This window comes from Actinomadura fibrosa (assembly GCF_900659615.1).
GTDB classification, from domain to species: Bacteria; Actinomycetota; Actinomycetes; order Streptosporangiales; family Streptosporangiaceae; genus Spirillospora; species Spirillospora fibrosa.
The window spans coordinates 1-56,905 of record NZ_CAACUY010000008.1; the positions used below are offsets into that span (position 1 = coordinate 1).

At 72.0% G+C, this 56,905-nt stretch carries 49 protein-coding genes and 1 pseudogene (1 of these 50 cut by a window edge); 27 read left to right on the plus strand and 23 right to left on the minus strand.

Going from position 1 to position 56,905, the window contains the following annotated elements; all coding sequences use genetic code 11:
* From E1300_RS49830 to E1300_RS05125, 6 genes are all read left to right on the plus strand, one after another.
* Positions 1-246 (plus strand): SbtR family transcriptional regulator (locus E1300_RS49830; RefSeq protein ID WP_442316418.1); only part of this gene is annotated, 246 nt, incomplete at its 5' end.
* A gap of 46 nt (positions 247-292) precedes the next feature.
* Positions 293-694, plus strand: a complete 402-nt coding sequence (locus E1300_RS05105; protein ID WP_131755705.1) for a Zn-ribbon domain-containing OB-fold protein — start codon at positions 293-295, stop codon at positions 692-694.
* The gene (locus E1300_RS05110; RefSeq protein WP_131755706.1) at positions 691-1,035 is read left to right on the plus strand and encodes a VOC family protein; all 345 of its coding nucleotides are present in this window, start codon (positions 691-693) and stop codon (positions 1,033-1,035) included. The genes E1300_RS05105 and E1300_RS05110 overlap by 4 nt, the downstream gene beginning before the upstream one ends.
* A gap of 83 nt (positions 1,036-1,118) precedes the next feature.
* Positions 1,119-2,690, plus strand: coding sequence for a class I adenylate-forming enzyme family protein (locus tag E1300_RS05115; RefSeq protein ID WP_131755707.1), 1,572 nt, complete (start codon positions 1,119-1,121; stop codon positions 2,688-2,690).
* Positions 2,691-2,766: 76 nt separating this feature from the next.
* Positions 2,767-4,869, plus strand: coding sequence for an acetate--CoA ligase family protein (locus tag E1300_RS05120; protein ID WP_131755708.1), 2,103 nt, complete (start codon positions 2,767-2,769; stop codon positions 4,867-4,869).
* The gene (locus E1300_RS05125; protein WP_131755709.1) at positions 4,856-5,617 is read left to right on the plus strand and encodes a glucose 1-dehydrogenase; all 762 of its coding nucleotides are present in this window, start codon (positions 4,856-4,858) and stop codon (positions 5,615-5,617) included. Before E1300_RS05120 ends, E1300_RS05125 begins: the two co-directional genes overlap by 14 nt.
* 58 nt (positions 5,618-5,675) lie before the next feature.
* Here E1300_RS05125 and E1300_RS05130 read toward each other — a convergent pair whose 3' ends face one another.
* Positions 5,676-7,100 carry an amidase gene (locus E1300_RS05130; RefSeq protein WP_242618950.1) on the minus strand — a complete coding sequence of 475 codons (1,425 nt, stop codon included), beginning with the start codon at positions 7,098-7,100 and terminating at the stop codon, positions 5,676-5,678.
* A gap of 20 nt (positions 7,101-7,120) precedes the next feature.
* On the opposite strand from E1300_RS05130, the gene E1300_RS05135 reads away from it, so the two are divergent.
* From E1300_RS05135 to E1300_RS05155, 5 genes are all read left to right on the plus strand, one after another.
* Positions 7,121-7,498 carry a TetR/AcrR family transcriptional regulator gene (locus E1300_RS05135; protein WP_131755710.1) on the plus strand — a complete coding sequence of 126 codons (378 nt, stop codon included), beginning with the start codon at positions 7,121-7,123 and terminating at the stop codon, positions 7,496-7,498.
* A 21-nt stretch (positions 7,499-7,519) separates the two neighbouring features.
* Positions 7,520-9,973: a DNA translocase FtsK gene (locus E1300_RS05140; RefSeq protein ID WP_131755711.1), complete on the plus strand. Its 2,454-nt coding sequence runs from the start codon at positions 7,520-7,522 to the stop codon at positions 9,971-9,973.
* Positions 9,974-10,233: 260 nt separating this feature from the next.
* Positions 10,234-10,989, plus strand: coding sequence for a helix-turn-helix domain-containing protein (locus tag E1300_RS05145; protein ID WP_131755712.1), 756 nt, complete (start codon positions 10,234-10,236; stop codon positions 10,987-10,989).
* A gap of 62 nt (positions 10,990-11,051) precedes the next feature.
* The gene (gene rimO, locus E1300_RS05150) at positions 11,052-12,461 is read left to right on the plus strand and encodes a 30S ribosomal protein S12 methylthiotransferase RimO (RefSeq protein WP_131755713.1); all 1,410 of its coding nucleotides are present in this window, start codon (positions 11,052-11,054) and stop codon (positions 12,459-12,461) included.
* Positions 12,458-13,057: a CDP-alcohol phosphatidyltransferase family protein gene (locus E1300_RS05155; RefSeq protein ID WP_131755714.1), complete on the plus strand. Its 600-nt coding sequence runs from the start codon at positions 12,458-12,460 to the stop codon at positions 13,055-13,057. The genes rimO and E1300_RS05155 overlap by 4 nt, the downstream gene beginning before the upstream one ends.
* Here E1300_RS05155 and E1300_RS05160 read toward each other — a convergent pair.
* Complete coding sequence (locus tag E1300_RS05160; RefSeq protein ID WP_131755715.1) at positions 13,054-13,476, minus strand: acyl-CoA thioesterase; 423 nt, start codon at positions 13,474-13,476, stop codon at positions 13,054-13,056. The two genes, E1300_RS05155 and E1300_RS05160, sit on opposite strands and share 4 nt — an antisense overlap.
* On the minus strand, positions 13,473-13,775 hold the full coding sequence (locus tag E1300_RS05165; protein WP_131755716.1) for a hypothetical protein: 303 nt from the start codon (positions 13,773-13,775) through the stop codon (positions 13,473-13,475). Before E1300_RS05165 ends, E1300_RS05160 begins: the two co-directional genes overlap by 4 nt.
* A gap of 117 nt (positions 13,776-13,892) precedes the next feature.
* Here E1300_RS05165 and E1300_RS05170 point away from each other — a divergent pair, with 117 nt between their 5' ends.
* The 5 genes from E1300_RS05170 (at position 13,893) to E1300_RS05190 (ending at position 18,226) form a co-directional block, all read left to right on the plus strand.
* The gene (locus E1300_RS05170; RefSeq protein WP_131755717.1) at positions 13,893-14,405 is read left to right on the plus strand and encodes a DUF1990 domain-containing protein; all 513 of its coding nucleotides are present in this window, start codon (positions 13,893-13,895) and stop codon (positions 14,403-14,405) included.
* 815 nt (positions 14,406-15,220) lie between these two features.
* Positions 15,221-16,516, plus strand: coding sequence for a CinA family nicotinamide mononucleotide deamidase-related protein (locus E1300_RS05175; RefSeq protein WP_131755718.1), 1,296 nt, complete (start codon positions 15,221-15,223; stop codon positions 16,514-16,516).
* Between the two features lie 111 nt (positions 16,517-16,627).
* Positions 16,628-16,984, plus strand: a complete 357-nt coding sequence (locus E1300_RS05180; RefSeq protein ID WP_131755719.1) for a helix-turn-helix domain-containing protein — start codon at positions 16,628-16,630, stop codon at positions 16,982-16,984.
* A gap of 127 nt (positions 16,985-17,111) precedes the next feature.
* A complete protein-coding gene (locus tag E1300_RS05185; protein WP_131755720.1) occupies positions 17,112-17,579 on the plus strand; it encodes a Dps family protein in 468 nt (155 codons plus the stop codon).
* A gap of 140 nt (positions 17,580-17,719) precedes the next feature.
* Positions 17,720-18,226: a hypothetical protein gene (locus E1300_RS05190; protein ID WP_131755721.1), complete on the plus strand. Its 507-nt coding sequence runs from the start codon at positions 17,720-17,722 to the stop codon at positions 18,224-18,226.
* Here the strand turns inward: E1300_RS05190 and E1300_RS05195 are convergent.
* The 7 genes from E1300_RS05195 to E1300_RS05225 form a co-directional block, all read right to left on the minus strand.
* The gene (locus E1300_RS05195; protein WP_131755722.1) at positions 18,192-19,073 is read right to left on the minus strand and encodes an endonuclease/exonuclease/phosphatase family protein; all 882 of its coding nucleotides are present in this window, start codon (positions 19,071-19,073) and stop codon (positions 18,192-18,194) included. The genes E1300_RS05190 and E1300_RS05195 overlap by 35 nt on opposite strands.
* Positions 19,074-19,133: 60 nt before the next feature.
* Positions 19,134-19,937: a DNA-formamidopyrimidine glycosylase family protein gene (locus E1300_RS05200; RefSeq protein ID WP_131755723.1), complete on the minus strand. Its 804-nt coding sequence runs from the start codon at positions 19,935-19,937 to the stop codon at positions 19,134-19,136.
* A 50-nt stretch (positions 19,938-19,987) separates the two neighbouring features.
* Entirely contained in the window at positions 19,988-20,452 is a 465-nt protein-coding gene (locus tag E1300_RS05205; protein ID WP_131755724.1) for an RrF2 family transcriptional regulator, read from the minus strand.
* Between the two features lie 318 nt (positions 20,453-20,770).
* Entirely contained in the window at positions 20,771-22,222 is a 1,452-nt protein-coding gene (locus E1300_RS05210; RefSeq protein WP_131755725.1) for a glycoside hydrolase family 3 protein, read from the minus strand.
* Entirely contained in the window at positions 22,219-23,070 is an 852-nt protein-coding gene (locus E1300_RS05215) for a carbohydrate ABC transporter permease (RefSeq protein ID WP_131755726.1), read from the minus strand. The genes E1300_RS05210 and E1300_RS05215 overlap by 4 nt, the downstream gene beginning before the upstream one ends.
* Positions 23,067-24,038 carry a carbohydrate ABC transporter permease gene (locus tag E1300_RS05220; protein ID WP_131755727.1) on the minus strand — a complete coding sequence of 324 codons (972 nt, stop codon included), beginning with the start codon at positions 24,036-24,038 and terminating at the stop codon, positions 23,067-23,069. The genes E1300_RS05215 and E1300_RS05220 overlap by 4 nt, the downstream gene beginning before the upstream one ends.
* Positions 24,039-24,122: 84 nt before the next feature.
* Positions 24,123-25,391 (minus strand): extracellular solute-binding protein, encoded by a 1,269-nt coding sequence (locus E1300_RS05225; RefSeq protein WP_131755728.1) that lies wholly within the window; start codon positions 25,389-25,391, stop codon positions 24,123-24,125.
* A 252-nt stretch (positions 25,392-25,643) separates the two neighbouring features.
* Between E1300_RS05225 and E1300_RS05230 the strand changes: the two genes are divergently transcribed.
* Complete coding sequence (locus E1300_RS05230) at positions 25,644-26,855, plus strand: ROK family transcriptional regulator (RefSeq protein WP_131755729.1); 1,212 nt, start codon at positions 25,644-25,646, stop codon at positions 26,853-26,855.
* Between the two features lie 177 nt (positions 26,856-27,032).
* Here E1300_RS05230 and E1300_RS53320 read toward each other — a convergent pair whose 3' ends face one another.
* Positions 27,033-27,167 (minus strand): hypothetical protein, encoded by a 135-nt coding sequence (locus E1300_RS53320; RefSeq protein ID WP_278045342.1) that lies wholly within the window; start codon positions 27,165-27,167, stop codon positions 27,033-27,035.
* Positions 27,168-27,419: 252 nt separating this feature from the next.
* On the opposite strand from E1300_RS53320, the gene secA2 reads away from it, so the two are divergent.
* The gene (gene secA2 / locus E1300_RS05235) at positions 27,420-29,750 is read left to right on the plus strand and encodes an accessory Sec system translocase SecA2 (RefSeq protein ID WP_131755730.1); all 2,331 of its coding nucleotides are present in this window, start codon (positions 27,420-27,422) and stop codon (positions 29,748-29,750) included.
* A 21-nt stretch (positions 29,751-29,771) separates the two neighbouring features.
* On the opposite strand, the gene E1300_RS05240 is transcribed toward secA2, so the two are convergent.
* On the minus strand, positions 29,772-30,398 hold the full coding sequence (locus E1300_RS05240) for a TetR/AcrR family transcriptional regulator (protein WP_131755731.1): 627 nt from the start codon (positions 30,396-30,398) through the stop codon (positions 29,772-29,774).
* Between the two features lie 89 nt (positions 30,399-30,487).
* Between E1300_RS05240 and E1300_RS05245 the strand changes: the two are divergent.
* Positions 30,488-31,276, plus strand: a pseudogene (locus E1300_RS05245) (DMT family transporter); the annotation flags it as partial.
* Positions 31,277-31,350: 74 nt separating this feature from the next.
* Here E1300_RS05245 and E1300_RS52170 read toward each other — a convergent pair.
* Entirely contained in the window at positions 31,351-36,486 is a 5,136-nt protein-coding gene (locus E1300_RS52170) for an Lhr family helicase (RefSeq protein WP_165502682.1), read from the minus strand.
* 128 nt (positions 36,487-36,614) lie between these two features.
* Between E1300_RS52170 and E1300_RS05260 the strand changes: the two genes are divergently transcribed.
* Both E1300_RS05260 and E1300_RS05265 read left to right on the plus strand, forming a co-directional pair.
* Positions 36,615-37,910: an alpha/beta hydrolase gene (locus tag E1300_RS05260; protein WP_131755732.1), complete on the plus strand. Its 1,296-nt coding sequence runs from the start codon at positions 36,615-36,617 to the stop codon at positions 37,908-37,910.
* Positions 37,911-37,919: 9 nt separating this feature from the next.
* Positions 37,920-38,114, plus strand: coding sequence for a DUF3046 domain-containing protein (locus E1300_RS05265; protein WP_131755733.1), 195 nt, complete (start codon positions 37,920-37,922; stop codon positions 38,112-38,114).
* A 79-nt stretch (positions 38,115-38,193) separates the two neighbouring features.
* Here the strand turns inward: E1300_RS05265 and E1300_RS05270 are convergent, their stop codons facing one another.
* The 4 genes from E1300_RS05270 to E1300_RS05285 all read right to left on the minus strand — a co-directional run bounded on the left by E1300_RS05270 (position 38,194) and on the right by E1300_RS05285 (position 41,285).
* Positions 38,194-38,655: a DUF350 domain-containing protein gene (locus E1300_RS05270; RefSeq protein WP_131755734.1), complete on the minus strand. Its 462-nt coding sequence runs from the start codon at positions 38,653-38,655 to the stop codon at positions 38,194-38,196.
* Between the two features lie 38 nt (positions 38,656-38,693).
* A complete protein-coding gene (locus E1300_RS05275) occupies positions 38,694-39,857 on the minus strand; it encodes a glutathionylspermidine synthase family protein (RefSeq protein WP_131755735.1) in 1,164 nt (387 codons plus the stop codon).
* A gap of 3 nt (positions 39,858-39,860) precedes the next feature.
* Complete coding sequence (locus E1300_RS05280) at positions 39,861-40,187, minus strand: hypothetical protein (protein WP_207399492.1); 327 nt, start codon at positions 40,185-40,187, stop codon at positions 39,861-39,863.
* Between the two features lie 228 nt (positions 40,188-40,415).
* Positions 40,416-41,285, minus strand: coding sequence for an ATP-grasp domain-containing protein (locus tag E1300_RS05285; RefSeq protein WP_131755737.1), 870 nt, complete (start codon positions 41,283-41,285; stop codon positions 40,416-40,418).
* 244 nt (positions 41,286-41,529) lie between these two features.
* Here E1300_RS05285 and recA point away from each other — a divergent pair, with 244 nt between their 5' ends.
* From recA to rny, 3 genes are all read left to right on the plus strand, one after another.
* Positions 41,530-42,651 (plus strand): recombinase RecA, encoded by a 1,122-nt coding sequence (gene recA, locus E1300_RS05290; RefSeq protein WP_131755738.1) that lies wholly within the window; start codon positions 41,530-41,532, stop codon positions 42,649-42,651.
* Between the two features lie 1,657 nt (positions 42,652-44,308).
* The gene (locus E1300_RS05295) at positions 44,309-44,788 is read left to right on the plus strand and encodes a regulatory protein RecX (protein WP_370784424.1); all 480 of its coding nucleotides are present in this window, start codon (positions 44,309-44,311) and stop codon (positions 44,786-44,788) included.
* 942 nt (positions 44,789-45,730) lie between these two features.
* The gene (gene rny / locus E1300_RS05300) at positions 45,731-47,305 is read left to right on the plus strand and encodes a ribonuclease Y (RefSeq protein ID WP_131755740.1); all 1,575 of its coding nucleotides are present in this window, start codon (positions 45,731-45,733) and stop codon (positions 47,303-47,305) included.
* Between the two features lie 216 nt (positions 47,306-47,521).
* On the opposite strand, the gene E1300_RS05305 is transcribed toward rny, so the two are convergent.
* The 5 genes from E1300_RS05305 to E1300_RS05325 all read right to left on the minus strand — a co-directional run bounded on the left by E1300_RS05305 (position 47,522) and on the right by E1300_RS05325 (position 53,277).
* A complete protein-coding gene (locus E1300_RS05305) occupies positions 47,522-49,513 on the minus strand; it encodes a S9 family peptidase (protein ID WP_131755741.1) in 1,992 nt (663 codons plus the stop codon).
* A 350-nt stretch (positions 49,514-49,863) separates the two neighbouring features.
* Positions 49,864-50,865 carry an amino acid ABC transporter permease gene (locus E1300_RS05310; protein ID WP_131755742.1) on the minus strand — a complete coding sequence of 334 codons (1,002 nt, stop codon included), beginning with the start codon at positions 50,863-50,865 and terminating at the stop codon, positions 49,864-49,866.
* Positions 50,862-51,545, minus strand: a complete 684-nt coding sequence (locus E1300_RS05315; protein WP_131755743.1) for an amino acid ABC transporter permease — start codon at positions 51,543-51,545, stop codon at positions 50,862-50,864. The genes E1300_RS05310 and E1300_RS05315 overlap by 4 nt, the downstream gene beginning before the upstream one ends.
* A 98-nt stretch (positions 51,546-51,643) precedes the next feature.
* Positions 51,644-52,513: a glutamate ABC transporter substrate-binding protein gene (locus E1300_RS05320; RefSeq protein ID WP_131755744.1), complete on the minus strand. Its 870-nt coding sequence runs from the start codon at positions 52,511-52,513 to the stop codon at positions 51,644-51,646.
* Positions 52,514-52,554: 41 nt separating this feature from the next.
* On the minus strand, positions 52,555-53,277 hold the full coding sequence (locus E1300_RS05325) for an amino acid ABC transporter ATP-binding protein (protein WP_242618956.1): 723 nt from the start codon (positions 53,275-53,277) through the stop codon (positions 52,555-52,557).
* A 362-nt stretch (positions 53,278-53,639) separates the two neighbouring features.
* On the opposite strand from E1300_RS05325, the gene miaB reads away from it, so the two are divergent.
* Both miaB and E1300_RS05335 read left to right on the plus strand, forming a co-directional pair.
* The gene (gene miaB, locus E1300_RS05330; protein WP_131755746.1) at positions 53,640-55,184 is read left to right on the plus strand and encodes a tRNA (N6-isopentenyl adenosine(37)-C2)-methylthiotransferase MiaB; all 1,545 of its coding nucleotides are present in this window, start codon (positions 53,640-53,642) and stop codon (positions 55,182-55,184) included.
* Positions 55,185-55,233: 49 nt separating this feature from the next.
* Positions 55,234-56,016 (plus strand): class III extradiol dioxygenase subunit B-like domain-containing protein, encoded by a 783-nt coding sequence (locus tag E1300_RS05335; protein WP_207399493.1) that lies wholly within the window; start codon positions 55,234-55,236, stop codon positions 56,014-56,016.
* 40 nt (positions 56,017-56,056) lie between these two features.
* On the opposite strand, the gene E1300_RS05340 is transcribed toward E1300_RS05335, so the two are convergent.
* On the minus strand, positions 56,057-56,284 hold the full coding sequence (locus tag E1300_RS05340) for an antitoxin (RefSeq protein WP_242618951.1): 228 nt from the start codon (positions 56,282-56,284) through the stop codon (positions 56,057-56,059).
* 104 nt (positions 56,285-56,388) lie between these two features.
* Here E1300_RS05340 and miaA point away from each other — a divergent pair, with 104 nt between their 5' ends.
* Positions 56,389-56,905 carry the 5' portion of a tRNA (adenosine(37)-N6)-dimethylallyltransferase MiaA gene (gene miaA, locus E1300_RS05345; protein ID WP_131755791.1) on the plus strand. 374 nt of this gene lie beyond the right edge of the window, so the window shows 517 of its 891 coding nt (coding positions 1-517); it begins with the start codon at positions 56,389-56,391; the stop codon falls past the right edge of the window.

Consider the following 56,905-nt stretch of genomic DNA (forward strand, 5'->3'; position numbering starts at 1 on the left):
ACCGCGCTCGGCGGCCCGGCCCGGGCGATCTGCGACGCGACCGCCCGGCTGCTCGCCCGCGCCCAGGACGCGGGGACCGTCCGCGCCGACGTCGACGCCCGCGACCTGCTGCGGCTCGCCAACGCGATCGGCATCGCCGCCGAGCGCGCCCCCGAGCCCGCCGCGTACGCGGGGCGGATGCTCGCCCTGCTCTTCGACGGCCTCCGGACCGGTGGACGGCCCCCCGACGGCGGTGGCGGACCGTGATCCGGACCCTTGTCCACTAACCAAGCGTGCGCTAGGTTGGCTGGCGATGGACCAGCCGCGCCCCGCCCCGACGCCGAGCCCGCTGACGGCCCCCTACTGGGACGCCTGCCGGCGCGGTGAGCTGGCGCTCCAGCGCTGCTCGGGCTGCGGGCGGTTCGTCCACTTCCCCGAGCCGAGCTGCCCCTACTGCGGCGGCGCCGAGCTCCGCTACGAGACGGTCGGCGGACGCGGCGCCGTGCACACCTTCAGCGTCGTCCACCGCACGTTCCTGCCCGGATTCGCCACCCCGTACGCCGTCGCCTGGATCGACCTGCCCGAGGGCGCCCGGGTGTTCGGCGACGTCACCGGCTGCCCGCCCGAGGACGTCCGGGTGGGCATGCCCGTCGAGGTCCACTTCGCCGACCTCGAAGGTTTCGGTCCTATGCCCCACTGGAGGCCCGCAGCATGACCCGCATAGGCAACGTCCTCTACAGCGCCAAGGACGTGGACGAGGCGGTCCGCTTCTACCGCGACGCCCTCGGCCTCCAGGTGAAGTTCCAGGACGACGACAGGTTCGCGGCCCTGGACGGCGGCGGGACGACGTTCGCGATCGCCGGGCCGGAGGAGGACGTCACCGGCGGCGTGCCCGCGGCGTCGTTCAAGGTCGAGGACGTCCGCGCGACGACCGAGTCGCTCACCGCGGCGGGGGCGACGCTCGTCCGCGGCCCGGAGGAGGGGCCGCACGAGATCCGCGCCGTGCTGCGCGACCCGTCCGGCAACCCGTTCGTGCTCTACGCGAGCCTCCCGTGAGGCCGCGCTGACGCTCCCGTTCACAACGCGTTCCGTCCCCCGCCGCCCGTCCCCACCCCAGCCGGAGTCGAAGGAGCCGAGCCGTGGCGCGAGAGAACTCCCCCTTCAGCAACTACGCCTACGCGATCCTCACCGCGAACGCGCTGCGCACGCCGGACAAGACGGCGCTGACCTACTGCGGCGACCAGAGCTTCACCTACGACCAGCTCAACCGCAAGGTCAACCGCGTCGCGCACGCGCTGCTCGCCGCCGGGGTCGCGCCCGGCACCCGCGTCGCGTCGCTGATGAACGAGACCCTGCACGTCGCCGAGGTCTACCTCGCGCAGATGAAGATCGGCTCGACCGTCGCCGCGCTCAACCCCTACTGGCCCGCCGACACGCTGCGGCAGGTCGTCGAGCGGTCCGAGTGCACCGCGTTCGTGTACGACGCGACCGTGGACGGGCTGGTCGACGCGATCCGCGCGGACCTGCCGAACGTGAAACTGTGGCTGCGCGTCGGCGGCCCCGCCGACGGGACCGTGGACCTCGACGCGCTCGCCGACGGCGCGAGCGAGGCCGAGCCGCCGCTCGGCGGGTTCGGCAACGACCTGCTGGCGCTGTTCTACACGTCCGGCACGACGGGGCTGCCGAAGGCCGTCATGCACACCCACTTCAGCTCGCTCGCGTCCGCGCAGATCTGGCTGGACGTGGACCGCGACCAGGACTCCGTCATGGGCACCGGCGCGATCATCTGGGGCATCGGCTTCCCCGCCCTCGTCGGCCCCGCGTTCTACGCGGGCATGACGCTCGTCCTGGAGCAGGACTGGGGCCCGGCCAACTTCCTCAAGGTCGTCCCGCGCGAGAAGGTCACGCACGTCAGCCTGATCCCGAGCTTCTTCTCCGCGCTGCTCGGCTCCGACGACCACGAGGACGCCGACCTGTCGTCGCTCAGGGCGATCGTGCTGGGCGGCGAGCCGCTGCTGCCGGGGCTGCGCGAGCGCATCATGAAGCGGATGCCGGACGCCGCGATCTACAGCTACTACGGGCAGACCGAGGCGCCCTACACCTGCTTCGGGCGCCAGGACGACGGCAGCCAGGACATCTCCTCCTCCGGACGGGCCCGCATGTCGTGCGCGGTGCGGATCACCGACCCGAAGGGGAACCGCGTCGTCGGCGAGGTCGGCGAGATCAACCTCAGCGGCCCCAACGTCATGGCCGGCTACGACGGCCTGCCCGACAAGACCGCCGAGGTGCTCCACGACGGCTGGTACGTCGGCGGCGACCTCGGCCGCATGGACGAGGACGGCTTCGTCTACGTGCTCGGCCGCCGCGAGGACTCCATCCTCAAGGGCGGCCAGTGGTCGCAGCCCGCGCAGATCGAGGAGGCCGCGATCGAGGTCGACGGCGTCGCCGAGGCCGGCGTGGTCGGCGTCCCCGCGCACCCCGAGGGGCAGGACGCCGTCGAGCAGAGGATCCTCCTCGCGGTCGTGCCGCGCTCCGGCGCGTCCCTGTCCGGCGAGGAGGTCCGGTCCGCGCTCGCGTCCCGGCTGCCCGCCCACCAGGCGCCCGACGCGGTCGTCGTCGCCGACGAGCTCCCGCATACGCAGGACGCGTCCGGCGGCCCCGGCAAGCTGCTCCGCCGCGGCATCCGCGACCGGTACGCGGACCGCGTGTGAGAAGCCGCCCGCCGGTCGCAGCGACCCCTCGGCCGGCGGGTCGGCACGCCTTCGGACCCGACGCGCGAGGATGCGAATGACCACACTGCCCGAACACGCCGTCAAGGCGTGGATCTCCGGCTTCGGGATCGCCGTGCCGCGCGGCGCGGCCGTCCCCGGCCCGGACGCGGTCGAGGCCGCCGCCGCGGACCTGACGCCGCCGCTCGCGGTGAAGGCGTACGGCCCCGCGCTCGTCCACAAGAGCGACGCGGGCGCCGTCCGCCTCGGCCTGACCTCCGCGCTCGCCGCCGCCGACGCCGCCGCGGAGATGCGGGCCGCGCTCGCCTCCGCCGGGATCGTCCCCGACGGCTTCCTCGTCGAGGAGCAGGCCGCCGCGGGCGTCGAGGTGATCGTCGGCGCCGTCCGCGACCCCGCGTTCGGGCCCGTCCTGCTCGCCGGGCTCGGCGGCGTCTGGACGGAGGTGCTCCGCGACACCTCGCTCCGCCTGTGCCCCATCACCGAGGACGACGCCCGCGCGATGCTGGACGAGCTGCGCGCCGCCGCCCTCCTCGACGGCTTCCGCGGCACCCCGCCGATCGACAAGGACGCCCTGGTCAAGGTCCTCCTCGCGGTCGGCGGCCCGGGCGGGATCGTCGACACACTCGGCGACCGCCTCACCGAGTTCGAGCTGAACCCGGTCATCTGCGGCCCGTCCGGCGCGGTCGCGGTCGACGCCCGCCTCATCGGCCCGGACGAGGCCGCGCTGTCGGACCCCGCGCCGCCTCCCGCGCCGACGCCCGCCCCTTCCGACTTCGACCGCCTGTTCGCCCCGCGCGGGATCGCCGTCGTGGGGGCGTCCACGAAGAAGCCGAACTTCGGAAACATGTTCCTCCGCTTCTACAGGGCGGCCGGCTTCACCGGACGGCTCGTCACCGTCCACCCCACCGCGCCTGAGATCGACGGCGTCCCTTGCGTCCCGTCCCTGGCCGACGCGGGCCCGGACATCGACTACGCGCTGGTCGCCGTCCCCGCCGACCGGTGCGCCGACGTCGTCCGCAGCGCGGCGGGCATTCCGTTCGTCCAGGTGATGAGCGGCGGGTTCGCCGAGATGGGCCACCCCGAACTCGAACGGGACCTCACCGCCGCCGCCCGCGCGGCCGGCGTCCGGCTCCTCGGCCCCAACTGCATGGGCGTCTACGCGCCCGCCGGCGGCCAGACCTTCCTCGGCGGCACCCCCGGACGCCCCGGCCGCATCGCCGTCATCTCGCAGAGCGGCGGCCTCGCCGGCGAGGTCATCCGGGTCGGCGAGCACCGCGGCCTCGCGTTCTCCAAGGTCGCGACCGTCGGAAACAGCGCCGACGTCACCCCCGCCGAACTGCTGCGCTACCTGGCGTCCGACCCCGGCACCACCACGATCGGCCTCTACCTGGAGGACCCCCGCGACGGCCGCGGCCTGTTCGAGGCCCTCCGCGACCTGCGCAAACCCGTCGTCGCCCTCGTCGGCGGCCGCAGCCGCCAGGGCCGCCGCGCCGCCGCGTCCCACACCGGCGGCATGATCGGCGACGACCGCGTCTGGACCGCCCTCGCCCGCCAGACCGGCGTCACCCTCGTCACCAGCCAGGACGACCTGATCGGCGCGCTCGACCTCCTCGACCTCCAGCACGGCCGCGAGGCCCCCGGAACGCCCGACGTCCTCGTCATCGGCCCGAGCGGCGGCGCGTCCGTCCTCGCCGCCGACGTCTTCGACCGCGCCGGCCTCGACCTCGCCGGACTCCCCGACCCGGCCCGCGACTCCCTGCGCGCCCTCGGCCTCGGCGCGGGCAGCTCCCTCGCCAACCCCCTGGAGATCCCCGTCGGCCCCGGCGGCGACCCCGGCCTCGTCCGCCGCGCCGTCGCCGCGATCACCGCCGAGCGCCCGTTCGCCGACGTGGTCGCGCACCTGAACGCGCAGAGCTTCTTCACCTACGGCGACAGCGCCGACGCGCTGCTGGACTACGCACGCGCCATCGGGGACCTTCAGAACGACCTCCCGGGCACCCGGGTCACTTTCGTCATCCGGAACGGCGAGTACGCGCCGCCCGGCGTGACCGACGACGCCCGGGAGATCGCCAGAAGGGCCGGCGTGCCGGTGTACCGGACCATGGAGGCCGCCGCAGCCGCGGTGGCCGCGGGCAAGAGGAGCGTTGATGGGGCAGCTTGACGGCAAGGTGGCGCTGATCACCGGCGGCGCGCGCGGCATGGGCAAGTCCCACGTCAGGCGGTTCGTCGCCGAGGGCGCCAAGGTCGTGTTCGGCGACGTCCTGGAGGAGCAGGGCGCGAAGCTCGCCGCCGAACTCGGCCCAGATGTGCGCTTCGTCCGCATGGACGTCACCGACCCGGCCGACTGGCAGCGCGCCGTCGAGACGGCCACCACGACGTTCGGCGCGCTCCACGTCCTCGTCAACAACGCCGGGATCATCCGCCACAAGACCATCGACGAGATGTCCGTCGACGAGTTCCGGCAGATCCTCGACGTCAACCTCGTCGGCCAGTGGCTCGGCATCAAGTCGGTGACGCCCGCCCTCCGCGAGGCCGGCGGCGGCTCGATCGTCAACGTCTCGTCCACGGAGGGCTTCGTCGGCGCGTCCGGCCTCGCCGCCTACAGCGCCAGCAAGTTCGCCGTCCGCGGCCTCACCAAGTCCGCCGCCCGCGAGCTCGGCCCGCACGGCATCCGCGTCAACTCGATCCACCCCGGCGGCGTCCTCACCTCGATGTCCCTCCAGGAGGACGTCGTCGCCAACACCGCCGACAGCGCCGAGGCGTTCATGAGGGCGCTCCCCCTCGGCCGGATGGGCAACACCACCGAGGTCTCCGGCCTCGTCGCCTACCTCGCGTCGGACGACTCGTCCTACTGCACCGGCAGCGAGGTCCTCGTCGACGGCGGCATGCTCACCGGCGCCGGCTACTGACGTGACAGGCCGCCGGCGACGGATGGACCCCCGCGCCGGCGGCCCGCCACGGGCCTCTCTACGCGGACCTCTCGGCCCACCCCTCGACCTTCTCCAGCTGCGCGGCCAGCGAGATAAGCGTCGCCTCATCGGAGTCGCGCCCGAGCAACTGCGCCCCGATCGGCAGACCACTCTTCGTGAACCCGGCGGGCACGTTGATCCCCGGCCACCCGAGCACATTCCACGGCCACGCATACGGACACGCGCTCGCCGACGCCGACTGCGTCTTCTGATACCCCCACCCGTCGAACGCACCGACCTTCAATGGCGGCTTGGCCGTCGTAGGCGTGAGCACCACATCGGCATACCGGAAGATGCGCCCGACCTTCCGATGCAGATACGGCTCCATACGCTTCGCCAAAGGCAGCAGCCGCCGCCCCACCAACCGCCCGATCTGCGCCTCCACCTGCGTACGGGCCTCCGGCTGAGCGTTGGGCATCGCGTCCAGGACATCGGCGACACCCGCCGTCCCCCGCGGAATCAACCCGAGCCCCACAAGCCCATAGTCGGGATCCGCCGGAAACACCCGGTGCCCCAACTCCGTCAACCGTCGCGCCAACCGCTCGACCGCGGCCCGGATCTCAGGATCGAGCCTCCCGCTCACCCCGAACGCCGTCCGGAACGAAAGCGCGATCCGCAACCTCCCCGGATCCCTTCGCGCGGCCTCCTGGAAAGACCGGAGTGGCCTCTCAATCTGATACGCGTCATCGGGATGGCTCCCACTGATGACGTCCAGCAGCAGAGCCGCGTCCCGGACACACCTCGCCAGCGGACCCCACACCGTGATCCCGTTGAACGGATCCGTCCGCGGATACCCGGACACCCTCCCCCGCTGCGGCTTGATCCCCACGAGCCCCGTCCAGGCGGCCGGAATCCGGATCGACCCGGCCCCGTCCGACCCCACGGCACCCGCGACCATCCCCGCCGCCACCGCCGCCGCGCTACCCCCCGACGATCCGCCGGGCGTGTACTCCGGATTCCACGGATTCCGCGCGCACCCGAACCCGACCGACTCGCTGAACGGCCACAGCCCGACCTCGCACGTCGTGGTCTTCCCCACGATGATCGCCCCGGCGGCCCGCAGCTTCCGGACGACCTCCGCGTCCCGCACCGCGACCCGGTGGTCCCCCCGTACCGCGAACGGCGTCGTCTCCCCCGCCAGGTCCGTGTCGTCCTTGATCGCGACCGGCACTCCCAGCAGCGGCAGCCGCTCCCCCTCCGCCAGCCGCTTGTCGGCCCGCAGCGCCTCCGACCCGGCGGCCTCCGTCCGGACGACCCGGAACGCCCCCAGACTCTCCTGGCGCCCGATCGCCTCAAGCGAGGTCTCCACCAGATCACTCGACGAGACCTCGCCCCTGGCGAGCGCCTCCGCCTGCTCCGCGAGCCCTCGCACGCGCACCTCCGCTATCGTTCGTTCGAACGAACGATAGCGAACCCGCTCCACCTACGGAAGACTGAGCCCCGATGAGCGCCCGCGACCAGATCCTGAAGGCCACCCTCCGCCTGATCGGCGAGAAGGGCATCGGCGCCGTGACCAACCGGGCCGTCGCCCGCACGGCCGGCGTCTCCCTCGGCTCCCTGACCTACCACTTCCCGAGCCAGGGCGACCTGCTCCGCGAGGCCCTCCGCACCTTCGTCGACGACGAGATCGCCCGCATCACCGCCTACCTGACGGCCCTCGCCGACGCCGACGTCGAACCCGTCCAGGCCGCCGACCACGTCGAGAAGGCCGTCGTCGACCTCGCCTACGGCCCCGAGCAGATCGCTAACCTCGAACTCCACCTGCACGCCGCCCGCGACCCCGACATGCGCGACGTCTCCGTCCGCAGCGTCGAGGCCTAGCACCCGATCGTCCAGCTCACGATGGCGTTCGTCCAACTGCTGGTCAAGCTCTACCAGCTCGCCGCCGTCACCGTGGGCTCGGTGTTCCGCGCCTACGGCACGAGCGCCCGCAACCTCGACCCCGAGCACCGGCGCGACGGGCTCGGCCTGGCGCTGCTCGGCTCGTCCATCGTGCTGGCCTCGGTCACCTGGTTCCGCCCCGACGGCGTCGTCACGGTCGCGCTGGAGAAGGTCGCGCGCGGCGGGCTCGGCATCATGGCGATGGTGCTGCCCGTCCTGCTGGCCCTGCTGGCGTGGCAGACGCTCCGCCACCCCGAGCAGTCGGAGGACACCGGCCGCGTCGTGATCGGCTGCACGGCCCTCGGCGTCGGGGTGCTCGGCATCCTGCACATCGCCGCGGGCGTGCCGTCCCCGGCCGACCACATCAAGGCGGTGCGCGGTGCGGGCGGGGTGGTCGGCTGGCTCGTCTCGGCGCCGCTCGTGGCCGGGCTGAGCGCCTGGGTGGCGGTCCCGCTGCTGCTCCTGCTGTCCTTCTTCGGGCTGCTGGTGATCACCGCGACGCCGATCGCGAAGGTGCCCGAGCGCTGCGCGGACCTCTGGGCCGTCGCGACCCTCCAGGGCCGTCCCGAGCGCCCGTCCGGGACCGAGGACGCGGCGGACGCCGAGAAGGCGCCGAAGAAGCGGCGGAGCAAGGCCAAGAACGCGAAGGACGCGACAGAGGGTGCCGACGGCGAGCTGGAGGTCGGCGAGCACTCCAAGCCGTACGACACGCCCCTCCTGGAGGACGGCGCCAAGAAGGGGGCCCGCCCGCAGCGCGACCTCGCCGACGAGCTGTTCGAGCCCGACCCGTTCGGCGGCGACGTGCCGCCGCCCGCGCCGCCGGTCGACGAGGAGCTGCCGCCGCCCCCTCCCGCCGAGGTCCACGAGGCCCCGCCCGAAGCGCCCGAGGTGCCCGACCCGACGCCCGCGCCGCGCAGCTCCGAGCAGCTCCCGCTGTCGTCGTCCGGCGAGATCTACCTGCTGCCCGACCCGTCCGCGCTGCGCCCGGGCAGCGTCGCCAAGCCCCGCACCAAGGCCAACGACACCGTCGTCAACGCGCTCAGCGGCGTGCTGGAGCAGTTCGACATCGACGCGCAGGTCACCGGCTTCACCCGCGGCCCGACGATCACCCGCTACGAGATCGAGCTCGGCCCCGCGGTCAAGGTCGAGAAGGTCACCGCGCTCACCAAGAACATCGCCTACGCGGTGAAGAGCGCGGACGTGCGGATCATCTCCCCGATCCCCGGCAAGTCGGCGATCGGCGTCGAGATCCCCAACGTCGACAAGGACATCGTCAGCCTCGGCGACGTGCTGCGCTCGCCCGCCGCGACGAACGAGCACCACCCGATGATCGTCGGGCTCGGCAAGGACGTCGAGGGCCGCACGGTGGTCGCCAACCTCGCCAAGATGCCGCACATCCTCATCGCGGGCGCCACCGGCGCGGGCAAGTCGACCTGCATCAACGGCCTCATCACCTCGGTCCTGATGCGGGCCACCCCGGACGAGGTCCGGATGATCCTCGTCGACCCGAAGCGGGTCGAGCTGACGATGTACCAGGGCATCCCGCACCTGATCACCCCGATCATCACCAACCCGAAGAAGGCCGCCGAGGCCCTCGACTGGGTCGTCGGCGAGATGGACCGCCGCTACGACGACCTCGCCGCGTCCGGGTTCCGGCACATCGACGACTTCAACAAGGCCGTCAAGGCGGGCAAGCTCACCGCCCCGCCCGGCAGCGAGCGCGTCTACACCCCCTACCCGTACATGCTCGTGATCGTGGACGAGCTCGCCGACCTGATGATGGTCGCCCCCCGCGACGTCGAGGACTCGGTCGTCCGCATCACCCAGCTCGCGCGCGCCGCGGGGATCCACCTCGTGCTGGCCACGCAGCGCCCGTCCGTGGACGTCGTGACCGGGCTGATCAAGGCCAACGTCCCGTCCCGGCTGGCGTTCGCGACGTCCTCGCTCGCCGACAGCCGCGTCATCCTCGACCAGCCGGGCGCGGAGAAGCTCGTCGGCCAGGGCGACGCGCTGTTCCTCCCGATGGGCGCCAGCAAGCCCATGCGGATCCAGAACGCCTACGTGGCGGAGAAGGAGATCCACGGGATCGTCGAGCACTGCAAGGCGCAGATGGAGGCGGTCTACCGGGAGGACGTCGCCGCCTCCGGCGGGCCGAAGAAGGAGATCGACGAGGAGATCGGCGACGACATGGACCTGCTGGTCCAGGCGATCGAGCTGGTCGTCTCCACGCAGTTCGGGTCCACCTCGATGCTCCAGCGCAAGCTGCGGGTCGGCTTCGCCAAGGCGGGGCGCCTCATGGACCTGATGGAGAGCCGCGACATCGTCGGCCCGAGCGAGGGCTCCAAGGCCCGCGACGTGCTGGTCAAACCCGACGATCTGCCCGGCGTGCTCGCCGAGCTCCGCGGCGGCGGCTGACCGGCGGGTCGGCGGGGACGACCGTAACTATTTGAGAATATTGTCGGATTCTGTTCGGCGGAACGTTCCACGGCGGTTCCGTGGCGGAGCGCCGCCGGTTCCCTTCGGGTGGGAGCCTGGCGGGCGAGAGGATGCCGGAATGATGCGAAATCTTGCCCAGTTTCCAACGTGTTGCCTGTCGCTCAGCGGGCATTGCGGTTTCTAGACTGGTGTCGCAGGAGTGTGGGGTCGGTCATGGACGCGCTCGAAGGAGGCTCGGCGTGAGCATCGGTGAGACCTTGGCGAAGCAGCGTCAGCAGGCCGGTCTCTCGGTGACCCAGGTGAGTCTCCAGACCCGGATCCGGGAGACCGTCATCCGGGGCATGGAGTCCGACGACTTCTCCGCGTGCGGCGGCAACTTCTACGCCCGCGGCCACATCCGCAGCGTCTCCCGCGTCATCGGCATCGACCCGGAACCGCTGGTCAGCGAGTTCGACGCCGCGCACGGCGGCGCCCCGCAACCCCTCTCGGCCGCCTCGGCCTTCGAGCCCGAGCAGCCCGTCGCGTTCCGCGAGCGCCGGTCCCCGAACTGGAGCGCCGCGATGGCGCTCGCCCTCGCCCTCGTCGTGATCTACGGCATCGTCCAGGTCATCGGGCACGGCGGCGGACGCGAGCAGCGCACCGCCCAGCAGGTCGCCGGGACCCCGGCCGCGCCCGCCGCGCCCCGCCCGTCCGCCGCCGCCCCGCCGAAGACCGGCGCGCCGGTCGCGGCGCCGCGCCGGAACGTGGAGCTGCGCGTCAAGGCCAGGCGCACCACCTGGTTCAGCGTGCGCGGCGACAAGGGCACCACGCTGTACAACGGCGTCCTCCGCGCCGGCCAGGAGCGGCGCTGGACCGCCAAGAAGAAGATCAGCGTCGTGATCGGCGTGGGCGGCAGCGTGCGGCTGACCGTCAACGGCAAGGACATCGGCGCGCCCGGGCAGGGCAAGGGCGTGCAGCAGCTCAGCTTCGACCGCAACGACCCCGCGACGACCTGAGCGGCCCCGCGAAAGGGCGGCCGCTGGTCGGCGCCACGGCCCGCGCCCATTACCTTAGGGGGATGTCCACTCGCCGCAAGGTCTCACTCATCACGCTCGGCTGCGCCCGCAACGAGGTCGACTCCGAGGAGCTCGCCGCACGCATCGAGGACGCGGGCTGGGACCTGGCCGAGGACTCCGGCGCCGCCGACGTCGTGGTCGTCAACACGTGCGGCTTCATCGAGGCCGCCAAGAAGGACTCCATCGACACGCTGCTGGCCGCGCACGACTCGGGCGCGAAGGTCGTCGCGGCGGGCTGCATGGCCGAGCGGTACGGCCGGGAGCTGGCCGAGGCCCTCCCCGAGGCCCACGCGGTCATCGGCTTCGACGACTACACGGCGATCGGCGAGCGCCTCGACGACGTGATGGCCGGGCGCGCCCACGAGGCCCACACCCCGCGCGACCGCCGGACCCTGCTGCCGATCAGCCCGGTGGAACGCACGTCCGCCCCGGGCGTAGCGATCCCGGGCCACGGCGGCACCGACCTCCCTGACGGGATCGCGCCCGCGTCCGGCCCCCGGGTGCTGCGGCGGCGCCTCGGCGGCGGCCCGGTCGCCCCGCTGAAGCTCGCGTCCGGCTGCGACCGGCGCTGCACGTTCTGCGCGATCCCCGCCTTCCGCGGCGCCTACGTCTCCCGCCCCCCGGCGGAGGTGCTGGAGGAGGCCCGCTGGCTCGCCGGGCACGGCGTCCGCGAGCTGGTCCTCGTCAGCGAGAACTCCACGTCCTACGGCAAGGACCTCGGCGACCTGCGCGCGCTGGAGAAGCTCCTGCCCGGCCTCGCCTCGGTGGACGGGATCGAACGCGTCCGGGTCAGCTACCTCCAGCCCGCCGAGACCCGTCCGGGGCTCATCGAGGCGATCTGCGGCACGCCCGGCGTCGCCCCCTACTTCGACCTGTCGTTCCAGCACGCGAGCGGCCCGGTGCTGCGCTCGATGCGGCGGTTCGGCGACCGCGAGCGGTTCCTCGACCTGCTCGCGCAGATCCGCGCGCTCGCCCCCGAGGCCGGCGTGCGGTCCAACTTCATCGTGGGCTTCCCCGGCGAGTCCGAGGACGACTTCGAGGAGCTCGCCGCGTTCCTGTCCGCCGCCCGGCTCGACGCGATCGGCGTGTTCGGCTACTCCGACGAGGACGGCACCGAGGCCGCGAACCTGGACGGCAAGCTCGACCCGGCCGAGGTCGCCCGCCGCGTCGAGGAGCTGTCGAGCCTCGCCGAGGAGCTCACCGCCCAGCGCGCCGAGGACCGCATCGGCACGGAGGTCCGCGTCCTCCTGGAGGACAAGGCCGGCGACGCCTTCGAGGGGCGCGCCGAGCACCAGGCGCCCGAGGTCGACGGGACCGTCCTCGTCCGCGGCGCCGGCCTCGCCCTCGGCGAGATCGTCACGGCCCGGGTGACCGGCAGCGACGGCGTCGACCTCGTCGCGGACCTGTCATGATCGCCGGTTCGCCGGAACCGGTCGCCGGCGCGCCGGACCCGCCCCCGGCGAGCGTCTACAACGTCGCGAACGCGCTGACCCTCGCCCGCATCGTCCTGGTCCCCGCGTTCGTCTGGCTGCTGTTCATGGACGGCACCGGCTGGCGCCTCGCCGCGTTCGCCGTCTTCGCCGTCGCCTCGATCACCGACAAGATCGACGGCGATATCGCCCGTGCCCGCGGGCTGGTCACCGACTTCGGCAAGATCGCCGACCCGATCGCCGACAAGGCCCTCACCGGCGCGGCCCTGGTCAGCCTGTCGATCATGGGGGAGCTCTGGTGGTGGGTGACCGCCGCCATCATGGTCCGCGAGATCGGCATCACGCTCATGCGGTTCGTCGTGATCCGCTACGGCGTGATCCCGGCCAGCAAGGGCGGCAAGCTGAAGACGATGCTCCAGGTCTTCGCGATCGGCTTCTACATCCTGCCCGGCCCCCTCGACCCCGTCCGCTGGGTGACGATGGGCGCGGCCCTGGTCGTCACGGTCGTCACCGGCCTGGACTACGTGGTCCAGGCGTGGAAGATGCGCCGCACCGCCCGCTCCGGCGACGAGTCCTAGAGGCCGAGAAGCTCCGGAGCCGCGGCCAGGGCGCGCCAGCGCTCACCGGGATCGGGCACGAGCCGCCGCTCCGCCAGATCCATCAGCCCGCCCACACTGCTGATCTCCGCCGCCAGCGCGCCGTCGGCCCGGCGAAGCTCCTGCTTTATCCGAAACGTCCTGCCCTCGCCCCAAGCGAACGTGCACGTGATGTCCACGTCGTCACCCGCGCGCAGCTCGCGGTGGTAGCGGATGGTGTTCTCCAGCGTCACCGGCCCGACCCCGGTGGCGATCAGCTCGTCCACCGAGACGCCGGCGGCGCGCAGGCACTCCCACCGGGCATGGTCGCCGTACTGGTGGTAGACGGCGCTGTTGAGGTGCCCCTGAGTGTCCAGCTCGTAGGCGCGGACGGTGACCCGCACCGTGAACGGCTCCTTCACGATCCCTCCCGCTCCGCGAGCCAGCCGTGCGACTTCGCGGTGAGGTAACGCAGCCCGTCCCCACCGATCTCGACCCAGTCGCCGCGCGTCCAGCCGCCCGTGGTCTGCGGGGCGAACCCGTGCCGCCGGAACAGCGCGGACGCCTCCTCCTTGGTGAGCCCGCGACGTCCCCAGTCCCGGATGACCCGAGCGGTCCGCTCGGCCTCGTCCGGCTCGCCGGGTTCGTCGAGCGCGGCGGCCAGCTCCTCGAAGCCGCGCGCGATCATCCGCAGCCCAACCTGCACCCGACCACGATCCATGGGCGAATCGTACACCGATCGCTAGCAATCGCTAACCGATACCAACACCGACCAGAGGCAAGGAGGATTCCGGAGCTGGATTCGTCAGCTCGCGCCGACCTACGGCATGCTGGCGAGATGAACGCGCAGGACTTCACGTACGCCGAGGTCGGCGCCACCTACAACGCCGACCGCCCGGACGGCTACAGCCATCTGCGCGTGCGGACCCTCGTGGGCCAGGGACCGGCGGTCATGCGAAACGCGACCGACGCGCTCATGGAGTTCTGGATGCACCGCGCACTGCCCGTCCGCGTGAACGCCTCCGCCCCCCGCGCCGCGCCAGGCGTGAGCGTCGAGATCGGCCTGGGCATCGGCCCCTTCCGCGTGAAGGCGCCCTGCCGAATCGACTGGACCCGCGACGAGGAACGCCGCGCCGGCTGGGCGTACGGGACACTGCCCGGCCACCCGGAGATCGGCGAAGAGGCCTTCGTCGTCCACCTGGACGACGAAGGCGACGTATGGCTGACGGTAACCGCGTTCAGCCGCCCAGCAGGAACAGCGGCACGCCTAGCGGGCCCACTCCTCCCAGTGGCCCAACGCGCCTACGCCCGCCGCTGCGGATCCGTCCTACGCCGCCTATCCCGCCCATAAGGCCCACCCACACCGAAACCCAGCCCCACCCGCCCGGGTGCGCCGCAAGCAAGGCAGACAGGCACGCCACCGGCGATCACACCGCACAAACGATGGCCCGATGCCAAGAGTCGCGCGGTGCGGGGGTGGTGCGGTGCCGGGGGATGGCGCGGTGCGGACGGTCGCACGGTGCCGGGGATGCGCGTGTGTGAGTGGTCATGCTTCGTGGGGGCGGGGGCGCTGCGATCGCGTGCGAAGCCAGATCCGAGCTTGCGAGGATCTGATCGCGCAGTGAGCCGCCAGGCGAGCCGGAGCGATGCCAGCGATCGCCGCAGTGCCCGTTGAAGGAGGGCCGCCAAGGCCCGACGCCGAGGGCACTGCAATAAAAAGGGCCGCGGGGCCACGCCCACCCCGGTCGTGGTCCCGCGGCCCGGTCTTCGGACCCCGAGTCGATTATCCCTGGAATTGGCCGTGCCTCGCGCCGTGGCAAATGAGTTCTGATTCACACTATGGCCGGGGCCGCTGGCCGGAGTAGGACCCCGGGACAATGGTAAGGAGGTGGCGGGCGCCGCCGATGTGCGCTTTGGTCGCGCTCCCGTCCACGTGCATGGGCGACACCATCTTGATCCGGGACACAATGCGCGGTTCGCCCATTTCGTGGCGAGTGAAAAGCGTTATGCGGCGGTGCGGCCCGCTGGCGCGTTCCCTTTCGGCGGGAGCGGGGCGCGTCCTGTTGCGGTCGCGATCTCCGGTCAACCGGAGCGGCCGCCGGTCCGTCGGGGCCGGGGCGGTGCGCTGTAGATTCGGTGCGCGGACCGGGTGAGGATGGGGGCGCGATGCGGGTCGAACTGCTCACGGTCGGGGACGAGCTGCTCCTCGGCGACACGATCAACGGGAACGCGGCGTGGCTCGGGCGGCGGCTCGCCGACTCGGGGGTCGACGTCACGCGGAGCGTCGTCGTCGGCGACGAGACGGACGTCATCATCGAGGCCGTGACGGCCGCGCTGGGCCGGGCGGACGCCGTGATCACGACGGGGGGCCTCGGGCCCACCTACGACGACCTCACCCGCGACGCGCTCGCGAAGGCGGCCGGGGTCCCGCTCGTCCGGGACGCGGGGCTGGAGCGGCGGCTCCGGGAGCGGGCCGCGGCGTCCGGGCGCGAGTTGCAGGCCATGGCGTTCCGGATGGCGGAGGTGCCCGAGGGGGCCGGGCTGCTGCGCAACTCCGCCGGGACCGCGCCGGGCCTGCGCGTCGAGCTGCCCGGCGGCACGGTCTACGCGCTGCCCGGCGTCCCGTTCGAGATGCGCACCATCGTGGACGAGGTGGTCCTGCCGGAGCTGGCCGCGCGCGCCGGGCTGCCCGCGGTGGCGCGCCGCACGCTGCGGACCGCCGGGATCTGGGAGTCCGTCGTCGCGACGCGGCTCGCCGAGGTCGAGGCGATGGAAGGCGTGAAGCTCGCCTACCTGCCAGAGCCGGGCGAGGTGAAGATCCGGATCACGGCCGCCGCGCCGGACGCGGCCGGGCGGCTCGCCGCGGCCGAGGCCCGCGTCCGGGAACTGCTCGGGCCGGTGGTGTACGGGGCGGAGGACGAGACGCTGGACCGGGTCGTGCACCGGCTGCTGGCGGAGCGCTCGGCGACGGTCGCGGTCGCGGAGTCGCTGACCGGCGGGCTGATCGGCGCGGAGCTGACCGCGATGCCCGGTTCGTCCGCCACGTTCGCGGGCGGCATGGTGACGTACGCGACGGAGCTGAAGGCGCGCCTGCTCGGCGTCCCGGAGGATCTGCTCGCCGAGCACGGCGCCGTCCATCCGGACGTGGCCGCGGCGATGGCCGCCGGTGTCCGGGACCGGCTCGGCGCCGGCTACGGGCTGGCCGTCACGGGGGTCGCGGGTCCGGAGCCGCAGGACGGCCGTCCCGTGGGAACGGTCTACATCGGTGTGGCCGGACCTGGAAACTCGCCTACCGTGGTCGGTCCGAGACTGCCCGTGCCCGGGTCCGGTCCGGAGATCCGCGCGGTCCTCCGGCGGATGACCGTGGTGCACGCGCTTGAACTGCTCAGACGCACGCTGCTGGGGCTTGACGCGGAGGCCGGCACCGGGGACGCTCGGGAAGATCGGGAAGATCGCGGTTGATTACAGCGTTACGTTCCGAGCGAACACGAAATCAACGGTCTGCCACGGCCGCCGTCAAGCCGGGTACGGTGGAACCGGCAGATGGTCCGAACTGAGGGAGGGAGCGAGACGATGGTCCTGCTTCGCCAGCTGCTCGGTGACGTACTGCGGCAGCTGCGGCTGCGCCAGGGACGCACCCTCCGTGAGGTCTCCGCGGCGGCGCGGGTTTCCCTCGGATACCTGTCCGAGGTCGAGCGCGGGCAGAAAGAGGCCTCCTCCGAACTGCTCTCCTCGATCTGCAAGGCCCTGGGCGTCCCGCTGTCGCACGTGCTCAGGGAAGTCGCGGATCAACTGGCGCTCGCCGAGCTCCAGCACGAGCCCGTCATGGCGGGCGCGCCGCCGGAGCACGAGCGGATCGCCGCCGAGAGCATTCCGGAGACGCCCGAGGAGATCACCGGGGACTTCCGCCCGGACATGGTCGCCGCCTGATCGCCGGACGCGTTCTTTGCCCGACGGGGACCGCGGGTGTGCGCGGTCTCACGCATAGACGCGGCATACGAGGGGATGCCTTCCACGTTGTAGCGGATAACCGTAATGACGCGGAAGGAGCCGAGAGATGGCGGCGGTCAAGAGCCCCCTGTCCGAGGAGTCCAAGAAGACGGTCGCGGAGGCGCTCCAGGCGTCCCTCGTCGATCTGATAGATCTCGCGCTCGTGGCCAAGCAGGCGCACTGGAACCTGACCGGCCGCAACTTCAAGGTCGTGCACGAGCACCTCGACGAGGTCGTCGACCTGGCCCGGCAGAGCCAGGACGACGTCGCCGAGCGCGCCGTGGCGATCGGCGCGAACCCCGACGGCCGTTCCCGCACGGTCGCCGACCGTACCGACATCCCGCAGCTTGAGGCGGGCTACCTGGACGACGACAAGGTCGTCGCCGCGATCACCGACGTCCTGAGCCAGATCATCGGCCGGTTCCGGGAGCGCATCGAGGCCCTCGACGAGCCCGACCCCGTGAGCCAGGACCTCCTGATCAGCATCACCGCCGAGCTGGAGAAGCAGCACTGGATGTTCCAGGCGCAGACCTGATCCCGCCGGTTCCACCCGGCGCGCCGCGGCGATCCTCGGCGCACGGGCGCGAGCCCGGTGACGGAACGGCCCCGGTCCCTGGACCGGGGCCTTTCCGTGTTTCGGGCCCGCGGCGGGCCGCGCCGTGCCGATGATGGGGGATGGCGACCCTCCCGAAGGCCCTCGCGCTCCCCGCCGCGCTGCTCGCCCTGGCCGCGTGCGGCTCCGGGACGCTCGGCGCGGAACGCCCCTGCACGGCGATCGGCTCCGCGCCCGGCATCGGCCTCAGCGTGCGGGCTCCCGACGCCGCACGGGTGTCCTCGGCGTCGCTGAGGGTCTGCTGGGACGGGACGTGCCGCGAGCCCGCGCTCGAACTCCGCCCGTCCTCGACCGCCGTGCCGGCGGGTTGCGACGGCGACGGACCGGACGCCGCCTGCGGGGCGGTCTCGTCGCCGGACGGGGGCAAGACCGGTTTCGCTCAGGTCACCGGCCTGCCGAAGGCGCCGGTGCGGGCCGTCCTCGTGCTCCGCGACGCCCGCGGCCGCACGGTCCTCGACCGCCGGATCGACCTCACCCCGAAGGCCACGTTCCCGAACGGGCCGCACTGCGGTGAGGGCGGTCCGCAGGCGGCTCTCACCGTGGCCGGGGGCCGGATGACCGTCCGCTGACCGCCCGTCCCGGCTCGGGGGCGGGCGCGGCGGGATGGTGCAGGTCGGCGACGACCGCCGTGTGGTCGGACGGCCAGACGCCGTCGACCGGACCGGTCCCGGCGCGCCGCACCGCCCGGACCCGTCCGAGGGACCGCGGTCCCGGCAGCCCCACGTGGACGTAGTCGATCCGGACCCCGCACGAGCCGTGCGGCGCGGTGTGCGGGTTCGCGGCGTCCCAGGTGGCGGCCGGCGTGCCCGGCGGCGCGTACTCCCAGGCGTCGATGAGGACCTGGCCCGGGACGGCCGGGCGCGTCCGGTAGCCGCCGAGCAGCCGCATCTCGTCGGAGTCGGGCCAGGCGTTGAAGTCGCCGGTGACGACGGCGGGGAAGGCCGTGCCCGCGCGGCGCTCGGCGACGAAGGCGGCCAGCGCCCGCACCTGCGCGCAGCGGACCGCCGACTCGCCCGGAGCGCCGTTCAGGTGCGTGGTGAAGAACGGGACGCGGTGCCCCGGGGCGTCGACGAGCGCGTGCAGGGCCATCCGGCCGTCGTCCTGGCCGCCGGCCGCGGGCAGCTCCACGGCGGCGCGGTCGGCGATCGGCCAGCGGCTGAGGACGGCCACCCCGACGTCGAACCCCCACCGCTCGACGCGCTCGCGCCACCGTTCGCGCGGGTCGAACGGGGCCCACGTCCAGCGCATGCCGAGCGCGTCGGCGAGCCAGGCCGCGAGGTTGTCGCCGCCGCGCCCCCAGACCTCCTGGAGGCCCACGATGTCGGGGGCCTCGTCGCGCAGGACGGCGAGGAGCGCGTGGCGCCGCTCGTCCCACGCCTGGAACCGCCACCACACGTTCCACGTCATGACCCGCATACCGCGCCCCTTCCGGCCGCTCGCGCCCGCGCGCCAGCCCCAGGGTCGCTCAGGGCGGCCTCAGGGGCCGGGGGTCCCGGCGGCGGGCTGGCAGCGCGGGCACCAGAACGTCACCCGGTCGCCGACGTCCGACGCCTGCGCGGCCCGCATGATGCGGGCGCCGCACCGCCGGCACGGCCGCCCGGAGCGCCCGTACACCCAGTGCTCGTGGCCGCGCCGGAGGTCGCCCGTGGTGATGTGGCCGTGCCGCTCCTTGTTGGCCTCCAGGAGGCGGTGGGAGAGCTCCACCATCGCGGGGAGGTCGGGGACGTCCGCGACGGGCGTCCAGGGGTTGACGCCGCGCAGGAACAGGATCTCGGCCTTGTAGACGTTGCCGATCCCGGCGAGGACGCCCTGGTCGAGCAGCGCCTCCCCGATGGCGCGGTCCGGCCGCTCGTCCAGCCGCATGACGGCCTCGGCGGCGAGCTCGGCGCCCCAGTCCGGGGCGAGCAGGTCGGGCCCGAGGTGGCCGACGGCCTTGTCCTCCTCGGCGGTGCGCAGCAGCTCGACGAGGCCGAGCGAGTAGCCGACCGCCTGCCATTCGGCGTTCGCGAGGACGAGCCTGACCCGGTGGTCGCGGGGGACGGGACCGGTCCGGCGGATCTGCCAGCGGCCCTCCATGAGCAGGTGCGTGTGGACGGTCAGGCCGCCCTCGACCCGCACCAGGATGTGCTTGCCCCGCGACACCGCCGCGAGGACCGTCCGGCCGCGCAGGTCGGCCGTGGCGAGGCGGGGGACCCGGAAGTCGGAGCGCGCCAGCCTCCGCCCGGCGAGCGCCTCGTGCAGGCGCCGGGCGGCCAGCCAGACGACGTCCCCCTCGGGCACCTCGGCGTCACCTCCGTCCCCTCCTGGGACGGCCCCCGGGATTCACTCCATCATATGAACGAGGGGCTCTCCCATGCGGAGGGATCCTCGGTGAGCTTGCGGACGGGCTCCGGGAGCTCTCCGGAGGCGATGTGCGCGAGCGTCACCGATTCGAGGATGGACCGCTCGCTCGCGCGCAGCGCGATCCACACCTCCTGGAGGGAGCGTGCGGGACCCTCGTACCCGACGTGTTCCGGCCGCTCGCCGCGGACGCCGAGCAGCGGCCCGTCGATCGCGCGGATGATGTCGGCGAGGGAGATCTGCTCGGCCTGCCTCGCCAGCCAGTAGCCGCCCTCGGGGCCCCGCTGGCTCCGGACGAGTCCGGAGCGGCGCAGCTGGCCGAGGATGTTCTCGAGGAATTTCGGCGGGATCTGCTGGGCCTCGGCGAGCTGGACCGCGGTCACCGGATGACTTCCGGCCACCGCCAGCTCCGCGGCGGCACGCAGCGCGTAGTCGACCCGGGCGGACAATCGCATGCTTCGTATTATCCCTTGCCGACCGGACTGGTTGGGCTTACTCGCTCCCGCCGGCCCCCGTCCCGGCGAGCGGGGCGAGGGCCGCGCGGCCCTCCCGCAGGCGCGCCGACCGGCGGTTCGTCCCCTCGGGGACGCCCGCCATGAGGGCGGCGGGACGCCGGTGAACTTCGTTCGATCGGGCGGCGCGGACCCCTCCGGCCGTGCGGTGCGCCGCACGGCCGGGTAACGGTCAGGGGGTGGTCAGGGGGACGGTCAGGGGGTTCCGGTCAGAGGTCGGACCCGCGTCGGATCACGGGGATCCGGGGCGGGGGAGGCGGGTCAGGAGGTTCCGGTCAGGCCGAGGAGCTCGGCGGCGGCTTGGGCGTTGGCGGCGGCGGCGCCGTAGGTCGCGAGGTAGGCGGCGGACCCGGGCCGCCAGACCGGCAGGCCCATCTCCACCACGACCGTGTCCGGGCGGGCCGCCAGGAGGGCGCCGGCGAGCGCGCGCTGGTCGGCGTGCCGGTGCGCGTCGCGGAGCACGACGACCAGGCCGCGTCCCGTGGCACGTTCCAGCACACGTCCGGCCTCGCCCGCGGCCCCGTCCGCCCGGACGGCGTCGGGCGCCCACGGGCTCAGCCCCCAGGGCGTCGGCCCCACCGCGATGTTGCCGCCCGCCTTCAGCTCCACCACGAGCGGCGGGGACCCGTTCCAGCCCGGCAGCGAGCCCGTCACGCGGATCGCGCGCCGGGCCGCCTCCAGCCCGGCGGGACGGTCGACGGCGGCCGGGACCTGCCCGGCGAGCCAGCGCCGGAGCGCGGCGGTGCGCTCCGCCGCGTCCGCCAGCCGCTCCGGGGCCAGCCGTCCCCCGCGGACCGCGCCGGTGATCGCCTCCAGCGTGGCCCGCACCGTCTCGGCGTGCTCGTTCGGCCCGAGGCACAGCAGGTCCGCGCCCGCGGCCAGCGCCCGGACGGACGCCTCCGGGATGCCGATCTCGCCGCTCGCGCCCTCCATGTCCAGCGCGTCGGTGACGATCACGCCCCGGTAGCCGAGGCGCTCGCGCAGCAGCCCGGTGATCGCCGCGTGGGAGAGGGTGGCCGGCACCCCGCCGGTGATCGAGGGCAGGTTGAGGTGCCCGGTCATCACCGCGCGGGTGCCGGCCGCGATCGCCGCCCGGAACGGGACCAGCTCGCGGCGGTCCAGCAGCTCCAGGTCGGCGTCGACGAGCGGGACGGACAGGTGGGAGTCCTCCACGGTGGCCCCGTGCCCGGGGAAGTGCTTCGCGCACGCCGCCACGCCCGCCTCCTGGGTGCCCGTCACGGCCGCGGAGGCGTGCCGGGCGACCAGCTCGGGGTCCGGGCCGAACGACCGCGTCCCGATGACCGGGTTGTCGTCGGCCGTGTTGACGTCCACCGAGGGCGCGAAGTTGAGGTTGACGCCGGCCTCGGCCAGCTCGGCGCCCAGCGAGCGGTACACCCGCCGGGTCAGCTCCGGGTCGTCCACGGCGCCGAGCGCGGCGTTGCCCGGGTACGGGCTGCCGGTGGCGTGCCCGCCGAGCCGCGTGACGTCCCCGCCCTCCTCGTCGATGGCGATGAGCGGGTCGCCGGCCTTCCGCATCCGCGCGGTGAGGGCGGCGAGCGACTCCGGGCTCGGGACGTTCCCGGTCAGGGCGAACAGGGTGACCCCGCCGAGGCCCGCCTCCAGCTCGTCCAGGAGCCAGTCCGGCGCGGTCGCCCCGGGGAAGGACGGGAGCAGCGTGCCGCGCGCGAGCCGCGCGATCTCGTCGGCGTTCACCCCTTCACCGCCCCGGCGGTCAGGCCCGACACCATGCGGCGCTGGACGAGCAGGAAGAACGCGATGACGGGAATGGTGAGCAGCGTCGAGGCTGCCATGATGGGCCCCCAGGCGTTGCCGCTGCGGCCGAAGAAGAACTGCAGCATGATCGGCAGGGTGTACTTGTCCTGGTCGTCCAGGAACGTGAAGGCGAAGATGAACTCGTTCCACGCGGTGATGAACGAGAAGATGCTCGTCGCGACCAGGCCGGGCGCGACCAGCGGGAGCAGGACGCGGAAGAACGTCCGCAGCGGGCCGGCGCCGTCGATCGCGGCGGCCTCCTCCAGCTCCTTCGGCACGGCCGCGACGAAGCCCCGCAGCATCCAGATGGCGAACGGCGCCGCGAACCCGACGTAGACGACCACCAGTCCGGGCAGGCTGTTCAGCAGGTCGAGCCGCTTGAGGTCCAGGAACAGCGGGATGACCAGCGCCTCGCACGGCACCATCTGGACGATCAGCAGCATGATCAGGAACGTGGTGCGGAACCGGAAGCGGAACCGCGCGACCGCGACCGCCGCCATCAGCGCCAGCAGGCTCGACGCCACGACGGTGACGACCGCGAGGATCGCGCTGTTGGCGAAGTACTGCCAGAACGACACCTCGGCGATGCCGCCGTTCAGCACCAGGTCGAAGTGGTCCAGCGTGGGATGCGACGGCAGCGGCTTCGGCGTGCTGCTGAAGATCTCGTTGTTGGGCTTGAACGCGGTGGAGGCCATCCAGAAGACGGGGAACACCGCGAGGGCGAAGACGAGCAGGCCCGTCCCGTTCAGGGCCGCCTTCCTGATCGTCCTCTTGGCCGACGACGTCATCGTGTCTCCCCCTGACGCACCATGACCCGCACGTACACGGCCGTGACGATGAGCAGGATCAGCGTGAGCACCAGCGCGATCGCCGAGCCCATGCCGAGCTTCGGGTTCAGCGAGCCGAACGCCTCGGAGTAGGCGTACAGCGACAGGTTGAACGAGTCCCGGTTCGCCATCCCGGCCATGACGAACAGCTGCGTGAACACCTTGAAGTCCCAGATGATCGACATGACGATCAGCACCAGGAAGATCGGCTTGAGGATCGGATAGGTGATCTGCCAGAACGTCCGCCACGGGCCCGACCCGTCCACCCGCGCCGCCTCGTACAGCTCGCCCGGCACGCTCTTCAGCCCGGCCAGCACCGACACGGCGACGAACGGGCACGCCTGCCACACCACGCACACGGTCAGGACCGTGTACGCCGACAGCGGCGTGGCGAACCAGTTGTAGTCGTCCCAGCCGCCGCCGACGAGGACGTCCGGGAGCAGGTCGAGGGTCCAGTTGACGAGGCCGCCGGTCGTCCCGAACAGCCAGGTGAAGATGATCGCCGCGGTGACCGGCGGCGTCGCCCAGGCGACCATGACGCCGCCCGCGACGAAGCTCGACATCCGCCTGCCGAGCTTGTTGAGCAGCAGCCCGACCAGCGTCCCCACCACCAGGGTCAGCGTGACCGCGACCACGGCGAACAGGACGGTGTGCCGGAGCGTCTGCCAGAAGAACGGGTCGTCGAAGATCGTGCGGAAGTTCTCGGTGCCGACCGACTCGGCCGGCTCGCCGCGCAGCTGGCGGTTGCCCACCTTCTGGAACGACATGATCCCGATCTGGATCATGGGCCAGAACATCAGCACGGCGATCACGACCACGGTGGGCGCGATCAGCAGGTACGGCCCGAAGCGGGGCCTGCGGCGCTGGCGCGCCCGGCCGGAGGGTGTCCGGCCGGGCGCCCTGCGCACCGCGGGAGCGGTGTCGAGCATGGCGCGGTTCCGATCAGCGGGGACGGGTGGCCTGCGGGGCCCGGCCGCCGCCCGCGGTGGCGCGCGCGGCCGGGCCCTCGGGTCCTACGGGTTGAGCAGCGTGTTCGCCTGCTCGTTGGCCTTCTTCAGCTCGCCGTCGGCGGGCTTGCCCTGCATGATGGCCTTCACGGCGTTCGGCAGCACCTTCTTGGCCTGCTCGAACTCGCCCCAGCCCGCGCTGATCGGGGTGAACTTGGTGTTGCCGGCGATCTCGGTGAAGATCGCGAGCTTCGGGTCGGAGAACTTCACGTCCGAGCGCATCGACGAGAAGCCGCTGTAGTCCGCCCACGCCGCGGCGTTCTTGGCGTTGTTCAGCACCGTGATGTAGTCGAACGCCGCGCTCTTGGCCTTGCTGTCCTTCCAGACGGCGAGGTCGGAGCCGCCCGCCATGACCGGGGCGTTGCCCCCGGCCTTGGACGGGATCGGGAAGACGCCCCACTTGCCGGCGTCCTTGTCGGAGACCTTCTTCATCTCCTTCAGGGCCCAGCTCCCGTCGATGTACATGCCGAGCTTGCCGAGCGCGAAGTCGCGCTGCGGGCCCTCCAGCTCGTTCTTGCCGACGTACTTCTCGGGCGCGACCTTCTCCTTGGTGACGAGGCCGGCGTAGAAGTTCACGGCCTCGACCGCCTGGGGCTGGTCGAGCTTGCCCGCCCACTTGCCGCCCTCCTTGACGGCGACCTCGCCCCCGTTGCCCCAGATGAAGCTCACGAGCGCGTTCGTCTGGTCGCTGGGCGCGCCGATCCCGGGCACCTTCTTGGCGTCCTGGACCTTCTTCGCGGCGGCGGTCAGCTCGGCCCAGTTCTTCGGCGGCTGGATGCCGAGCTCCTGGAACCAGTCCGTCCGGTACCAGACCGCCCGGACGCCGCCGTACCACGGCACCGCGTAGGTCTTGCCGTCGGCCTGGTCGTTGCCGAGGGCCGTCTTGTTGAGCGTCTTGCCGTCGGCCCAGCCGTTGTACTGGTCGGTGATGTCCGCCAGGCTGCCCTGCTCGATGTGCGACTGGACGTCGGTGTTGCCCAGCTCGGTGACGTCGGGCCCCTCGCCGCCCGCCGCCGCCTTCTGGAAGGTGGTGGCGACCTGCGGCCACGGGACGTACTTGATCTGGACGTCGGTGCCCGGGTGCTTCTGCTTGAACTCGGTCTCGACGCCGTCGAGGAACTTGGTCTGCTCGGGCGTCCCGTCGCCCATCATCCAGACCTTGAGCTGCGCCGGGTCCTTGCCCGCGCCGGACTCGTCCTTGTCGTCACCGCCGCCGCAGGCCGTGGCGGCCAGGGCGATCGCGGCCGTGGCCGCCGCAATCCTGATGTACTTCACTGGGGGATCCTTTCCGGCATCGCCTCACGCGGCCTTGTGGCCTGCGCTGCGAGTGGAGCACGGGCCGACCCTTTAGGGTCCATCCATGCCCCCCTCACCGCGCATCGCTCGCGGGCGCCCTGCACGCCAGTCGGCGCTCTGCGCGCGCCCTCCTCCCGGGTACGGGCCGGTTGGCGCTTGGGCGTAAACTAACAAGAAACTTTCCTAAACAAAACCGCCCGTTAGCGGATTGAGACATCGAGGGGTGCCGTCATGGCCAGACGCCCGGGAACGCCGCGGCTGCTGCGTGAGCTGAACGACCGCGCGGCGCTGGACCTGCTCGTCGGGCACGGCCCGCTGACCCGCGCGCAGATCGGCGAGCGTACCGGGCTGTCCAAGGTCACCGCCTCCCAGCTGCTGTCCAGGCTGGAGGAGCGCGGGCTCGTCGAGGTCGTCGGCGAGCAGGCCGGCGGCCGGGGCCCGAACGCGGCCCTGTACGCGGTGGTGCCGTCCAGCGCCTACGTCGCCGGCCTGGAGGTCGGCCCCGACGGCGTCACGGCGGGCGTCGCCGACATCACCGGCGGCGTCGCCGCCCAGGTCACCGTCGACCCGAACGGCGCCGACGACCCGGTGAAGATGGTGCACAGCGCCGTCGTCAAGGCGTGCCGGTCGGCGAAGGTGGCGCTGTCGAAACTGAGCGCCTTCGTCATCGGGACGCCCGGCGTCGTCGACCCGCGCTCCGGCGACGTGCAGTTCTCGTTCGACCTGCCGTCCTGGCACGAGGGCGTCCTCGCGGCCCTGCGGACCGACCTGCGCCGCCCGGTGACCATCGAGAACGACGTCAACCTCGCGGCGATCGCCGAGCGCGCCTACGGCGCCGGCCGCGACGCCGACGACTTCGCGCTGATGTGGTTCGACCGCGGCATGGGCCTCTCGGTGATGCTCGGCGGGCGGCTGCACCGCGGCCGCTCCGGCGGCGCCGGCGAGATCGGCTACCTGCCCGTCCCCGGCGCCCCGCTTCCGCTGGGAACGGCCCGGCGCCCCGAGGACGAGGGCGTCACCGAGTCCACGTCCTGGAGCAAGCCCGCCCTCGCCGGCGGCTACGGCTCCCTGGTCGGCGCGGACGCGGTCCGCGCGCTCGCGCACGCGCACGGCATCGCCGAGCCGACCGCCGTCGACTGCGTCCGCGCGGCCGCCGCGGACGAGGAGCGCGGCGGCGCCTTCCTGGACGAGCTCGCCAACCGGATCTCCTACGGCGTGACCTCGGTGAACATCGTCCTCGACCCGGGCCTCGTCGTGCTGTCGGGCAGCCTCGGCCGCGCGGGCGGAGCACCGCTCGCCACCCGCATCGAACGCATCGTCGGCCGGATCAGCCCCACCCGCCCCACCGTCGCGGTAACGGAAGTGGAGGGAAACCCGGTCCTACGAGGCGCCCTGCACGCCGCATTGGAACAAGCCAGAGACGACGTCTTCACAGCAGAGTGACCGCCCGAACGGGCCCGAACGCACGTGTGTGCGCCTCCGCCGGTGGGCGGAGGCGCCCGTACCCGTCATTCGCCGCCGCCCGCGTCGCGGGCGGCCGGCTACCCCGCGGACGCCGTCCCGCTCGGCGGGCACCGTGCCGCTCGGCCCGGCGCCGCGTCGCTCGATCGGCGTCCCGGCCTATTTCGCGGACGCCGTGTCGACCACGTCCGGGACGTGGCGCCGCGGGTCGTTGAGCGCGCGGTCGATGACCGTCTGGCTGATGATCTGACGCTTCCGCCGCTGCGCGGCGGCCCACCGTGCCGTAGGTGTCATGGCGAACCCCGTTCCGCGGTGGCGCTTTCCCCTTGGCCACCGCAACCCCGTAGGTCCTCATGCTCTCAAACCCGCGGCGTCCAGGGGATCCGTCTGAGGGATGAAGTCGAGGTCAGACCTCCTGCGGAGGCCGCTCGGACGAGGGTCGTGCGGACGGCGGCGGACCGTCGCGCCGCACACGCTGGGATCATAGGAACGACGGCCCGTACCCGCCCGTTGGGGGAACCATGACCGAGCGACCGAGGGGGCGCCATGGCGCTGCGTGACCGGCTGCGGCGCCTCGTCCAGAAGCCCGGGAGCGTCGATCTCGCGCCGTTCCGGGCCGTCGTGGCGGAGGCGGGCGCGCGCGAGTCCCGCGTCCGCGCGCTGAGCGACGAGGGGTTGACCGCCGCGGTGACCGCCCCTGGCGCCGCCCGGGACGACGCCGAACTGTGCGCCCTCGGCCGGGAGGCGGCCCGCCGGACGCTCGGCGAGCGCCCGTTCGACGTCCAGCTCATCGGAACGCTCGCCCTACTGTCCGGTCACATCGCGGAGATGGCCACCGGCGAAGGCAAGACCCTCTCCGGCGCGCTCGCTGCGGCCGGATACGCGCTGCGCGGTCACCGCGTCCACGTCATGTCGGTCAACGACTACCTCGCCCGGCGCGACGCCGAATGGATGGAACCGCTCTACACGATGCTGGGCGTGTCCGTCGCCTGGGTGGGGCAGGCGTCCACGCCGGAGGAGCGGCGCGAGGCGTACCGGGCCGACGTCGTGCACGCGCCGGTCAGCGAGATCGGTTTCGACCTCCTCCGCGACCGCCTCGCCACTGACGAGGCCGCCGTCGTCCTGCCGGAGCCTTCAGTCGCGCTGATCGACGAGGCCGACTCCGTGCTGGTGGACGAGGCGATGGTCCCGCTCGTCCTCGCCGGCGCCACCGACCTGGACGCGGCCGACCCCCGGTACGCCGACCTCGTCCGCAGGCTGCGGCCCGGCCTGCACTACGCGACCGACGACGAGGCCCGCACCGTGCAGCTCACCCCGGCGGGCACCCGCGAGGTGGAGCGCGTCCTCGGCCTCGACCTCTACGCTCCCGAGCACCTCGACACCCTCACCGCGGTGAACGTCGCCCTGCATGCCGAGGTCCTGCTCCACCGCGACGTCGACTACATCGTCCGGGACGGCGCGGTGAAGCTCATCAGCGAGTCGCGCGGACGCGTCGCGCTGCTCCAGCGCTGGCCCGACGGGCTCCAGGCCGCCGTCGAGGCGAAGGAGGCCCTGGAGGCGTCCCCGAGTGGGGAGATCCTCGACTCGGTCACCGTCCAGGAACTGATCGGGCGTTACCCGATCCGGTGCGGCATGACCGGCACCGCGATGGCCGTCGCCGGTCAGCTCACCGAGTTCTATTCGCTGCAGATCGCCGTGGTGCCGCCGAACCGGCCCTGCGTCCGCGAGGACGCCCCCGACCGCCTCTACGCGACCGCCGCCGACAAGGAGGTCGCGATCGTCGAGGAGATCGCCGCCGCGCACGCCGCCGGACGGCCGGTCCTGGTCGGCACCGGCGACGTCGCCGAGTCCGAGCGGCTCGCCCGCCGGCTCTCCCGCGCCGGACTCGACCGGGTCGTCCTCAACGCCAAGAACGACGCCGAGGAGGCGGCGATCATCGCGGAGGCGGGGGCACCAGGAGCGATCACCGTGTCGACGCAGATGGCGGGCCGCGGCACCGACATCCGCCTCGGCGGCAGCCCCGCCCAGGCGGCGCCGGGCACCGCCCCGGCCGAGGCGGCCGGCTCGCAGCACGACCGCGTCGCCGCCGCCGGCGGCCTCCTCGTCATCGGGACCGGCCGCTACCACAGCAGCCGCCTGGACGACCAGCTCAGAGGCCGCGCGGGACGCCAGGGCGACCCCGGCGGCTCGGTGTTCTTCGCGAGCCTCCAGGACGACCTCGTCACCCGCTACGCCCCCGACCACAAGGTGAAGGCCGCGGCGGACGACGACGGCCGCATCCGGGACAAGGGCGCCGATTGGGTCGTCGGGCACGCCCAGCGCGTCGCCGAGGGCGTCGACCTGGAACTGCACCGCAACACCTGGCGGTACAACCACCTGATCGGGCTCCAGCGGCGCGAGGTGCTCGCCGAGCGCGCGGAGGTCCTGCGCGGCGACCGCGCCGACCGCCTGATGGCCGAGAAGGCCCCGGACCGGCACGCCGAGCTGGTCGGGCTCGCCGGGACGGAGGCCGTGGCCGCCGCCGCGCGCCAGATCGTCCTGTACCGACTGGACCGCTGCTGGGCCGAGCACCTGGCCTTCCTCGCCGACCTCCGCGAGGGGATCCACCTGCGATCGCTCGGCCGCGGCCTCGACCCGCTAATCGAGTTCAACCGGGAGGCGGTGCCCGCGGGCAAGCGGATCCTTCCCCGGGCGCGCGCGGAGTCGGTGGAGGCGTTCAACGCGCTGACCGTCACCGACGATGGGATCGATCTGGACTCCGCCGACCTGAAGCGCCCCTCGGCGACGTGGACCTACCTCGTCCACGACAACCCGTTCGGCTCCCTGGACGAACGCGCCCTACGCGGCCTGATCTCAATGTTCAAGAGCCGCCGTTAAGCAACGCGACCGGTGCCGTGCTCAAACGGCAGCCGTGGGTTCGGTCGGGCGGGGGATCAGCGCGTCGGCGGCGGTGCGGGCCAGGGTGGTGGCGTTCTGGATGCCCGCGACGCTGAACGCGATGATCGCGCCCTCGTGCAGGATGAGGAGCTGCTCGGCCAGCCCGTCCGGTGGCGTGCCGATGGCTCCGTCGCCGATGAGGCGGGTGTAGAGGTCCCGCACCCAGGCCTTCTGCTCGGCGGCGACCTGGTGGACGGGATGGCCGGGGTCGGGCAGCTCGGCGCAGGCGTTCACCATCGAGCAGCCCCGGCCGCACTCGGTGGCCAGCCAGTCCCCGAGGGCGTCGAACGTGGCGAGGAGGCGCTCGCGGGGGTCCGGGACGGCGGCGAGCCGCTCGGTCGTGTAGGCGCGCCAGCGCTCGTCGCGGCCGCGGAGGTAGGCGAGGATCAGCGCGTCCTTGGACCCGAAGCGGTCGTAGACGGTCTTCTTGGTGACCCCGGCCTCGGCGGCGATCAGCTCCATCCCCACCGAGCCGATGCCGCGCTCGTAGAACAGCTCGCTCGCCACTTCGAGGACGCGCCGCCCCGCGGGCGTGAGCGGACGTTCGCGCACGTCGGACGGCTGGGCACCGGGTCCGGTGACCGGCATGGGTTCCTCCTCCGGCAAAGGTAGACCACAAGTATACATACCGGTATGGCTACGGTGTAGGTATACCGGTATGTATACCTGGAGGTGCCGTGCCCGTCCCGAAGATCGACGTCCTGCTCGGAGCCGCCTTCGTCGTCACGTGGAGCTCCGGCTTCATCGCCGCCGAGCTCGGCACCCGGAGCGCGTCCGCCGCGACGCTGCTGGCCTGGCGGTTCCTCATCGCCGCGGCCGTGCTCGCCGCGATCATGGCGCGGCGGCGGCGCCGCGTCCGGGCCCGCGACCTCGGCCTGCACGCGCTCATCGGCCTGCTCGCCCAGGGCGGCTACCTCTACGGCGTCTTCCTCGCGACGCAGCACGGGGTCAGCGCGGGCGTCAACGACCTGATCACGGCGCTCCAGCCGATCGCCGCGGTCGTCCTCGCCGTGCCCGTCCTCGGCCAGCGGATCACCGGGCGGCAGGCCGCGGGGTTCGCCGCCGGGCTCGCGGGCGTCGCGCTCGTCGTCGGCGGCGACCTGAAGGGCGGGGCGCCCGCCTGGGCGTACGCGCTGCCCGCCGCCGCGATGCTGTGCCTCGTCGGCGCCACGCTCATCGAGCGCCGCACCCGCCCCTCCGCGGGGATCCCGGAGGCGCTGGCCGTGCAGGCGGGCATCAGCATGCTGCTGTTCACCGGCATCGCGGGCGTGACCGGCGACCTCACGCCGCCGTCCGACCCCGGCTTCTGGATCGCCGTCGCCATGGTGGTGGTGATGGCGATGTTCGGCGGATACGGGCTCTACTGGGTGAACGTCCGCCGTACGGGGGTCACGCGCGTCTCCGCCCTGCTCTACCTCACCCCGCCCACGACGATGCTGTGGGGCTGGGCCGCGTTCGGCAACACCCTCACGCCGCTCTCCCTCGCCGGAGTGCTGGTCTGCGGCGGCGCCGTCCTGCTGATCCTGCGGAGGCCGGCGGATCAGGCGCGCAGCCGCAGCCCGCGCGGAGTGGGATGGAAGCCCGCGGACTCCAGCGCGGCCGCGAGCGGCGAGTCGCCGATCGACGCGCCGTCGGCCCGCTCCACCGTGAGCTTGCCGAGGACCCCCTCCCGGACGGCGAGCGCGAGCGCGTCGACCGCGGGTTGCAGGACGTCCGGGTCGTCGTCCCAGGTCAGCAGCGTGCGGCCGCCACGCTCGACGTAGAGGGCGAGGCGGCCCTCCACCAGTACGACGAGTGCCCCGGCCTTGCGTCCGGGCTTGTGACCACTGGCGACCTCGTCGTCGCGCTCGGGCCAGGGCAGGGCGGCGCCGTACGGGTTGGCGGGGTCGGCCGCGGCGAGCACCAGAGCGCGGCGCTCGGCCCGCCGGGAGGCTGGCGCGGGCGTCTCCCACAGCGCGGCGAGATCGTCCGGCGGCCCGGCGTCGGACGGGCGGAGGGCGCGGAGCCGGTCGACGGCGCCGGGCAGCGCGAACTGGGCGGCCCCCAGCCCCTCGACGAAGTAGCCGCGGCGGCACCGCCCGCTCTCCTCGAACGCGCGGAGGACCGGGTAGACCGCCGAGAACCCGCCCGGTGTCCGCTCGGCGGCCACGGCACCGCGGATCACGATGCCGTACCGCTCCAGCAGCGCCTCCGCGAGAGCGTGCGAGCGCAGCGTCGCCGTCGTCTCGCGCTCGGGAAGCGGCCACCACCGTCCGGCGACCGTGGGCGGACCCGTCCTGGACGGCAGCACCGGACGCCCCCGGCGCGTCGTCCGCGACCGGTGCGTGGGACGGCCCGAGCCGAGCACGGCGCGCAGCGGGGCCAGGGTGTCGTTCGTCAGGTGACCGGCCCACACCAGATCCCACACGGCGGTGACCAGATCGGCGTCGGAGGTGGTGACCTGGGCGCTCACCCGGTCGGCGAGCGTGCGGAAGAACAGCGCGCCGCCGTCGCCGAGCGCGTCCAGGACGGCCTGGTGCGCCGGCGTGAGCGTGATCTCCGCGGGCTCCGGCATCAGCAGCGGCGCGGTGTCGGCGAGGTACAGCGACACCCAGCCGTCACCGCCCGGCAGCCCGCCCTGCCCGGCCCAGACGACCTCGCCCGCGGACGTCAGCTCGTCGAGCATGGCGGGGGAGTAGCCGGGCACGCGCGACGGCAGCACCAGCGTCTCCAGCGCGGACGCGGGGACGGCGGCGCCCTGCAACTGCTCGATGGCCTGGATGAGCGCGTCGATGCCGCGCAGCCGCGACCCGCCCTCGATCCCGTGCCACGTGGGCAGGAAACGCCCGAGCGACTCGGGCGGCGACGGCTCCACCTCGGCCCGCAGCCGCGCCAGCGACCGCCGCCGCAGCGTCCGCAGCACGCCGGTGTCGCACCACTCGGTCGTCAGCGGACCGGACACGGCCTCCACCGGGAGGAACTCGCCCTCCACGACCCGGCCCGCGCCCGCCAGCCGCCGCAGCGTCTCCACGACCACGGCGACACCGAGGCCGAAACGCGCCGCGGGCTCCGCCGGACGGAACGGTCCGTGCGTGCGCGCGTAGCGGGAGACCAGGTCGCCTAGGGGATCGTCCACGGGTTCGAGGAAGGCCTCGGGCACGCCAACGGGCAGCGGCGCGCCGAGCGCGTCGCGGAGACGGCCCGCGTCCTCGATGGCGGCCCAGCGCTCCTCGCCGCCGATCCGGACCCGAATCGCCCGCCGCGACGCCTCCAGCTCCGCCAGCCACCGCGACGCCTGGGTGAGCGCACCCGAAGCGACCACCCCAGAAGCGGCCCCGGGATCGCCAGCACCAGAACCGACATCACCCGTACCAGACACGATCCCGCCTGTACCGGAACCGATGTCGCCAGTACCAGCCCCAGGACCGCTGGTACCGGAACCGACGTCGCCCGTGCCGGACGCGATCTCGCCTGTACGGGAACCGATGTCGCCAGTACCGGCCTCAGGACCGCTGGTGCCGGACGCGATCTCGCCTGTACTGGATGCGATCTCGCCTGTGCCGGAAGCTGTGTCGCCGGGGCCTGAGACGGTTCTCGGAGTGCCGAGTTCGGGCGTGCTCGCTTCGGGCCCTTCCGGGAGGTATCCGGTAGGGGTGGGGGTGATTCGCGCGGCCGTCTCGGACGTGGTGAGCGGGCCGAGTGCTCGCAGGAGGTCGGCGACGCCCTCCATGTCGCGGGCACGGCGGTCGTTCGCCAGGCGCTGGAGCTCGCGCTCGGTCTCGGCGACGGCGTCCGGGTCGAGCAGCTCGCGGAGGTCGGCCTGACCGAGCAGCTCGGCGAGCAGCGCCGAGTCGAGGGCGAGGGCCTGGGCACGGCGTTCGGCGAGCGGCGAGTCGCCCTCGTACATGAACGCGCCCACGTAGTGGAACAGCAGCGACCGCGCGTACGGGGACGGTTCGGGCGTCTCTACCTCGACCAGCCGAACCTTGCGGCCCGACACGTCCCGCATCAGCTGGACCAGGCCCGGAACGTCGAAAACGTCCTGCACGCACTCCCGCATCGTCTCCAAGACGATCGGGAACGACGGGTACTTGCTCGCCACCGACAGCAGTTGCGCGGCGCGCTGGCGCTGCTGCCACAGCGGCATGCGCTTGTCGGGACGGCGTCGCGGCAGCAGCAGGGACCGCGCCGCGCACTCGCGGAACCGGGCCGCGAACAGCGCCGATCCGCCCAGTTCGTCGACGACGATGCGCTCGATGTCGTCCGCGTCGAACACTGTGAGGTCGAGGCTCGGCGGCTCGTCCATGTCGGGGATGCGGATGACGATGCCGTCGTCGGCGTGCATGGCCTGGGCGTCCACCCCGTACCGTTCGCGCAGGCGTCCGGCGATGGCCAGGGCCCAGGGTGCGTGCACGCGCGCGCCCAGCGGCGAGTGGACGACCATGCGCCAGTCGCCGAGCTCGTCGCGGAACCGTTCGACGACCATCGTGCGGTCGTCGGGGACGTGTCCGGTGGCCTCCCTCTGCTCGCCCACGTAGGACACGAGGTTGCCTGCGGCCCAGGGGTCCAGGCCCGCGGCCGCGACCCGTTCTTGCGCGGCCTCGGCCGGCAGCCCGGCCAGCTCGCGGGTGAACGCGCCGAGGGCGCGCCCCAGCTCCGCGGGCCGTCCCAGCGTGTCGCCGTGCCAGAACGGGAGCTTGCCGGGCTGCCCCGGCGCGGGCGACACCAGGACCCGGTCGGGGGTGATGTCCTCGATCCGCCAGGAGCTCGCGCCGAGCACGAACACGTCGCCGACTCGCGACTCGTACACCATCTCCTCGTCGAGCTCCCCGACCCGGGACGATTTCTCCCCGACCAGGAACACGCCGAACAGCCCGCGGTCGGGGATCGTCCCGCCGCTGGTGACCGCGAGGCGCTGGGCACCGGGGCGCTCGCGCAGGACGCCGGTGACGCGGTCCCAGACGAGGCGGGGGCGGAGCTCACCGAACTCGTCGCTGGGGTAGCGCCCGGCGAGCATGTCGAGCGTGGCCTCCAGGGCCGACCGGGGGAGCGTGGCGTAGGACGCGGCGCGCTTGACCAGGGTCTCCAGGTCGTCGACGGTCCACTCGTCCATGGAGACCATCGCGACGATCTGCTGCGCGAGGACGTCGAGGGGGTTGCGCGGGTAGCGCAGCTCCTCGATCTCCCCGCCGCGCATCCGCTCCGACACCACCGCCGTCTGGACGAGGTCGCCCCGGTACTTGGGGAAGATGACGCCCTTGGAGACGGCCCCGACCTGGTGACCGGCCCGCCCGACCCGCTGGAGGCCGCTCGATACCGATGGCGGCGACTCCACCTGGACGACCAGATCGACCGCTCCCATGTCGATGCCAAGCTCCAGGCTGGACGTCGCCACGACGGCGGGGAGGCGCCCCTCCTTCAGGGCGTTCTCGATACCGGCCCGCTCCTCCTTGGACACGGAACCGTGGTGCGCGCGGGCGATCTCCATCGGCGCGCCCTTGGACGCCCCCGCCTGTGCCATCGTCGCGGCGGGGGAGTGGTCCTCGGCCAGGGGCTCGCCGGTGGCCCGCTCGTACGCCAGCTCGTTGAGGCGCCCGCAGAGCCGCTCGGCGAGCCGCCGCGAGTTCGCGAACACCAGGGTCGAGCGGTGCGCCTCGATGAGGTCGAGGAGGCGGTCCTCCACGTGGGGCCAGATGCTGCGCTGCCGCGGGTCGGCCGCGCCGGAGTCGTCGACGAAGCCCCCGATCTCGCCCATGTCCTCGACGGGGACGACGATGTCGAGGTCGAACACCTTGTCGGAGGGCGGCTGCACCACCCTCGCGGGGCGTGTCCCGCCGAGGAACGCGGCGACCTCGTCCGGGGGACGGACCGTCGCCGACAGCCCGATCCGTTGCGCGGGCCGGTCGAGGAGGGCGTCGAGGCGTTCGAGGGACAGCCCCAGGTGCGCGCCGCGCTTGGTACCGGCCACCGCGTGCACCTCGTCGACGATCACCGTCTCCACGCCGCGCAGCGACTCGCGCGCCCGCGAGGTGAGGATCAGGAACAGCGACTCGGGCGTGGTGATGAGGATGTCGGGCGGCTTCACGGCGAGGCGCCTGCGCTCGTCCGCCGGCGTGTCGCCCGAGCGCATCCCCACCCGGACGTCGGGCTCGGGCAGCCCGAGCCGGCGCGCCGCCTGCCGGATGCCTGTGAGCGGGGCCCGCAGGTTGCGCTCGACGTCCACCGCGAGGGCCTTCAGCGGCGAGACGTACAGGACCCGGCAACGCCGCAGCGGATCGGCCACCGCCCCTGCCTCGCCCCGCCGCGACGTCCCAGGACCCGCGCTTGCCGCGCCGGACCGACCGCGTTCGTCGGGCTGGACTGATCCGCCGGGCCGAGAGTCGTCGGCGGGTTCGCCAGGCCGAGCCGATCCGGGACGTTGCGCGGAAGCCGAGCGCTGGGCGGCGTCGGCGGGTGGGAGGAGCTCGGAAGGAGCCTGCGCGTCTCGCGATCCGTAGGGTTCGGTGGCGAGGCGGTCGAGGGACCACAGGAACGCGGCGAGGGTCTTGCCGGAGCCGGTAGGCGCGACGACCAGCGTGTTGTCGCCGCCCGAGATCGACTCCCACGCCCCCGCCTGCGCCGGCGTCGGCGCGGCGAACGCCCCGGTGAACCAGGCGCGGGTCGCCGGGGAGAAGCGTTCTAGCACGTCGCCACCCATGCCCCCATCCTGCCTCGCGGGTCCGACAGAACGCGCGGAAGTGGCCCGCGTCACGTCTCCCAGACGTTGTAAGCAAGCACTTGTCTGGGCATGGTCTACGGGAAGGATTCCGCCCCCAGGGAGTCGCGATGCCCTACGTCCTGCTCGCCCTCGGGATCCTGTTCGTCCTGCTCGCCGCGAACGCGCACGCCCCGCGCCGGCACGCCGCCCTGCTGGTGCCGAGCTTCTTCGCCGGCTGGCTCACGATCGAACTGGCCCCGCACCTCCTCGTCGCCGAGATCGTCGCGCTCGCGCTCACGGCCGCCTACGGGGGCCTGGACGGCTGGGCGGGCTGGACCGGGCTCGCCCTCGGGATCCTCGGTGCAGCGGGCACGGCCGCGACCATCGTCGCCGCCCGCCGGACGGTCGTCTCACTTCGGGAGAGCGGTGCGCCACTGGACCTCGACCCGGAGGGCGCGCCCCGCTACCCGCTCGCCCACCTGTTCCTGCCGCCGCTGTGCCTGATCCCGCGCCGCGGCGTCCGGGTGGACCGCAACATCGTCTTCCGGCAGGAAGGGCGGCTGCGCCTCAAACTGGACGTCTACCGGCCCGCCGAAAGCGCATCCGATACCTCCGGGACCTCGGGGAAGGACCTGCGTCCGGGGCTCATGCAGATCCACGGAGGCGCATGGGTCATCGGCGACAAGCGCGAGCAGGGTCTGCCGCTGCTCAACCACATGGCCGTCCAGGGCTGGGTGTGCTTCAACGTCAACTACCGGCTCAGCCCCCGCGCGACCTGGCCCGAGCACCTCATCGACCTCAAGCACTTCGTCGCCTGGTACCGGGAGCAAGCCGAGGAGTACGGCGCCGACCCCGACTTCCTGTGCGTGACGGGAGGGTCCGCGGGCGGGCACCTCACCGCGATGGTGGCGCTGACGGCCAACGTGCCCGAGTTCCAACCCGGCTTCGAGGACGTCGACACGTCCGTACAGGGCGCCGTGCCCTTCTACGGCGTGTACGACTTCGTCGAGGCCGGGCCCTGGCCCGTCCCCATGGGAGCGACCCCTCTCCTCCAGCGGATGGTGCTCAAACTGCCGTTCGAGGAGAACCGCGAGGCGTATGCGAAAGCATCCCCGGTCACCTACGTGCGCGAGGACGCCCCGCCCTTCTTCGTCATCCACGGCAGCCGCGACTCGCTCCTGCCGGTGGAGGAGGCACGCCGCTTCGTCCGGCGGCTTCGCGAGACGTCCAAGGCGCCCGTCATCTACGCGGAGATGAAGGGCGGCCAGCACGCCTTCGACGTCTTCCCCTCCTACCGGACGGCCCGCGTCGTCGAAGGGGTCGAGCGGTACCTGACGGGGCTGCACCGCCAGTACCGCCAGGGGACGGCCCCGGAAGTCCCGGGCGAGGTCACGGCGTCCTTGGAGGAGCCGACCGTCGGATAGCGTGGGCGTGTGCGGCTCACAGTTTTCTGGGAACGGATGAACCAGCAGTTCGGCGAGAGCTACGCCGAGAGCGTGGCGAAGGACTACGTCATGGCCGAACTGGACGGCCGCACCATCGAGCAGGCCCTCGACGACGGCGTACCCGCCAAGAGGGTGTGGCAGGCCGTCGTCGCGACCTTCGACGTCCCCTCTACCCTCCAGTAGCCCACCTGGCGCACCGTTAGCCGTCCCGCCGTACGGTCATGAAGCCCTGCGGACGGTCGGTCTCCCCGGTGGCCCGCCGTCAGTAGACCGCCACGGCCGTCACGAAGCCGATCATGAGGTTGGCCACGGCCAGCAGGATCGCCGCGGGCTCCAGCTTGTCGTCGGCGTCGTCCGCCAGCGTGCCGATCCGGATGCCGACCAGCCGGTCGAAGATCAGCGTGGCGATCGTCTGGGCCACGATGCCGCCGCCGCCGAACACCAGCGTCCGGGTCAGCCCCTCGGCCAGGTCCCCGCCCGACGCGAAGATCGACACGCCGACGATCAGCCCCACGCCGACGGTGGCGGCGCAGGCCAGCAGCGTCGCGTTCGGGTTGCGGTGCTCGCGGATCACCGTGATCAGGCGGCCCGGCGTGGCGAGGTCGGTCATGTAGAAGCCGACGATGAACAGCACCAGGCCGACCCCGGCGTAGGCGAACAGCGCCCCGGTCCCGTCCAGCAGCACCTGGCCGAGGCCGTCGTCGTTCGCCGCGAGCGTTGTCATGGTTCTCCTTAGAAGGCCGCAGGGTGTTGCAGAGCTGTCTACGGGCGCACGGGGATCCGGTGCGGAACGAACGACGAGGTGTCGTCCGTGATGAGGCCGGACGTCTCCCGGATGCCGATCCCCGCCGACTCGTCATGGACGACCCACGCGCCGAGCACCGGATGCTCGCCATCGAAGTCCGGCAGCGGGCAGAACTCCTGGAAGACGAACCCCTCCGCGCCGTAGTCACCCGAGGTGCGCTGCTCGCGCCCGTCCGGCGTGACGATGCGCATGCTCGCCCCCTCCCGGCCCAGCAGTGGTTTCTGGACGTAGGACGTGAGGCCGCCGGGCGTGTTCAGGTACGTGGGCAGCAGATTGGGATGCCCGGGGAAGAGCTCCCACAGCAGGACCAGAAGCGCCTTATTGGAGAGCACCATCTTCCAGATCGGCTCGATCCAGGACGTAGGCGCACCGGGGATGTTGCGGGCGAACGGCTCGGAGACGATCCACTCCCACGGGTAGAGCTTGCAGAGCGTGCGGATCTCCTGCTCGTCCAGGTCGACGAACCGTTCGCGGCGCGAGTCCCAGCCGATGTCCTCCATGGCGATCGCCACACCCGGCAGGCCCGCCTCCTCGGCGGTCTCCTGCATGTAGGCGATCGTCATGACCTCCTCGCCCGTCTCGTCACCGTTCGTCCAGGCGAAGTGCGCCGGACCGTCCGCCACCCTGGGGACGATCTCCTTCCAGCGGGCCACCAGCCGCTCGTGGATGGAGTTCCACTGGTCGTCCCCGGGGAACGCGTCCTGCAGCCAGTACCACTGGACCACGGAGCTCTCGACCAGCGCGGTCGGGGTGTCGGCGTTGTACTCCAGCAGCTTGGCGGGGCCGTTCCCGTCGTAGCGGAGGTCGAAGCGCCCGTACAGGTGGGGATCGCCGCGCCGCCAGGACTCCTCGATCAGCGGCGCCACCCACTCCGGGATGCCGAGGACGTGGTAGCGCCCCGTGCTGACGACGTGCTCCACCACCTGGAGGCACATCCGGTGCAGTTCCTCGACGACCTCTTCGAGCGCCAGCACCTCGTCCATGTCGAAGACGTAGTGCACGGACTCGTCCCAGTAAGGACGCGTCAGATGCTCGGGATGAGCGGTGCGGTGGAAGGCGAGCCCCTGCGACTCGACCTTCTCGGCCCAGCCGTCCCGGGGCGCGGAGCGGGTACGGCGCACCGGCTAGCTCCCGCTCCGGCCGCCGCCGCCGAACCCGCCGCGGCTCAGCGTGTGCCCGCTGCTCGACTTGATCTTGCCTTTGCTGGGCCTGTAGGAGCTCCCGCCCGACACGTAGCCGCTGGAGTTGCGCTTGCCGCCGTAGTACCAGAAGTACTGCCCGTACGAACTCGTCGCGGACCGGTTGATGGCGTTGACATCGCAGTACCTGTCCGGAACCACCCGGTACCCGCCCTTGGTCTGACCGACGGCGGGGGCGTAACGGTCCACGCACCAGGCGGTCGTCGACTTGGACCCGCAGGCGACCAGCGTCAGCGACAGGGCGCCCAGCATCCCCACCTTCACGGCACGGGAACTGAGACGGCGAGCGGACTCCTGTGGCGGCAAAGGGAACACGTCCTTCAAAACGAGACGGCGGCCGCCCGGAAGGTTCCGGACGGCATGGTCGGACGCCCTCGTGAGGCAGGTTCCGAACGCGCGAAGCCATAGCCTAGGGGCGGCACGACTTGAGACGGAAGCACCCCATATTCCGGTTCCGTCACATCGCGGGCACCGCCGGTGTCAGTCCGGAACCGGCAGATGCGCGTACAGGTCCATGGCGTCCACGGACGAGGGCAGATCGCTGACCTGGCCGTCGCCCACCTCGACCACGCGCCACGCGCCGTCCCTGCGGCGCGCCAGGTCCGTCGTGATGAAACGGCACCCCAGCGCCCGCACCGCCGGCGCCACCGCGTCCAGCTCGGGGTCGGGCTCCACGTCCGGACTGTCGGGATGGGGCCCCACCAGGGCCGGCTCCCCGTCCACCCACCAGACGCGCGCCTCCCCCTGGCCGTCGTAGTCCTCGTACTCGCGCACGACCAGGCCGCCCGCCAGGTAGTCGTCCTGCAAGGCGATCATCTTGGCGGCGATGTCCCGCAGCTGCGCCAGGTTCTTCACGTCGGGCACGAAGCACGCCTCGTCCCACTCGTGCTTGCGCGACTTCACGTAGTCCTTGATGATCGCGGGCCCCGCCTTCAGCGGCCGGACCAGCTCGCCCAGCTCGTTCAGGTCGCCCGGATCCTGGCCCGGCGCCAGCGGCCGCCACACGCTCTGCGGGGTCAGCCCGGCGAACGTGTCGTGCCAGCCCGGCAGCTCGTGCGCGCGACGATAGTCGTCCGGATGAGTCAGCAGCACCGTACCGCGGCGCTTCATGAGAGTGGCGATCGCGGCATACTGGTCGCCGGTGACCATCCAGCCGCGGTACCAGACGGCGCCCAGATCCGAGGGCACCGCGCGCACCGCCCCTTCCACGTCCCCGCGCCGCAGCGCGTCGTGGTCGATCAGAGCGATCTCGCCGTAGTGGTCCCGCACGGCCGCGGCCTCGCGGGAGAAGTGGGGGTCAACGCGCCGGGGATGGAGCGGATCGACGCAGAAGAGAACGGTCAGCGTCATGATGGAACCCTCCGTGGACGGCGCCAGCGTACGGGGTTCCGCCCCTGGAACGCACGGTGAATCCCGTCCCAAAACGGCATTCGGAAAGATGATCGAACGAATGTTCGGTAAGGTGGTCCGCGACCCGGGACGCCGTCCGCGTCCGCGCCCGGGTTGCGAAAGTGTCGGTGGCCCGCCGTAACGTCGCCCTCGACATCGCAAGCAGCGGCCGAGAGCCGACAGTTCACGACGAGAAGGACATCTCATGGCAGCGAACGACCGGGAGAAGGCTCTCGAGACCGCACTCGCCCAGATCGAGCGTCAGTTCGGCAAGGGCTCGGTCATGCGGATGGGCGAGGAGGCGCGGGCACCGGTCGAGGTGATCCCCACCGGCGCGATCTCCCTCGACATCGCCCTCGGCATCGGCGGCCTGCCCCGCGGCCGCGTCGTCGAGGTGTACGGCCCCGAGGGCTCCGGCAAGACCTCCATCGCCCTGCACGCGGTGGCCAGCGTCCAGCGCAAGGGCGGCATCGCCGCGTTCGTCGACGCCGAGCACGCCCTCGACCCCGAGTACGCCGCCAAGCTCGGCGTCGACATCGACGCGCTGCTGGTCTCCCAGCCCGACACCGGCGAGCAGGCGCTCGAGATCACCGACATGCTGATCCGCTCCGGCTCCATCGACATCGTGATCATCGACTCGGTGGCGGCGCTCGTCCCCCGCGCCGAGATCGAGGGCGAGATGGGCGACAGCCACGTCGGCCTCCAGGCCCGGCTGATGTCGCAGGCGCTCCGCAAGCTCACCGGCGCGATCAACCAGACCAAGACGACCGTCATCTTCATCAACCAGCTCCGCGAGAAGGTCGGCGTCATGTTCGGCTCCCCGGAGACCACCACCGGCGGCAAGGCGCTGAAGTTCTACGCCTCCGTCCGCCTCGACGTCCGCCGCATCGAGACCCTCAAGGACGGCACCGAGGCCGTCGGCAACCGCGTCCGCGTGAAGGTCGTCAAGAACAAGATGGCCCCGCCGTTCCGCGTCGCCGACTTCGACCTGCTCTACGGCCAGGGCATCAGCCGCGAGGGCGGCCTGATCGACCTCGGCGTCGAGCACGGCTTCGTCCGCAAGTCCGGCGCCTGGTACACCTGCGACGGCGACCAGCTCGGCCAGGGCAAGGAGAACGCCCGCAACTTCCTCAAGGCCAACCCCGACATGGCCGACGGGATCGAGAAGCGGATCAAGGAGAAGCTCGGCATCGGCCCGAAGGTCGACAAGGAGGCCGAGCCCGCCGCCGCGGACGCCGCCCCGCCGGCCCCGGCCCCGGCCGCCGCCCCCGCGAAGGCCGCCGCCGGGAGGAAGCCCGCCAAGGCCGCCAAGTCGGGTGATTCCTGACCGCGAATCCCCCGATACGGGTGACTCTTGACGAAGAGTGAGCGATGATCTCGTGTGTAGGGCGGCGGCGCCTTACCCGGCACCGTCCCACCGGTGCGCGGACCTTCCCCGATGGCGCCGCCGCTCCCGAGGGCCCGCCCCCTGACCCGTCACACCCCGTCACCCGGGCCGCGCCATGACCCGCTCCCCGGACGACCCCGCCAACCCCTGGCTCCCGGACTCCCCGGACACCTCACCGGAGGAGTCCGCGCCCCTGCCGTGGAACGCCCCGGCGCCCCCACCCCCCACGCCACCCTGGAGCACCCCCGAGACAAACCCCTGGACCACCGAACAACCCACCCCAGGGGCCCCTCCCACCAAGCCAAGCTCCACTGCCCCGAACGCCTCCGGGCCATCCGGCTCTAAGGCGCCGACCTCATCTGAGGCGGCTGCGGCCGAGCCTTTGCCCTTCCAGGTCGTGAAGGGCGATGCGAACCCCTGGGCAGCCACCCCCATCCCCGTGGTCGCGCCATCCGAGCCTGACGACGCCGAAACCACGCCGCCAACAGCGTCCACTCCGGCTACCACCGCACAGCGCGACAAACCCGGCCGCGTAGCCACCCCGTCCAGCGACCGCACGGAATCACCGACGACCAAACGCCCCGCCCATCCAACACCCACCCCCGAAGGACCGGCCCCCGAAGGGCGCGCCCCCGGGGGATCCGTTCCCGAAGGACCCGTTCCCGAAGGACCCGCTCCCGAAGGGCGCGCCCCCGGGGGACCCGCTCCCGGAGGACCCGCTCCCGGAGGACCCGCTCCCGGAGGATCTGCTCCCGGGGGATCCGCTCCCGGAGGGCCCGTCCCCGGAGAATCCGCTTCCGGGGGACCTGCTTCCGAAGGATCCGCTCCCGGAGGATCCGTCCCCGGAAAATCCGCTCCCGGGGGACCTGCCCTCGAAGGGTCCGTCCCCGAAGGACTCGCTCCCGGAGGATCCATCCGCGAAGGATCCGCCTCCGCGTCGTCGCCTTCGGGGCCCTCACTCCTGGGCCCGTCCGTGCCCGCTGAGTTCGCGGCTGGCCGTACTGCGTCTGACTCGTCCGCCCCCGCTCGTCCAGCGCCTGATTTGCCCGCGCCTGGCTCGTCCGTGGCTGACTTGCGGGTGGCCGGGGGATCTGGCGGCTCTGGCGAGTCGAGGGATGGCGGGGAGAGGGGACCTTCTGACGGCTCGTTGTCGGTCGGGCGTTCTGGCCGGGGGACGAGCGGGCGTGGGCGTCGTTCCCGCGAGGCGTCACTTGGTGAGCCGAGTGCTTCGTATCAGGACGAGTCGGGTGTCGCCGGTGGTTCTTCTGCTGGCGAGGTTCCGGCGGGTGAGGCTTCGCGAGGTGAGGTTGGTGCTCGTGGGGCTCGTGGTGGGACTGCGAGGCGGCCGAAGGGAAGCGCTTCTGGACGAGGTGGGCGGCGTCGTGGAGGTGCGGCATCCGCAGGTGAGGGCGTTGGCGGCCGTTCTGCGGGTGGTGGTGCGTTCGGGGGTGCGGGCAGCGTTTGGGGGCCCGAGGGCTCCGGTGCTGGCGGGAAGAAGCGTCAGCGGACGGGTGGGCGCGGGCGTGGTGAGCCGCGCGAGGGAGATCGTGAGGAGCAGGGGGGCGGCGGGTCCGATCCTGAGGCGAAGGCCCGGGAAATCTGCCTGCGGCTGCTCGCCATGTCGCCGCGTACTCGGGCGCAGTTGGCGGACGCGTTGCGGCGCAAGGGGATCCCCGATGAGGTGGCCGAGCTCGTTCTATCGCGGTTCAGCGACGTCGGGCTCATCGACGACGAGGCGTTCGCCCAGGCGTGGGTGCAGTCACGGCATGCGGGGAAGGGGCTCGCGAAACGGGCCCTGGCCGCGGAGCTCCGGCGGCGCGGGGTTGCCGACGAGACCGTGAACGACGCGGTCGAGTCGCTCGACCCGGAGCAGGAGGAGCAGACCGCGCGCGCCCTGGTCGACCGGAAGCTCCGTAGTACGCGGGGTGTCGAGCCGGCCAAGCGCATGCGCCGCCTGGTGGGCATGCTCGCTCGTAAGGGGTATCCGCCCGGCCTGAGTTACCGGGTGGTCAAGGAGGCGCTCGCGGACGAGGGCGCCGATCTCGACGACGTTCCCGACGCGTCGCCCTTCGACTGACGGATGCCGTCGGCGGGCTGAGGGGCGGTTCAGTCGACGATCCACCGTGTCGTCGGTCATCGACGAGCGAACGGTCGAGCCTCCGCCGTGTCGTCGGTCATTGGCGGGCGGACGGTCGCGGGGCCGGGGTGTGGTCGCTTATTGGCGGGCGAGCGGTCGCGGGGCCGTGGTGTGGTCGGTCATTGGCGGGCGGACGGTCGAGCTTCCGCCGTGTCGTCGGCTATTGGTGGGCGGACGGTCGCGGGCCGTGGTGTGGTCGGTCATCGACGAGCGGATGGTTGTGGGGCCGTGGTGTGGTCGGTTATTCGGGGTCGCCGGGTGGCGGTCATTGGCGGGTGAGCGGTCGCGGGGCCGCTTTGGGGCGGTCATTGGCGGGCGGACGGTCGCGGCCGTGGTGTGGTCGGTTGTTGGCGGGCGAGCGGTCGCGGGGCTGCCCTGGGGTGGTTATGGGCGGGGGGTGGCACCAGCTGCGGGGGGAGGGGTGGGCTGTCGGCTTTCCTCGGGATGAACGTGGGGCGACACGCCGGGGAATGACGGGAAGGCTGACGCTGGATGACCCCGGCCTGACAGGGGCGGGGTCGCGACGCGGCAGGTCGGACGTGCGGGCGGGGTCAAGGGGGCCGGTAAGGAACTCCTCACGCGGCCGTTCGGTTAGTCCGGAATGCCCGGGGTTTGCTTGCTCATTACCTCCGTGCCGCTTACCGTTACGGCAGTGAGGAGTTACTCCGCGTCTCGCGGATTGCTATACGACCGGGCACGTTCGAGCAGCTGAGAGGCATCAGGGACAGGTTCGTTGGCCGCGTTCGGCCGAGTCGCCGGGGAGCGCCCGTGGGCGTGGCCCGGTGATGTCGTGCACCCGAGCGTCCCGCCGGGACGCGAGTAAGTCCTCGCAAGGCAGGGCCCTGACTCCGGGTGGGCCCGCGGCGAGGAAGGATCTGCCTCATGGAGAGCGTCCTGCTGGGTGCAGCGCTGCTGGTGACCCTGGTCGCTCTCGTCATCGTCATCCTGCGGCGGCCCGGGGGCCTGCCGGGCAGGGGGGCGGCGGAGGTGGCCCAGGCCCACGGTGAGGCGGACGAGGTCAGGGCCAAGGCCAAGCTCGACGCGCAGGACGTCCTGGAGAAGGCCGAGCGGCAGGCGCAGCAGATCGCCGCCACGGCGCGCGCGGAGCTGGAGGAGGAGGCCCGGGCCCTCCGGGACGATCTGCGGACGCTCAGGGAGGATCTGGAGCGCCGCGAGACGCGCCTGGCCGAGCGGGAGCAGCGGCTCGACGGCGAGATGCGCCGCCTGGAGGAGTGGTCGGGACGGCTCGCGGAGGCCAAGAAGGCCCTGGAGGCGCGCAAGGCGGAGCTGGCCGAGGTCGAGGAGGAGCGGCGGCGGGTCCTGGAGCAGGCCGCCGGTCTCACTGCGGACCAGGCCAAGGGCGAGCTGGTCGCGGCGATCGAGAACCAGGCGAAGCGGGAGGCCATCCCGATCATCCGGGAGATCGAGAACTCGGCGCGCGCCGAGGGGGAGAAGCGCGCGCGCAAGATCGTGACTTTGGCGATCCAGCGGGTCGCGAGCGAGCAGACGGCCGAGTCCGTCGTGTCGGTGCTGCACCTGCCGAGCGACGAGATGAAGGGCCGCATCATCGGCCGCGAGGGCCGCAACATCCGCGCGTTCGAGACGACGACGGGCGTGAACCTCATCATCGACGACACTCCAGAGGCCGTGCTCCTGAGCTGTTTCGATCCGGTGCGCCGGGAGGTCGGCAGGCTCACCCTGGAGAAGCTCGTCCTGGACGGCCGGATCCACCCGCAGCGGATCGAGGAGATCTACGAGCGCAGTAAGAGCGACGTGGAGCAGCTGTGTGTGCGCGCGGGCGAGGACGCCTTGGTGGAGGTGGGCATCGCCGACATGCATCCGGAGCTCATCGCCCTCTTGGGGCAGCTCCGGTATCGGACGTCGTACGGGCAGAACGTCCTGAAGCACCTCATCGAGTCCGCGCACATCGCCGGGGTGATGGCGAGCGAGCTGCGGCTGCCGGTGGAGGTCGCCAAGCGGTGCACGCTGCTGCACGACATCGGCAAGGCCCTCACCCACGAGGTGGAGGGCAGCCATGCGCTGATCGGAGCGGAGATCGCACGCCGCTACGGTGAGCACGAGGACGTGGTGCACGCGATCGAGGCCCACCACAACGAGGTCGAGGTCCGGACGGTGGAGGCCGTGCTCACCCAGGCCGCCGACGCGGTCAGCGGGAGCCGGCCGGGGGCGCGCCGCGAGTCGCTGGAGGCCTACGTCAAGCGGCTGGAGCGGCTGGAGGAGATCGCCCGGGACCGGCACGAGGGCGTGGAGAAGGTCTTCGCGATGCAGGCGGGCCGGGAGATCCGGGTGATGGTCAAGCCGGACTCGGTCGACGACATCCAGGCGCAGGTCATCGCGCGCGACATCGCCAAGCAGGTCGAGGACGAGCTGACCTATCCGGGGCAGATCCGCGTGACCGTGGTCCGGGAGTCGCGGGCGATCGAGTTCGCCCGCTGAGGTTCCGCGCGAGAACGCCCGTCAACGGGAGAACGCCCGTCAACGGGAGGGCGTCCCGTTGACAGGCGTCAACGGTCTGTGGGCCGCGCTGTGCTCGGCCCGGCACTGGCCGGGGCCCCGGCATCACCTGGGCTGAGGCGTGCTCAGCCCAGCCGTGACTGCGGCGTGGTCAAGCCCGGCCGTGACTGAGGCGTGCTCAGCCCAGCCGTGGGGTGCTTAGCCGACCGTGAGGTCGATCGGGTCGACGCCGCGCGGCTCGAACCCGAGGGTCTGGCCGTAGAAGGCGAGCTCGGCCTCCAGGCACGCGATGACGGTGTCCGCGCGACGGAACCCGTGCGACTCGCCCTCGAACGTGAGGTAGGCGTAGGGCATCTTCTTCGCGGCGAGCGCCACCGCGAAACGCTCCGACTGGTCCGGCGGCACCACCGGGTCGTTCAGGCCCTGGAGGAGGAGGACGGGGCAGGACGTGTGCTCGGCGCGGTTCAGCGGCGAGCGCTCCTCGTAGGCCCGTTCGAAGCCGGGCAGGGGGCCGATCAGGCCGAAGAGGTAGTGCGACTCGAAGTCGTGGGTCGCCTCGGCGAAGCTCTGCAGGTCGCTGATGCCGTAGTAGGACGTGGCGGCCTTGAACACGTCGGTCTGCGTGACCGCCGCGAGCGTCGTCCAGCCGCCCGCGGACCCTCCGCGGATCGCGAGGCGCGCCGGGTCGGCGATACCGCCCTCGACGAGGGCCTGGGCGGCGGCCACGGCGTCCTCCACGTCCACGACGCCCCACTGGCGGCGGAGGCGTTCGCGGTAGGCGCGGCCGTAGCCGGTGGAACCGCCGTAATTGACGTCGATGACGCCGATGCCGCGGCTGGTGAAGTACGCCCGCTCCAGGTCGAGGACCTTGGACACGCGTCCGGTGGGTCCGCCGTGGACGAACACGACGTACGGCGGCAGCTCGCCTTCCGGGGCGACCGCCTCCGGGTTGGTGGGCGGGAAGACGTAGGCGTGGACGGGACGCCCGAACGGTCCTTCGAGGCGTTCGGCGCGCGGCTTCGACAGGTACGCGACGTCCGGCAGCTCGGGGAGCTCGCGGCGGAGCCCCTCGACCCGGCCGGTGGTGGTGTCGACCCGGACCACGGACGGCGGGATGTCCGGCCCTCCGGCGATGCCCACGATGGTGGTGCCGTCGGCCGACAGCTGCGGCTGCCAGTGCTCGTACGGGACCTCCAGGTCGATGAGATCGAGCGTCTCCGGGTCGTAGATGCCGAGCCGCAGGTCGCCTTCACCGTGCAGGACGGCGAGGCGCCCGTCGCCGAGGAGCGCGTAGGGCATGCCGCCGAGCTGCCATAGGGCGCCGGTGAACTCCTCCTCCGCCGGGTACAGCGCCTGAGGCGATTCGCCGTGGAGGCCCACTTGGTAGATGTTCCACCAGCCGGGCCAGTCGGAGATGACGTAGAGGGTCTCGTCGTCATTCCAGAGGGGCGCAACGGCGGATTCGGTGAGCCCGCCCTTGACCGTGCGGGGCGCGACGGTGACACCGTCCTCGATCGCGGCCACGCGGACTTCGGTGCCGTCCCACGGCATCCGGGGGTGGTTCCACTGCACCCAGGCCAAGTGCCCGCCACCGGGGGACGGGGCGGGGCTGGCGTAGAAGTGCGCTCCGGTCACCAGTTCGCGGATGGCGGCGGCGTCCTCGGCGGCACTGCCGTCCAAGGGGACGGCGACGATGGCGCGCCTGATGCCCGCCGCGCCCTCCTCGCCCTCAGGGGCCGTGGCGATGTGCCCTTCGCACACGCACCAGATCTCCGTCCCGTCCGGGGACAGCACGAAGTCGGCATACCGCAGGCCCGCCGGGACGGCCGGCTCCGGAGTCAACGGGTACGGCTTCGGATCGCCCGGGTCCAGCCGGTGCAGGCGCTGGTCCTCATAGTTGGAGAACACGAGTGACCAGCCCTCGGCGGTACGGATCGGCAGGTACGACCGCCCTCCGTACTCGTGGACGCGGGTGCGCGCGTCCCAGGGGGCCTGGAGCAACTCCGTCCGGTGACCGCCCCTGAGGTGGACCACCGTGGTCCGCCCGCCCTCTTCGGGCCGGGTCTCCTGCCACCACACGTCATCGCCCACGACGGTCGGGAAGCTGAGGCGCAGCCGGGCGCGGGCGACATCGGCCGCGGAGATGGGAGAGGGCCAGGAGCCGTAGGGGAGGGTCGCACGAGCGGTCATACCAGGAATCGTCCCGCATACGGGGAGGGGTTGGGGCCATGACGGGCCGTTTGACTTCGGAAAGATACATGCCGATCACTGGGCAACCCGCGGGTAACAGGAGCCTCTGGGGACTCTGCTGCCGCACGGGAGGCCCTCAGTCCGTCTGGGTGTCGCGGTCGAACGTCCCAGGCTCTCAGTAAGGCTCTGGCCGCCGTGCCGGGCACGATGAACAAGCGGCGGAAGTCATGAAGAGCATGGAATGCGGTGAAGCGCCGGGAACAGGTGGGGGCGGCGGGCGGAAGTGCCGCAGAACACGGAAGGGTGCCACCGAGAGCGGTGGCACCCTTCCGTGTACTCGTCGCGACGGATCAGAGGGTTCCCGTCGACCCGGCCTGGGCCGCCAGCGACACACCGGCCGCGGGCGGCGCGCCGACGTCCCCGCCCATCGTCTTGGCGGCCGTCTTGCGGCTGCGGCGGCTGCGCGCCTCCAACCACGTGGCCAAGCGGCTCACGGACATGTTGACCGCGATGTAGATCACCCCGACCACGACGCCCGCCTGGATGATGTTGTTGTTGTAGTTGGGCGGCACCTGCTTGAAGCCCGCCTGCAGCAGTTCGGAGTAGGCGATGATGAAGCCGAGCGCCGTGTCCTTGAGCAGGACGACGAGCTGGCTCACGATCGCCGGCATCATCACCGTGACGGCCTGCGGCAGCAGGACGAGCCGCAGGACGCCGTTCTTGCGCAGGCCGATGGAGTAGGCGGCCTCCGCCTGTCCCTTCGGGATGGACAGGACGCCCGCGCGGACGACCTCGGCCAGGACGGAGCCGTTGTACATCACCAGCCCGAACACGACCGCGGCGAACGCGGGCACGGTCACGGTCCCGGCGTTGATCTCCACGCCGAAGACGGAGAGGAAGTTGTCCACGACGACGCGCTGCAGCGTCCCGAACTGGGACTCGGCGATGCTGGGGCTGATCTTGTTCGGGACGAAGAAGGCCAGGAAGATCAGGATCAGGAGCGGGATGGAGCGGAAGAACTCCACGACGGCCGCGGCCGGGATCCTGATCCACCAGTGGTCGGAGAGCCGGGCGAGCCCGAAGACGACGCCGAACAGGAGGGCCAGGACGGAGGCGACGGCCGCCGCCTTGAGCGTGTTCCCGAGCCCGGGCAGGATCAGGTTGTCCCAGACCTCCCACTTGGTGAACGGGCTCCAGAGCTTCCCCTCGAACTGGCCCTTCTCCTTGAACCGCCAGAGGAGCGCGGCCGCGATGGCGATCAGCACGATCGACGCGACGACGGCCAGGATCCTGTGCCGCGCGCGTGCGCGGGGCCCCGGCGCGTCGAACAGGACCGTTGCTTCCTTGCTCACCGCGCCACCGCCATCCGCTTGTGCAGCCATCCGAAGAAGAACCCGGTCGGCAGCGTGAGGATCATGAACCCGACGGCCACGCCGATGAACAGCGGAAGCGCGCCGCTGGTGAACGACGGCTGGTCGAGGAGCGTCTTCATCACGAGCGCCGTCTCGGCGTAGCTCGCCGCGGCCGCCACCGTCGTGTTCTTGATCATCGCGATGTAGACGCTGCCCAGCGGTGCGACGACCGCCCGGAACGCCTGCGGGAGGATGATCATCCGCAGCGACTGCGTGAAGGTGAGGCCGATCGAGCGCGCCGCCTCGGCCTGGCCGAGCGGGACGGTGTTGATGCCGGCGCGGAGCGACTCGCAGACGAACGCGGCGGTGTACCCGGACAGCCCCAGGACCGCCCACCAGTAGTAGGTGACGGACGAGGTGTCGGAGAACTTCAGCGCCAGGACGTCGTTGAGGCCGAGGCTGCACATCAGCAGCACCAGGGTCAGCGGCGTGTTGCGCAGGATGTTCACGTAGACGGTGCCGAAGGTCCGCAGCACGCGGATCGGAGCGACCCGGAAGCTCGCCAGGACCGTGCCCAGGATGAGGGAGAGCACCGCCGCGGCGGCCGCGAGGCGCACGGTCGCCCAGAATCCTTCGAGGATCTGGTCGAAGTTGTCGAAGAACGGTCCGAAGTCAAACATTGCTCAGCTGTTCCATGGCGTTCCAGCGGGTCGGGGCCGGACCGGCCGGCTCCGGGCGGACGCTCCGGAGCCGGCCGGCACGACAGGCTCGGCGTGGATCAGGCGCAGCCTTCCATCTGGGGAACCGTCGTGACGAGCTTCAGCCCGGTGCCCGCGAAGTGCTTCTCCAGGTAGGTCTTGGCCGAACCGTCCGAGTACATCGACTGGATGGCGGTGTTGACGGCCTCGCAGGTCTCCTTGTCGCCCTTCTTGATGCCGACGCCGTACTTCTCGTCGGTGAAGGGGGCGTTGATGACCTTGAAGGAGCCCTTCTGCTGGTTGGCGAACCCGGCGAGGATCAGGTCGTCGGTGCTCACCGCGTCCAGCGCCCCGGCCTTGAGCTTGGCGGTGCACTCGGAGTAGCTGGCCGCGTCCACCAGGGTGACGCCCTTGATGTTGAGCTTGCCGTCCGGCGGGCCCTCGGTGATGCGGCGGAAGGAGTTGGAGCCGGCGGCCTTGCAGAGCTTCTTGCCCTTGAGGTCCTCCGGCTTCTTGATGGAGGTGTTGTCCGCCTTGACCATCGTGTCCTGGTGGGCGACGTAGTACGGGCCGCCGAAGGTGATCTGCTGCTTGCGGGCGTCGGTGATCGAGTAGGTGGCGACCACGAGGTCGACCTGGCCGCCGCCGAGGAACGACTCGCGGTTGGCGGAGGTCGTCTCCTTGAACGTGATGCCGCTCTCGGGCACGCCCAGCTTCTGGGCGATGTACTTGGCGACGTCCACGTCGAAGCCGTCGAAGGTGCCGTCGGGCTTCTTCAGGCCGAGCGCCGGCTGGTCGAACTTGATCCCGATCGTCAGCTTCTTGTCGTCCTTGGCCTTCTGGACGACGGTCTTCGCCTCGGTCTTCTCGGTGTCGCTGCCGCAGGCGCTGAGCGCCATGGACAGGGCCACGCCCGCGCCGATGAGGGCGCCGAAACGACGTACTCGCATGCTCTCGTCTACCTCTGCTTCCGTGCGGAGCCCCGCGGCTCTCAGTGCGTGAGGATCTTGGAAAGGAAGTCCTTCGCGCGGTCGGTGCGCGCGTTGGTGAAGAACTCGTCGGGCGTGTTCTCCTCCACGATCTGGCCGTCGGCCATGAACACGACCTTCTGCGCCGCCCGGCGGGCGAAGCCCATCTCGTGGGTGACCACGATCATCGTCATGCCGTCCCTGGCCAGGCCGGTCATGACGTCGAGCACCTCGTTGACCATCTCGGGGTCCAGCGCCGAGGTGGGCTCGTCGAACAGCATCACCTTGGGCTTCATCGCGAGGGAGCGGGCGATCGCGGCGCGCTGCTGCTGTCCGCCGGAGAGCTGTGCGGGGTACTTCTGGGCCTGGTTGGCGATGCCGACCCGGTCCAGCAGCTCCATGGCGTGCTTCTCGGACTCCTGCCTGCCCTGCTTGCGGACCTTGATCGGCCCGAGCGTGACGTTCTCCAGGATCGTCTTGTGGGCGAACAGGTTGAACGACTGGAACACCATGCCCACGTCGGCGCGGAGCCTCGCGAGATCCTTGCCCTCCTTGGGCAGTTCCTTGCCGTCCACGAGGATGGTGCCGCCGTCGATCGGCTCCAGCCGGTTGATGGACCGGCAGAGCGTCGACTTGCCGCCGCCCGAGGGGCCGATGACGACGACGACCTCACCCCGGTTCACGGTGAGGTTGATGTCCTTGAGGACGTGGAGCTCGCCGAAGTGCTTGTCGACGTGCTCCACCACGACGAGCGGCCCGGCGCCCGGGATCGCGTCGTCCGGCCCGTCGCCCTTGGTGAGCTCGGGCCCGCCTTCGCTGTCCGTCATGCGCCCGGACTTTACGTCATCCGCGTTGACCGGCAAGCCTCCGAGCGGTACCGATACGATCACGAAAACCCATGTAGGCGGGCGGATTCGCGGCTTCGAGCATGATCGTTGAGGTGGGTGGGGCGCGGCGCGTCGCCCGTTCCGTGACGTATCGGTGACCGTTCGGTGATCATGCGGCGGCGGCCGGGCCGATCACGGTGGGCGACCAGTGGACGATCTTGGTCGGGCGGGTCCGCGACGACGCGCGGCCCCGCTACCGACGCGTACCCTTGGGGACTGTCATGAGTGCGCCTACTGAGACAGGCCCCCGCACGTACGAGATCCGTACCTACGGGTGCCAGATGAACGTCCACGACTCCGAGCGGCTGTCCGGGCTCCTGGAGTCGGCCGGGTACGTACGCGCCGGCGATGCCGAACCGGATGTCGTCGTGTTCAACACCTGCGCGGTGCGGGAGAACGCGGACAACCGGCTGTACGGCAACTTGGGGCATTTGCGGCCCGTCAAGGATGGGCACCCCGGCATGCAGATCGCCGTGGGCGGCTGCCTGGCGCAGAAGGACCGCGACACCATCGTCAAGCGGGCCCCTTGGGTGGACGTCGTGTTCGGCACCCACAACATCGGGTCGCTTCCCGCGCTGCTAGAGCGTTCTCGGGTGCAAGACGAGGCGCAGGTGGAGATTGAAGAGTCCCTGGTGACTTTTCCCTCGACACTGCCCACGCGGAGGGAGTCGCCTTACGCGGCCTGGGTGTCCATCTCCGTCGGGTGCAATAACACCTGCACGTTCTGCATCGTCCCGTCGCTGCGGGGCAAGGAGCGCGACCGGCGTCCTGGGGAGATCCTGGCCGAGGTCGAGGCGCTGGTGGGCGAGGGCGTCTTGGAGATCACGCTGCTCGGCCAGAACGTCAACGCCTACGGTTCGGGCTTCGGTGCGCTGGCCGGGGCGCCGGACGAGGTGCGGGCCATGACGGCGGGCGGTCAGTCCGCGTTCGCGGGGCTCCTGCGCGCCTGTGGCGGCGTGGACGGCCTGGAGCGGGTCCGGTTCACCTCCCCGCACCCCAAGGACTTCACCGACGACGTCATCGCCGCCATGGCCGAGACGCCGAACGTGATGCCGTCACTGCACATGCCGTTGCAGTCCGGCTCGGACCGGGTCCTGCGGGCCATGCGCCGCTCGTACCGGCAGGACCGGTACCTCGGGATCATCGACAAGGTCCGGGCCGCGATCCCGGACGCGGCGATCACCACCGACATCATCGTGGGCTTCCCGGGGGAGACCGACGCCGACTTCGAGGAGACCCTGCACGTGGTCCGCGAGGCGCGGTTCGCGTCGGCGTTCACGTTCCAGTACTCCAAGCGTCCCGGCACGCCCGCCGCCACGATGGACGGGCAGCTGCCCAAGGAGGTCGTCCAGGAGCGGTACGAGCGGCTCATCGCCCTCCAGGAGGACATCTCCTGGGCAGAGAACAAGAAGCAGCTCGGCCGCACCCTGGAGGTCCTCGTGGCCGAGGGGGAGGGGCGCAAGGACGACGCCACTCGGCGCCTGTCCGGCCGTGCGGCCGACAACCGCCTCGTGCACTTCCGGGCGCCGGAGGTTCCGGTCCGCCCCGGGGACATGGTCACCGTCGAGGTCACCTACGCGGCGCCGCACCATCTGGTCGCGGACAAGCCCGTGCAGGACGTCCGCCGTACGCGTGCGGGCGATGCCTGGGAGGCGCGCCAGGGCAAGGCGGAGGACGGGCTCAAGGGCGTTTCGCTCGGCATACCCTCCATCGGCCGGCCCGCGCAGCCCGTCCAGGCGGCGTCCGGCTGCTCGACCTGCCCCTGAGGCGCGGCAGGGTCGGGCAGGACCTGCCCGGAGGGATGGAGGAAGCTGCGTGCTGATCTCGGCTGCGGTGTGCCCGCACCCGCCCGTTCTCGTGCCCGCCATGGCGGGCGAGGCGGCGCCGGAGCTGGACGGTCTGCGGGCCGCGTGCGACGAGGCCGTCCGGGGTCTCGGGGTCGCGTACGCGGACGCCGGGGTCCGTCCGCCCCGCCTGCGGGCCTCCACCGTGGACGTTCTGTTCGTCGTGGGCGGAGCCCAGGAGACCCGCGCTTACGGGCAGGACGCGTACGCGACGCTCCGTCCCTACGGTCTCGACTGGACGAGCCCAGTGGGCGACGGAGCGGAGGCTACGGAGGCTCTGCCGTTGTCACTCAGCATCGGGCACTGGCTACTACGCCGTCAGGAGGCCGGGGCAGGCGCCCGCTACCAATCGGTAGCGTTCGACGCGGAGCCCGAGGAGTGCCTTCGGCTCGGACGGCACCTGGCCGAATCCGCGGAGCGGGTGGCACTTCTCGTCATGGGTGATGGTTCGGCGTGCCGTTCCGAAAAGGCACCCGGATATCTCGATGAGCGGGCCGAGCCCCATGACGCGGCGGTGGCGCGCGCGCTGGAGAAGGCGGACATCGACGCTCTGGCCGCGCTGGATCCCGGTCTCGCCCACGACCTCTTGGCGGCCGGGCGGGCGGCGTGGCAGGTCCTCGCCGGTGCGGCCGGAGCCCGTGGAGGCTCGGGCCGCACCGGCGGATTCACGGGTCGGCTGCTCGCCGACGAGGCTCCGTACGGAGTGGGTTATCTCGTCGCCGCCTGGCGGAAGGAGCAGCGGACGGGCGCCTGAGGGGTGTCCCCTCGGCGCTCGGACGGATCGGGGCGCCCCGTCAGTGGGGCGCGTTCGGGCCCGGCATCCCCTCGTCGGACTGCGGCCCCATGCCGCCGGACTTGTCGATGTAGTCGCCGGCCTTGCCCTGGGCCATGTCCGTCTTGTCGGCGTACTTGCCGCCGGTCCTCTGGTCGAACATGTCCCCGCCCTTGTCGACGGCCTTCTTCGCCTTGTCGGGGTGCTGGCCGAGCATTTCCTTGACCTTGTCGACTATGGACATCGTCATCCCCCCGGATCCCTCGGTTCGGTGGCGCCGCGGTCAAGCGGACGCCCTGGCGGGACGATCCATACCCGTTCTGTTGCAACAATTCGCCTGTGACGTCACCAGTTGTGATCGCCGTGGTCGGAGCGACGGCGGCCGGCAAGTCCGACCTCGCCGTGGAGCTCGCCCTCCGCCTGGGCGGTGAGGCGGTCAACGCCGACTCGATGCAGCTCTACCGGGGGATGGACATCGGCACGGCCAAGCTGACCGCCGATGAGAGACGCGGCGTCCCGCACCATCTGCTGGACGTCTGGGACGTGACCGAGACCGCGAGCGTCGCCGAGTACCAGCGGCTCAGCGCCGATGTCATCGCAGGGGTCCGCGCGCGAAACCGGGTGCCGATCCTCGTCGGCGGATCCGGCCTGTACGTGCGCGCCGCACTGGACCACCTGGAGTTCCCCGGGACGGACCCGGCCGTCCGCGCCCGCCTGGAGGACGAGTTGGCAGAGGTGGGTTCCGCTGTACTGCACGAGCGGCTGAGCCAGCTCGACCCCCCTGCCGCGGAGGCGATCCTGCCGAGTAACGGGCGGCGGATCGTCCGCGCCCTGGAAGTGATCGAGATCTCCGGGCGTCCGTTCACCGCCA

Excerpts from the sequence above, each read along its gene's own strand:
- E1300_RS05280 (WP_207399492.1), bottom strand. The coding sequence starts at position 40,187 with ATGCTGGGCGCCCTGTCGCTGACGCTGGTCGCCTGCGGGTCCAAGTCG.
- E1300_RS05175 (WP_131755718.1), top strand. The coding sequence starts at position 15,221 with ATGCGGGTCGAACTGCTCACGGTCGGGGACGAGCTGCTCCTCGGCGAC.
- E1300_RS05165 (WP_131755716.1), bottom strand. The coding sequence starts at position 13,775 with ATGGATCGTGGTCGGGTGCAGGTTGGGCTGCGGATGATCGCGCGCGGC.
- E1300_RS05340 (WP_242618951.1), bottom strand. The coding sequence starts at position 56,284 with ATGACGATGTCCATAGTCGACAAGGTCAAGGAAATGCTCGGCCAGCAC.
- secA2 (WP_131755730.1), top strand. The coding sequence starts at position 27,420 with ATGGCGCTGCGTGACCGGCTGCGGCGCCTCGTCCAGAAGCCCGGGAGC.
- E1300_RS05240 (WP_131755731.1), bottom strand. The coding sequence starts at position 30,398 with ATGCCGGTCACCGGACCCGGTGCCCAGCCGTCCGACGTGCGCGAACGT.
- E1300_RS05320 (WP_131755744.1), bottom strand. The coding sequence starts at position 52,513 with ATGCGAGTACGTCGTTTCGGCGCCCTCATCGGCGCGGGCGTGGCCCTG.
- E1300_RS05260 (WP_131755732.1), top strand. The coding sequence starts at position 36,615 with ATGCCCTACGTCCTGCTCGCCCTCGGGATCCTGTTCGTCCTGCTCGCC.
- E1300_RS05185 (WP_131755720.1), top strand. The coding sequence starts at position 17,112 with ATGGCGGCGGTCAAGAGCCCCCTGTCCGAGGAGTCCAAGAAGACGGTC.
- E1300_RS05305 (WP_131755741.1), bottom strand. The coding sequence starts at position 49,513 with ATGACCGCTCGTGCGACCCTCCCCTACGGCTCCTGGCCCTCTCCCATC.
- E1300_RS05315 (WP_131755743.1), bottom strand. The coding sequence starts at position 51,545 with ATGTTTGACTTCGGACCGTTCTTCGACAACTTCGACCAGATCCTCGAA.
- E1300_RS05190 (WP_131755721.1), top strand. The coding sequence starts at position 17,720 with ATGGCGACCCTCCCGAAGGCCCTCGCGCTCCCCGCCGCGCTGCTCGCC.
- E1300_RS05120 (WP_131755708.1), top strand. The coding sequence starts at position 2,767 with ATGACCACACTGCCCGAACACGCCGTCAAGGCGTGGATCTCCGGCTTC.
- E1300_RS05195 (WP_131755722.1), bottom strand. The coding sequence starts at position 19,073 with ATGCGGGTCATGACGTGGAACGTGTGGTGGCGGTTCCAGGCGTGGGAC.
- E1300_RS05110 (WP_131755706.1), top strand. The coding sequence starts at position 691 with ATGACCCGCATAGGCAACGTCCTCTACAGCGCCAAGGACGTGGACGAG.
- E1300_RS05140 (WP_131755711.1), top strand. The coding sequence starts at position 7,520 with ATGGCGTTCGTCCAACTGCTGGTCAAGCTCTACCAGCTCGCCGCCGTC.
- E1300_RS05135 (WP_131755710.1), top strand. The coding sequence starts at position 7,121 with ATGAGCGCCCGCGACCAGATCCTGAAGGCCACCCTCCGCCTGATCGGC.
- E1300_RS05220 (WP_131755727.1), bottom strand. The coding sequence starts at position 24,038 with ATGCTCGACACCGCTCCCGCGGTGCGCAGGGCGCCCGGCCGGACACCC.
- E1300_RS05230 (WP_131755729.1), top strand. The coding sequence starts at position 25,644 with ATGGCCAGACGCCCGGGAACGCCGCGGCTGCTGCGTGAGCTGAACGAC.
- E1300_RS05125 (WP_131755709.1), top strand. The coding sequence starts at position 4,856 with ATGGGGCAGCTTGACGGCAAGGTGGCGCTGATCACCGGCGGCGCGCGC.
- E1300_RS05205 (WP_131755724.1), bottom strand. The coding sequence starts at position 20,452 with ATGCGATTGTCCGCCCGGGTCGACTACGCGCTGCGTGCCGCCGCGGAG.
- E1300_RS53320 (WP_278045342.1), bottom strand. The coding sequence starts at position 27,167 with ATGACACCTACGGCACGGTGGGCCGCCGCGCAGCGGCGGAAGCGTCAG.
- E1300_RS05155 (WP_131755714.1), top strand. The coding sequence starts at position 12,458 with ATGATCGCCGGTTCGCCGGAACCGGTCGCCGGCGCGCCGGACCCGCCC.
- rny (WP_131755740.1), top strand. The coding sequence starts at position 45,731 with ATGGAGAGCGTCCTGCTGGGTGCAGCGCTGCTGGTGACCCTGGTCGCT.
- E1300_RS05215 (WP_131755726.1), bottom strand. The coding sequence starts at position 23,070 with ATGACGTCGTCGGCCAAGAGGACGATCAGGAAGGCGGCCCTGAACGGG.
- E1300_RS52170 (WP_165502682.1), bottom strand. The coding sequence starts at position 36,486 with ATGGGTGGCGACGTGCTAGAACGCTTCTCCCCGGCGACCCGCGCCTGG.
- E1300_RS05105 (WP_131755705.1), top strand. The coding sequence starts at position 293 with ATGGACCAGCCGCGCCCCGCCCCGACGCCGAGCCCGCTGACGGCCCCC.
- E1300_RS05170 (WP_131755717.1), top strand. The coding sequence starts at position 13,893 with ATGAACGCGCAGGACTTCACGTACGCCGAGGTCGGCGCCACCTACAAC.
- E1300_RS05270 (WP_131755734.1), bottom strand. The coding sequence starts at position 38,655 with ATGACAACGCTCGCGGCGAACGACGACGGCCTCGGCCAGGTGCTGCTG.
- miaB (WP_131755746.1), top strand. The coding sequence starts at position 53,640 with ATGAGTGCGCCTACTGAGACAGGCCCCCGCACGTACGAGATCCGTACC.
- E1300_RS05180 (WP_131755719.1), top strand. The coding sequence starts at position 16,628 with ATGGTCCTGCTTCGCCAGCTGCTCGGTGACGTACTGCGGCAGCTGCGG.
- recA (WP_131755738.1), top strand. The coding sequence starts at position 41,530 with ATGGCAGCGAACGACCGGGAGAAGGCTCTCGAGACCGCACTCGCCCAG.
- E1300_RS05285 (WP_131755737.1), bottom strand. The coding sequence starts at position 41,285 with ATGACGCTGACCGTTCTCTTCTGCGTCGATCCGCTCCATCCCCGGCGC.
- rimO (WP_131755713.1), top strand. The coding sequence starts at position 11,052 with ATGTCCACTCGCCGCAAGGTCTCACTCATCACGCTCGGCTGCGCCCGC.